The organism is Nocardioides sp. (assembly GCF_050699375.1).
Lineage (GTDB): Bacteria > Actinomycetota > Actinomycetes > Propionibacteriales > Nocardioidaceae > Nocardioides.
This window is the reverse complement of record NZ_JBOHDN010000073.1, coordinates 1-56,219: the sequence shown is the minus strand read 5'-3', so window position 1 is coordinate 56,219 and position 56,219 is coordinate 1. Positions and strand designations below refer to the sequence as shown.

The 56,219-nt window shown below is 68.7% G+C and carries 55 protein-coding genes and 1 tRNA gene; 29 read left to right on the top strand and 27 right to left on the bottom strand.

The window, feature by feature from the left end; all coding sequences use genetic code 11:
- Together ACRDPS_RS05110 and ACRDPS_RS05105 are read right to left on the bottom strand one after the other, a co-directional pair.
- A partial coding sequence (locus ACRDPS_RS05110; RefSeq protein ID WP_431500547.1) for an SDR family NAD(P)-dependent oxidoreductase occupies positions 1-505 on the bottom strand: 505 nt, incomplete at its 3' end.
- 19 nt (positions 506-524) lie between these two features.
- Positions 525-1,187 (bottom strand): dihydrofolate reductase family protein, encoded by a 663-nt coding sequence (locus tag ACRDPS_RS05105; protein ID WP_431500546.1) that lies wholly within the window; start codon positions 1,185-1,187, stop codon positions 525-527.
- A 108-nt stretch (positions 1,188-1,295) separates the two neighbouring features.
- Here ACRDPS_RS05105 and ACRDPS_RS05100 point away from each other — a divergent pair, with 108 nt between their 5' ends.
- The gene (locus ACRDPS_RS05100) at positions 1,296-1,784 is read left to right on the top strand and encodes a winged helix-turn-helix transcriptional regulator (RefSeq protein ID WP_431500545.1); all 489 of its coding nucleotides are present in this window, start codon (positions 1,296-1,298) and stop codon (positions 1,782-1,784) included.
- Between the two features lie 9 nt (positions 1,785-1,793).
- On the opposite strand, the gene ACRDPS_RS05095 is transcribed toward ACRDPS_RS05100, so the two are convergent.
- Entirely contained in the window at positions 1,794-2,942 is a 1,149-nt protein-coding gene (locus tag ACRDPS_RS05095; RefSeq protein WP_431500544.1) for a GTPase family protein, read from the bottom strand.
- A gap of 111 nt (positions 2,943-3,053) precedes the next feature.
- Here ACRDPS_RS05095 and ACRDPS_RS05090 point away from each other — a divergent pair, with 111 nt between their 5' ends.
- Together ACRDPS_RS05090 and ACRDPS_RS05085 are read left to right on the top strand one after the other, a co-directional pair.
- Positions 3,054-4,352, top strand: a complete 1,299-nt coding sequence (locus tag ACRDPS_RS05090) for a C39 family peptidase (protein ID WP_431500543.1) — start codon at positions 3,054-3,056, stop codon at positions 4,350-4,352.
- Positions 4,353-4,457: 105 nt separating this feature from the next.
- Entirely contained in the window at positions 4,458-5,009 is a 552-nt protein-coding gene (locus ACRDPS_RS05085; RefSeq protein ID WP_431500542.1) for a DUF1992 domain-containing protein, read from the top strand.
- Between the two features lie 68 nt (positions 5,010-5,077).
- On the opposite strand, the gene ACRDPS_RS05080 is transcribed toward ACRDPS_RS05085, so the two are convergent.
- Complete coding sequence (locus tag ACRDPS_RS05080; RefSeq protein WP_431500541.1) at positions 5,078-6,052, bottom strand: GlxA family transcriptional regulator; 975 nt, start codon at positions 6,050-6,052, stop codon at positions 5,078-5,080.
- Positions 6,053-6,122: 70 nt separating this feature from the next.
- Here ACRDPS_RS05080 and ACRDPS_RS05075 point away from each other — a divergent pair, with 70 nt between their 5' ends.
- From ACRDPS_RS05075 to ACRDPS_RS05040, 8 genes are all read left to right on the top strand, one after another.
- Entirely contained in the window at positions 6,123-6,254 is a 132-nt protein-coding gene (locus ACRDPS_RS05075; RefSeq protein ID WP_431500540.1) for a hypothetical protein, read from the top strand.
- A gap of 69 nt (positions 6,255-6,323) precedes the next feature.
- Entirely contained in the window at positions 6,324-7,391 is a 1,068-nt protein-coding gene (locus tag ACRDPS_RS05070; RefSeq protein ID WP_431500539.1) for an HpcH/HpaI aldolase/citrate lyase family protein, read from the top strand.
- A complete protein-coding gene (locus tag ACRDPS_RS05065; RefSeq protein ID WP_431500538.1) occupies positions 7,391-8,254 on the top strand; it encodes an HpcH/HpaI aldolase/citrate lyase family protein in 864 nt (287 codons plus the stop codon). The genes ACRDPS_RS05070 and ACRDPS_RS05065 overlap by 1 nt, the downstream gene beginning before the upstream one ends.
- Positions 8,255-8,486: 232 nt before the next feature.
- Positions 8,487-9,572, top strand: a complete 1,086-nt coding sequence (locus tag ACRDPS_RS05060) for a hypothetical protein (protein WP_431500537.1) — start codon at positions 8,487-8,489, stop codon at positions 9,570-9,572.
- A 271-nt stretch (positions 9,573-9,843) separates the two neighbouring features.
- On the top strand, positions 9,844-11,118 hold the full coding sequence (locus ACRDPS_RS05055) for a choice-of-anchor P family protein (protein WP_431500536.1): 1,275 nt from the start codon (positions 9,844-9,846) through the stop codon (positions 11,116-11,118).
- Between the two features lie 183 nt (positions 11,119-11,301).
- A complete protein-coding gene (locus ACRDPS_RS05050; RefSeq protein ID WP_431500535.1) occupies positions 11,302-14,892 on the top strand; it encodes a heterodisulfide reductase-related iron-sulfur binding cluster in 3,591 nt (1,196 codons plus the stop codon).
- Positions 14,893-15,160: 268 nt separating this feature from the next.
- Positions 15,161-15,742, top strand: a complete 582-nt coding sequence (locus ACRDPS_RS05045; protein ID WP_431500534.1) for a toxin-antitoxin system HicB family antitoxin — start codon at positions 15,161-15,163, stop codon at positions 15,740-15,742.
- A 124-nt stretch (positions 15,743-15,866) separates the two neighbouring features.
- Complete coding sequence (locus tag ACRDPS_RS05040; RefSeq protein ID WP_431500533.1) at positions 15,867-16,628, top strand: DUF4097 family beta strand repeat-containing protein; 762 nt, start codon at positions 15,867-15,869, stop codon at positions 16,626-16,628.
- Positions 16,629-16,639: 11 nt separating this feature from the next.
- Here the strand turns inward: ACRDPS_RS05040 and ACRDPS_RS05035 are convergent, their stop codons facing one another.
- From ACRDPS_RS05035 to dcd, 9 genes are all read right to left on the bottom strand, one after another.
- Positions 16,640-16,912 (bottom strand): hypothetical protein, encoded by a 273-nt coding sequence (locus ACRDPS_RS05035; RefSeq protein ID WP_431500532.1) that lies wholly within the window; start codon positions 16,910-16,912, stop codon positions 16,640-16,642.
- 10 nt (positions 16,913-16,922) lie between these two features.
- Positions 16,923-18,653, bottom strand: a complete 1,731-nt coding sequence (locus ACRDPS_RS05030) for a sodium:solute symporter family protein (RefSeq protein ID WP_431500548.1) — start codon at positions 18,651-18,653, stop codon at positions 16,923-16,925.
- Positions 18,654-18,736: 83 nt separating this feature from the next.
- Positions 18,737-19,690 carry a siderophore-interacting protein gene (locus tag ACRDPS_RS05025; RefSeq protein ID WP_431500531.1) on the bottom strand — a complete coding sequence of 318 codons (954 nt, stop codon included), beginning with the start codon at positions 19,688-19,690 and terminating at the stop codon, positions 18,737-18,739.
- A gap of 1 nt (position 19,691) precedes the next feature.
- Positions 19,692-20,516, bottom strand: coding sequence for an ABC transporter ATP-binding protein (locus tag ACRDPS_RS05020; RefSeq protein WP_431500530.1), 825 nt, complete (start codon positions 20,514-20,516; stop codon positions 19,692-19,694).
- Entirely contained in the window at positions 20,513-21,589 is a 1,077-nt protein-coding gene (locus ACRDPS_RS05015; RefSeq protein WP_431500529.1) for a FecCD family ABC transporter permease, read from the bottom strand. Before ACRDPS_RS05015 ends, ACRDPS_RS05020 begins: the two co-directional genes overlap by 4 nt.
- Positions 21,586-22,614, bottom strand: a complete 1,029-nt coding sequence (locus ACRDPS_RS05010; RefSeq protein WP_431500528.1) for a FecCD family ABC transporter permease — start codon at positions 22,612-22,614, stop codon at positions 21,586-21,588. Before ACRDPS_RS05010 ends, ACRDPS_RS05015 begins: the two co-directional genes overlap by 4 nt.
- Complete coding sequence (locus tag ACRDPS_RS05005) at positions 22,611-23,642, bottom strand: iron-siderophore ABC transporter substrate-binding protein (protein ID WP_431500527.1); 1,032 nt, start codon at positions 23,640-23,642, stop codon at positions 22,611-22,613. The genes ACRDPS_RS05010 and ACRDPS_RS05005 overlap by 4 nt, the downstream gene beginning before the upstream one ends.
- Before the next feature lie 114 nt (positions 23,643-23,756).
- On the bottom strand, positions 23,757-24,359 hold the full coding sequence (locus ACRDPS_RS05000; RefSeq protein ID WP_431500526.1) for a DNA-3-methyladenine glycosylase I: 603 nt from the start codon (positions 24,357-24,359) through the stop codon (positions 23,757-23,759).
- 74 nt (positions 24,360-24,433) lie between these two features.
- Positions 24,434-25,009, bottom strand: a complete 576-nt coding sequence (gene dcd, locus ACRDPS_RS04995; protein WP_431500525.1) for a dCTP deaminase — start codon at positions 25,007-25,009, stop codon at positions 24,434-24,436.
- Between the two features lie 130 nt (positions 25,010-25,139).
- Between dcd and ACRDPS_RS04990 the strand changes: the two genes are divergently transcribed.
- From ACRDPS_RS04990 to ACRDPS_RS04975, 4 genes are all read left to right on the top strand, one after another.
- Positions 25,140-25,922 carry an SGNH/GDSL hydrolase family protein gene (locus ACRDPS_RS04990; RefSeq protein ID WP_431500524.1) on the top strand — a complete coding sequence of 261 codons (783 nt, stop codon included), beginning with the start codon at positions 25,140-25,142 and terminating at the stop codon, positions 25,920-25,922.
- 49 nt (positions 25,923-25,971) lie between these two features.
- Positions 25,972-26,047, top strand: a tRNA-Gly gene (locus ACRDPS_RS04985).
- A gap of 43 nt (positions 26,048-26,090) precedes the next feature.
- On the top strand, positions 26,091-26,732 hold the full coding sequence (locus ACRDPS_RS04980) for a DUF2461 domain-containing protein (protein WP_431500523.1): 642 nt from the start codon (positions 26,091-26,093) through the stop codon (positions 26,730-26,732).
- Between the two features lie 154 nt (positions 26,733-26,886).
- Entirely contained in the window at positions 26,887-27,915 is a 1,029-nt protein-coding gene (locus ACRDPS_RS04975) for a calcium-binding protein (protein WP_431500522.1), read from the top strand.
- A gap of 73 nt (positions 27,916-27,988) precedes the next feature.
- On the opposite strand, the gene ACRDPS_RS04970 is transcribed toward ACRDPS_RS04975, so the two are convergent.
- The gene (locus tag ACRDPS_RS04970) at positions 27,989-28,444 is read right to left on the bottom strand and encodes a nuclear transport factor 2 family protein (protein ID WP_431500521.1); all 456 of its coding nucleotides are present in this window, start codon (positions 28,442-28,444) and stop codon (positions 27,989-27,991) included.
- Between the two features lie 123 nt (positions 28,445-28,567).
- Between ACRDPS_RS04970 and ACRDPS_RS04965 the strand changes: the two genes are divergently transcribed.
- The 5 genes from ACRDPS_RS04965 (at position 28,568) to ACRDPS_RS04945 (ending at position 35,057) form a co-directional block, all read left to right on the top strand.
- Entirely contained in the window at positions 28,568-30,007 is a 1,440-nt protein-coding gene (locus tag ACRDPS_RS04965) for a calcium-binding protein (RefSeq protein ID WP_431500520.1), read from the top strand.
- A gap of 16 nt (positions 30,008-30,023) precedes the next feature.
- On the top strand, positions 30,024-31,268 hold the full coding sequence (locus ACRDPS_RS04960; protein ID WP_431500519.1) for an MFS transporter: 1,245 nt from the start codon (positions 30,024-30,026) through the stop codon (positions 31,266-31,268).
- 114 nt (positions 31,269-31,382) lie between these two features.
- A complete protein-coding gene (locus ACRDPS_RS04955; RefSeq protein ID WP_431500518.1) occupies positions 31,383-33,236 on the top strand; it encodes an acyl-CoA dehydrogenase in 1,854 nt (617 codons plus the stop codon).
- Between the two features lie 114 nt (positions 33,237-33,350).
- On the top strand, positions 33,351-34,574 hold the full coding sequence (locus tag ACRDPS_RS04950) for an MFS transporter (protein WP_431500517.1): 1,224 nt from the start codon (positions 33,351-33,353) through the stop codon (positions 34,572-34,574).
- A gap of 93 nt (positions 34,575-34,667) precedes the next feature.
- The gene (locus ACRDPS_RS04945; protein WP_431500516.1) at positions 34,668-35,057 is read left to right on the top strand and encodes a DUF6458 family protein; all 390 of its coding nucleotides are present in this window, start codon (positions 34,668-34,670) and stop codon (positions 35,055-35,057) included.
- On the opposite strand, the gene ACRDPS_RS04940 is transcribed toward ACRDPS_RS04945, so the two are convergent.
- Positions 35,036-35,962 (bottom strand): LysR family transcriptional regulator ArgP, encoded by a 927-nt coding sequence (locus ACRDPS_RS04940; RefSeq protein WP_431500515.1) that lies wholly within the window; start codon positions 35,960-35,962, stop codon positions 35,036-35,038. The genes ACRDPS_RS04945 and ACRDPS_RS04940 overlap by 22 nt on opposite strands.
- A gap of 74 nt (positions 35,963-36,036) precedes the next feature.
- On the opposite strand from ACRDPS_RS04940, the gene ACRDPS_RS04935 reads away from it, so the two are divergent.
- The 3 genes from ACRDPS_RS04935 to ACRDPS_RS04925 all read left to right on the top strand — a co-directional run bounded on the left by ACRDPS_RS04935 (position 36,037) and on the right by ACRDPS_RS04925 (position 38,560).
- Positions 36,037-36,645 carry a LysE/ArgO family amino acid transporter gene (locus ACRDPS_RS04935; RefSeq protein ID WP_431500514.1) on the top strand — a complete coding sequence of 203 codons (609 nt, stop codon included), beginning with the start codon at positions 36,037-36,039 and terminating at the stop codon, positions 36,643-36,645.
- A gap of 60 nt (positions 36,646-36,705) precedes the next feature.
- Positions 36,706-37,647 (top strand): SDR family NAD(P)-dependent oxidoreductase, encoded by a 942-nt coding sequence (locus ACRDPS_RS04930; protein WP_431500513.1) that lies wholly within the window; start codon positions 36,706-36,708, stop codon positions 37,645-37,647.
- Positions 37,648-37,732: 85 nt separating this feature from the next.
- Positions 37,733-38,560 (top strand): hypothetical protein, encoded by an 828-nt coding sequence (locus ACRDPS_RS04925; RefSeq protein ID WP_431500512.1) that lies wholly within the window; start codon positions 37,733-37,735, stop codon positions 38,558-38,560.
- On the opposite strand, the gene ACRDPS_RS04920 is transcribed toward ACRDPS_RS04925, so the two are convergent.
- The gene (locus tag ACRDPS_RS04920) at positions 38,542-39,333 is read right to left on the bottom strand and encodes a crotonase/enoyl-CoA hydratase family protein (RefSeq protein ID WP_431500511.1); all 792 of its coding nucleotides are present in this window, start codon (positions 39,331-39,333) and stop codon (positions 38,542-38,544) included. The two genes, ACRDPS_RS04925 and ACRDPS_RS04920, sit on opposite strands and share 19 nt — an antisense overlap.
- A 38-nt stretch (positions 39,334-39,371) precedes the next feature.
- Here ACRDPS_RS04920 and pgm point away from each other — a divergent pair, with 38 nt between their 5' ends.
- On the top strand, positions 39,372-41,036 hold the full coding sequence (gene pgm / locus ACRDPS_RS04915; protein WP_431500510.1) for a phosphoglucomutase (alpha-D-glucose-1,6-bisphosphate-dependent): 1,665 nt from the start codon (positions 39,372-39,374) through the stop codon (positions 41,034-41,036).
- A gap of 98 nt (positions 41,037-41,134) precedes the next feature.
- Here the strand turns inward: pgm and ACRDPS_RS04910 are convergent, their stop codons facing one another.
- The gene (locus tag ACRDPS_RS04910) at positions 41,135-41,587 is read right to left on the bottom strand and encodes a carboxymuconolactone decarboxylase family protein (protein WP_431500509.1); all 453 of its coding nucleotides are present in this window, start codon (positions 41,585-41,587) and stop codon (positions 41,135-41,137) included.
- Positions 41,588-41,729: 142 nt separating this feature from the next.
- Between ACRDPS_RS04910 and ACRDPS_RS04905 the strand changes: the two genes are divergently transcribed.
- The gene (locus tag ACRDPS_RS04905) at positions 41,730-42,626 is read left to right on the top strand and encodes a sigma-70 family RNA polymerase sigma factor (protein WP_431500508.1); all 897 of its coding nucleotides are present in this window, start codon (positions 41,730-41,732) and stop codon (positions 42,624-42,626) included.
- Positions 42,627-42,644: 18 nt separating this feature from the next.
- On the opposite strand, the gene ACRDPS_RS04900 is transcribed toward ACRDPS_RS04905, so the two are convergent.
- Positions 42,645-42,944 (bottom strand): WhiB family transcriptional regulator, encoded by a 300-nt coding sequence (locus ACRDPS_RS04900; RefSeq protein WP_431500507.1) that lies wholly within the window; start codon positions 42,942-42,944, stop codon positions 42,645-42,647.
- Positions 42,945-43,137: 193 nt separating this feature from the next.
- Between ACRDPS_RS04900 and ACRDPS_RS04895 the strand changes: the two genes are divergently transcribed.
- The gene (locus tag ACRDPS_RS04895) at positions 43,138-46,206 is read left to right on the top strand and encodes a M4 family metallopeptidase (RefSeq protein WP_431500506.1); all 3,069 of its coding nucleotides are present in this window, start codon (positions 43,138-43,140) and stop codon (positions 46,204-46,206) included.
- A gap of 68 nt (positions 46,207-46,274) precedes the next feature.
- Positions 46,275-46,997 (top strand): Type 1 glutamine amidotransferase-like domain-containing protein, encoded by a 723-nt coding sequence (locus tag ACRDPS_RS04890; RefSeq protein ID WP_431500505.1) that lies wholly within the window; start codon positions 46,275-46,277, stop codon positions 46,995-46,997.
- On the opposite strand, the gene ACRDPS_RS04885 is transcribed toward ACRDPS_RS04890, so the two are convergent.
- Both ACRDPS_RS04885 and ACRDPS_RS04880 read right to left on the bottom strand, forming a co-directional pair.
- Positions 46,985-47,494 carry a RipA family octameric membrane protein gene (locus tag ACRDPS_RS04885; protein ID WP_431500504.1) on the bottom strand — a complete coding sequence of 170 codons (510 nt, stop codon included), beginning with the start codon at positions 47,492-47,494 and terminating at the stop codon, positions 46,985-46,987. The two genes, ACRDPS_RS04890 and ACRDPS_RS04885, sit on opposite strands and share 13 nt — an antisense overlap.
- A 149-nt stretch (positions 47,495-47,643) precedes the next feature.
- Positions 47,644-48,207 (bottom strand): TetR family transcriptional regulator, encoded by a 564-nt coding sequence (locus ACRDPS_RS04880; protein WP_431500503.1) that lies wholly within the window; start codon positions 48,205-48,207, stop codon positions 47,644-47,646.
- 78 nt (positions 48,208-48,285) lie between these two features.
- On the opposite strand from ACRDPS_RS04880, the gene ACRDPS_RS04875 reads away from it, so the two are divergent.
- Positions 48,286-49,185, top strand: coding sequence for an SDR family oxidoreductase (locus ACRDPS_RS04875; RefSeq protein ID WP_431500502.1), 900 nt, complete (start codon positions 48,286-48,288; stop codon positions 49,183-49,185).
- 67 nt (positions 49,186-49,252) lie between these two features.
- On the opposite strand, the gene ACRDPS_RS04870 is transcribed toward ACRDPS_RS04875, so the two are convergent.
- Together ACRDPS_RS04870 and ACRDPS_RS04865 are read right to left on the bottom strand one after the other, a co-directional pair.
- Positions 49,253-50,503, bottom strand: coding sequence for a fatty acid desaturase family protein (locus ACRDPS_RS04870; protein ID WP_431500501.1), 1,251 nt, complete (start codon positions 50,501-50,503; stop codon positions 49,253-49,255).
- A gap of 34 nt (positions 50,504-50,537) precedes the next feature.
- On the bottom strand, positions 50,538-51,686 hold the full coding sequence (locus ACRDPS_RS04865) for a ferredoxin reductase (protein ID WP_431500500.1): 1,149 nt from the start codon (positions 51,684-51,686) through the stop codon (positions 50,538-50,540).
- Between the two features lie 81 nt (positions 51,687-51,767).
- On the opposite strand from ACRDPS_RS04865, the gene ACRDPS_RS04860 reads away from it, so the two are divergent.
- Complete coding sequence (locus ACRDPS_RS04860) at positions 51,768-52,949, top strand: PucR family transcriptional regulator (RefSeq protein WP_431500499.1); 1,182 nt, start codon at positions 51,768-51,770, stop codon at positions 52,947-52,949.
- On the opposite strand, the gene ACRDPS_RS04855 is transcribed toward ACRDPS_RS04860, so the two are convergent.
- The 5 genes from ACRDPS_RS04855 to ACRDPS_RS04835 form a co-directional block, all read right to left on the bottom strand.
- Positions 52,930-53,349: a type II toxin-antitoxin system VapC family toxin gene (locus tag ACRDPS_RS04855; RefSeq protein ID WP_431500498.1), complete on the bottom strand. Its 420-nt coding sequence runs from the start codon at positions 53,347-53,349 to the stop codon at positions 52,930-52,932. The genes ACRDPS_RS04860 and ACRDPS_RS04855 overlap by 20 nt on opposite strands.
- Positions 53,349-53,618 carry a type II toxin-antitoxin system Phd/YefM family antitoxin gene (locus ACRDPS_RS04850; protein ID WP_431500497.1) on the bottom strand — a complete coding sequence of 90 codons (270 nt, stop codon included), beginning with the start codon at positions 53,616-53,618 and terminating at the stop codon, positions 53,349-53,351. The genes ACRDPS_RS04855 and ACRDPS_RS04850 overlap by 1 nt, the downstream gene beginning before the upstream one ends.
- Before the next feature lie 31 nt (positions 53,619-53,649).
- Positions 53,650-54,060, bottom strand: coding sequence for a VOC family protein (locus ACRDPS_RS04845; protein WP_431500496.1), 411 nt, complete (start codon positions 54,058-54,060; stop codon positions 53,650-53,652).
- Position 54,061: 1 nt separating this feature from the next.
- The gene (locus tag ACRDPS_RS04840; RefSeq protein ID WP_431500495.1) at positions 54,062-54,613 is read right to left on the bottom strand and encodes a DinB family protein; all 552 of its coding nucleotides are present in this window, start codon (positions 54,611-54,613) and stop codon (positions 54,062-54,064) included.
- A 79-nt stretch (positions 54,614-54,692) separates the two neighbouring features.
- Entirely contained in the window at positions 54,693-55,988 is a 1,296-nt protein-coding gene (locus tag ACRDPS_RS04835) for a DUF222 domain-containing protein (protein WP_431500494.1), read from the bottom strand.
- Positions 55,989-56,219: the final 231 nt, after the last annotated feature.

Sequence of the window (56,219 nt, the reverse complement as noted above, 5' to 3'; positions counted from 1 at the left end):
TGTTGACGACGTGCCCGAAGCGCTGGGCGCGCATGGCCGGCAGCAGCCCCATCGTGAGCCGGACTGCGCCGAAGTAGTTGACGGCCATCATCCGCTCGAAGTCGTGCATACGGTCGTGGCTCAGCTCGAGCGACCGCCGGATGGACCGGCCGGCGTTGTTGACCAGATAGTCGACAGCTCCGTGCTCGGCCAGCAGCTGCGCCACCAGCGCATCGATCGACTCGCCGTCGGCCATGTCGACGAGGTAGGTTGAGGCCTTCCCTCCAGCGTCCTCGATAGCTGCGCGCACCCGCTCCAGCTCGTCGGCCCGACGCGCGGCAAGAAGCACGTGCGCACCCCGCCGAGCCGCGGCGTACGCCGTCGCCTCACCGATCCCCGAGCTGGCGCCGGTGACCAGCACCCTCCGGCTCGCCAACGGGCTGGAGCCGCCGGTCACCGCCCGGACGGTGCGCGCGAGCCGGGCGCGGGGTGTCTGCAGGATCGGGAGGGAGAACAGGCTGGCCACGTCCGCACCCTAGATGACCTCAGCCCTGCTTCCGGTCGAAGGTGACGTGGGTGACGCCGCTCGGGGTCGTGGTCGACTCGACGGTGTAGTCGTTCTCGACAGCCTCCAGCCCATCCCAGAGACGTACGCCACGACCGAGGATGATCGGAGTCACCGCGACGTGCAGGTGGTCGACGAGACCGGCCGCGAGATGGTCCCGGATCGAGGACGGGCCACCGCCGAGACGTACGTCCTGACCGTCGGCCGCCTCCTGAGCCTCCGCGAGCACCTCCTCGATCGGAGCGTCACGGAAGTGGAAGGTGGTGCCGCCCTTCATCTCGATCGACGCCCGCGGCTGATGGGTCAGGACGTAGGTGGGCGTGCGGAACGGCGGCTCCTCGCCCCACCAGCCGGTCCAGTCGGCGTCCGACTGCCATCCCGGAGGACCGAACTTGTTGGCTCCCATGATCTCGGCGCCGATGCCCTCCCAGGCGCGCCTGACGAAGACGTCGTCGGGTTCGGACGCCGGGTCGACCTCGGCTCGTTCCCGGGCGCCGCTCAAGGCTTGAAAGGTCGCAGTCGGAAAGGCCCACTTCATCAGCCGGACGCCGGCGTGACCGAACGGAGTCTCCAGACTCTGACCCTCGCCGGTGGCGAAACCGTCCAGCGAGATTCCGATGTTGTGAGCGCGTACGAGTGACATGTGAGATCTCCCTTGCAAACCAGTGATTGCACTTTGCAACCACTGGCATCGAGAGTAGACTTCCCGATTGCAGATTGCAACCACTATTTCCGAGGCGGGAGGAACCGGGTGAGCGAGCCCAGGTCGGGATGTCCGATCAACGCAGCCGTGGAGGTCTTCGGTGACCCCTGGTCGGTGATCGTGCTGCGCGACGTGATGTTCGGGAACCGGCGTCACTTCCGTGAGCTGCTCACCAGCTCCGAGGAGGGCATCGCGTCCAACATCCTCAGCAGTCGGCTGAAGAAGCTCGTCGAGGGCGGCCTGCTGACCAAGGAGCAGGCCAACCGCGGGCAGCGGGCGGCGTACGCCCTGACGGACGCCGGCATCCAGACGCTGCCGATCATGGTCGCCCTCGGCAACTGGGGGCTCGCCCACCGTGACGGCACCCGGCAGCTCCGGGTCCGCGCCGAGCTGCTGCGCGACGCAGGCCCCGAGATGGTCGAGTCGTTCATGGACGAGCTGCGCGAGCTCCACCTGGGCACGCCCCGGCCCGATCCCGACGCACCGCGCGCGAGCGAACAGCTCGCCGCGGCGTACGAAGCGGCCATGGCCGGATGAGCAGGACCGTCACCTCTCCTTGGCGGTGAGCTTCAGCTTCGAGATCTGGTTCTTCAGCTCGTCGAGGAAGAGCGACCGGATGCCCTCGGTGTCGAGCGCGCCGTTGACCCCGCGAAGCTTGCCCTCGGCCAGCTTGACGCACACGGTCGACCAGGCAGCGCCGATGGCGGCGGTGAAGCCGGCCGCGACGGTGGCGTTGATCGCGCCGCCGCCGACGGTGCCGAAGCCCGGTACGAACTTGAGCAGGTTGCCCGCGACCGAGCGTCCGGCCTGGGTGGCCGCCGCAGTGGCCGCGATGGATGCCATCGCCGCCTTGTCGACCTCGATCGCGTAGATCGCCGAGATCCTGGCCATCATCCCGAGCTGGATCGGCACCAGCACGACCGCGTCGGAGAACGGGATCGGTGTCGCTCCGGCGGCACCGGCCGCAGTCGCGGCGCCGGCGATCACGGTGTTCGCCTGCTCCTGCTTCCGCTTGAGATCCACCTTCTGGGCCGCCGTGAGGGCCTCCTCGACGCCTGCAGGCGCGCATCGAAAGGTGGCATCGACCAGCTCCTGCAGGCCGTGGACCTGCTGGTCGGCGAAGTCGTCGGCCTTCGCGTTGGACAGGTAGACCCGCGCTCCGTGCACGGGCAGCCCGCGCGTGTCGATCTGCTGGGCGAACTCTACCGCGTCCGGGTGGTAGGCGCCGGTCGGAGAGGTCGGCACCTGGGTCATCACCAGCACGACCGGGAGCCCGAGGTCGGCTAGCTTGCGGACGAACTCGGCCTCGGTGTCCTCGAAACGGCGGTCGGCGAAACGTACGGCGTACCAGGCCACGTGGATCTGCTCGGCCTGCGGCTTGCGGCGCCGCTCCTGGATCAGCTTGGCGAGGTCCTTGATCACCCGGTCGCCCTCGATGCCGATCTCGAGGCCCTGAGTGTCGAGCAGCCCGAAGAAGCCGCTGGTGTGCAGATAGAGGGTGGACTCCTTCGTCACCGGCTCGCCGATCCCGGTCCTGGCCACCTCGGCACCGAAGACGGCGTTGACCAATGTCGACTTACCGACTCCGGTCTTGCCGAAGACGGCCAGGTTGAACCGGCCGATCTCCCTTGCGGACTCGGCGTACCTCTTGTGGAACTCGTCCTTGAACCAGCCGTCGGATGCGAAGTTGTTCACGGCGATCAAGGATGCCATCCGAGACCGTCGTTGGCGGGGAGGTCTCGACAGGCTCGACCATCGGCTCCATTTCGCTCCCGCGCGGGTCGCGACGGGTTTACCCTGCCAGGCATGACTCTCCGGACCCGTCTCACCTGGGCCGTCGCGCTGGGCGCGACGGCAGTCCTGGTCGCTCCCATCTCCTCGGCCCAGGCCGTCGATCCCGCCGTCACCGATGTCACCGTCACCCACTGGGACGGCATGGGCGACTTCGTGAAGGGCACCTCGAGCAGCCTGACACCGGGCCGCCGGGCATCCCTGAAGATCGCCGGCGACGGCGCCGGCACCGTCTCCTACACCGACCCGTTCGGGGACGGCAGCGCACAGACGTACGAGTACGGCACCTGGACCTCGCCCGTGGTCGAGACCGGCTACCCGGTCGACGAGTCGATCACCTCCTGGAACGTGGACACCCCGACCGGCACCTGGGCCGAGATCCAGTTCCGCGGGCGCAAGGCCGACGGCGACTGGACGAAGTGGTTCGTGATGGGCCGTTGGACCGCGGGCGACGACTTCGCCGCCGGCGACATCCACCGCACCTCCCTCGACGGACAGTCCGACACCGACGCTGCGCTCTACACCGACACGTACGTCGCCAGGACCGGTCACGAGCCGGAGGCGTTCCAGACGAAAGTGACCCTGCTCCGCCCCGAGGGATCGTCGACCTCGCCCGCGCTGCGGTCCGTCTCGACGCTGACCAACGAGTATCTCCCCGACTCCGCCTACCCCGGCACCAGCGACTTCACCCTCGACCGCGAGATCGACCTCGGTCTGCCGCGGTTCAGTCAGAACATCCACCGCGGCGAATACCCGGAGTTCGGCGGTGGCGGCCAGGTCTGGTGCTCGCCGACCTCGACCTCGATGGTGCAGTACTACTGGGGCCGCGAGGTCCCCGCTTCCGAGCTCGAGGACATCGTCGCGCCCAACGGCGACCCGCAGGTCGACTACGCGGCGATCAACGCCTGGGACTACGCGTACGAGGGCGCCGGCAACTGGCCGTTCAACACGGCGTACGCGAACCGCTGGGGGCTGGAGTCGTTCGTGACCCGGATCCGCTCGCTGGCCGAGGCGGAGCGGTTCATCGAGGCCGGCATCCCGCTCGTCTTCTCGCTGAAGTTCACCGAGGAGGAGATGCCCGAGGCCGGCTACGGCACCGACGGCCACCTGCTCGTGCTGGGCGGCTTCACCGCCGCGGGCGACCCGATCATCTACGACCCCAACTACCCCTCCAACGACGAGGTCCGCAACGTCTACACCCGCGAGAACTTCGAGCGGGTCTGGCAGAACGCCACCGATGGCATCGCCTACGTCATCCGCCCGCACGACGTCGAGCTCCCAGAGAACGTCCCTGGTCAGACCCCCAACTGGTGACGGCGCTCGACCGAGGCCCGGTGCGCTGAACAAGCCGAGGACACCTTGTGAACGCCTTCACGAAGTGTCCTCGGCTTGTTAAAGTGGTGGCACCGAGGAGGTGCCATGAGCCAACCCGGTCGCGAGGACGACCGTTTCACCGAGGTGCGCGTGGAGCCGCTCTCCGATGTGGAGTCGAAGGCAGCGGCCGCCAACCGGATGCGCGAGCAGCACCTCTATGTCGAGGAGACGGTCCGGCAAGGAATCGAGCGCGGCGAGTTCGACAACCTTCCCGGTGCAGGAAGGCCGATCAAGGGTCTCGGCGCTCAGCACGACCCAGACTGGTGGGTCAAACAGCTCGTCGAGCGCGAGCAGGTCGTCATGCTCCCGCCCTCCGTCCAGCTCCGCAAGGACGACGCCGAGCTCGACGACCTCCTCGACAAGCAGGCGACAGAGGACGGCGCCCGCAAGATCGTCGAGGAGTTCAACGAGCGCGTCATCGCCGCCCGCTACGGCGCCCCTGAGGGCCCGCCGCTGATCACCATGCCCCGCGATGTCGACGCCACCCTCGCCGCCCGGCGCGAGCGTCGCTCCGCTCGCGCGGAGGCGGCCGGCGAGGACGTACGTCGCCGGCGCACCTCTCCCGAGGCAAAGCGCCGCTGGTGGCAGCGCCGCTGAAGTCTCGCGCGCTCGTGCGGCTCGGCAGTGACTCAGCTGGCGACTCAGCTGGCGACTCAGCCGACGACTCAGCCGGCGGCCCGGGCCGAGAAACGGGAGCGATAGCGCCCCGGAGAGACGCCGACCTCCGAGGTGAATCCGGCCCGGAAGGTCACCGGGGAGTAGTAGCCGGCCTCGTGGCTGACCCGGTCGATGGCCAGGTCGGTGGTCTCCAGAAGGGTCTTGGCGACCGCGATCCGCTCGGCGGCCACCCAGCGCATCGGAGTGGTCGCCAGGTCGCGCTCGAAGCGGCGGGCGAGGGTGCGGGGTGAGACCGCGGCGGTCGCCGCCAGCCGTTCGAGGGTGATGTCCTGGTGCAGGTTCGCGCGCAGCCAGGTGCGCAGCTCGTCGAGCCAACGAGCCTGCTCGGTGAGCGGGTCCGCGGCGACGTACTGGGCCTGGTCGCCGTCGCGGTGCGAGGCGATGACCAGGTTACGGGCGATGGTGTTGGCCGCGTGTTGGCCGTGGTCGGCGCGGATCAGGTGGAGGCACAGGTCCAGGCCGGCGGCCGAGCCCGCGCTCGTCAGCACGCCGTCGTCGACGTAGATCGCCCGCGGATCGAGGTCGACCCGGGGATACGTACGCCGGAACAGCTCCGTCCACCGCCAGTGGGTGGTGGCTCGGCGACCGTCGAGCAGCCCGGCCTCGGCCAGCGCGAACGCACCGGTGCACAGCGCGACCATCCGGGCGCCGCCCTCGGCAGCGCGGCGGAGCTCACGGACCAGGCCGGCGTCGATCGGCTCGTCCGCCGGGACCGCCGGCAGCAGCACCGTGTCGGCCTCCGAGAGCGCGGACATCGGCCTCTGTGGCGTCAGCCGGGGACCGCCATGGACACGTACGCCCCGCCGATCGCCACACAGCACCACGTCGTAGAGCGGGCTCGCGTCGCGGTCCCAGTCGTAGCCGAGCGCCTCGAGCGGCATCCCGATCTCGAAGAGCGTCATCCCGTCGACGATCGGGATCGCGATGGTCGGCTTGGCGCCGGGGAGCTTGGCGACGGTCATGGCAAGAATCTAGCACTCTTAGTCAATCCTGCCACTCCCCTGGGGCGCCGACGGCGGGCACGATCGAGTCATGACCAAGAACCGGAAGACCCCAAGCAACTTCGCCGCCACCATCCGTGCCACCCTCGCCGGCTTCGACGCCGGCGCGCGGGTCCGCCACGGCTCCAAGGTGCCGGCCGACCACCCTGCACGGAGGCGATGACCTGCGAGAGCGTGTCTCGGCGGCCGGGACCCTACTTGCAGGTAACTGGAGCCGGTTAGGCTCAGCCGCATGAGTCACAAGAGCCCTAAGGACTTCTTCGCACCGTTGGCGGTGGGCGCCCCCGCACCGCTGCGGGAGATCCCGGCGCGGCCCAGCCGCGCGATCCATTTCTTCGACCCGTCCAACCCGAAGATGGCCGCGAAGGTGCCGGCGATGGTCGGCACCGTCGACGTGCTCCTCGGCAACCTGGAGGACGCCGTCAAGGCCGACAACAAGATCGCCGCGCGCGAAGGCCTGATCGAGATCGCGAAGAACACAGACTTCGACAAGACCCAGCTCTGGACCCGGATCAACTCCCTCGACTCCCCGTGGGTCCTCGACGACCTGCTCAGCCTGGTCACCGAGATCGGCGACAAGCTCGACGTCGTGATGGTGCCGAAGGTGCAGGGTCCTGAGGACATCCACTACGTGGACCGGATCCTTGCCCAGCTCGAGGCCAAGGGCGGCGTACAGAAGCCGATCCTCATCCACGCCATCCTCGAGACCGCGCGCGGCGTGGCCAACGTCGAGGAGATCGCGATGGCCTCACCGCGCATGCAGGGCATCAGCCTCGGCCCGGCCGACCTCGCGGCCGACCGGAAGATGAAGACCACCCGCGTCGGCGGTGGCCACCCGGGCTACCTGGTCCGCCAGGACCCGGTCGACGGTGACATCCAGGGCGAGCGCACCGTCTTCCAGCAGGATCTGTGGCACTACACCATCGCGAAGATGGTCGACGCGTGCGCCGAGGCCGGGATCTACCCCTACTACGGCCCGTTCGGCGACATCACCGACGTGGTCGCGGCCGAGGACCAGTTCCGCAACGCTTTCCTGCTCGGCTGCGTCGGGACCTGGAGCCTGCACCCCAAGCAGATCGAGATCGCCAACCGCGTCTTCTCCCCCAGCGTCGAGGACATCAAGCACGCCCGCCGCGTGGTCGCGGCCATGGGCGACGGCACCGGCGCGGTCATGCTCGACGGCAAGATGGAGGACGACGCCAGCCTCAAGCAGTGCCTCGTGCTCGTCGACCTCGCCGAGGAGCTGGCCGCGATCGACCCGAAGCTCAAGGAGCTCTACGACACCATCGAGGTGGACTGATGACCGACGAGACCCTTCGCCCCCGCCGCTCCGTCCTCTACATGCCCAGCTCCAACGAGCGGGCCCTGGAGAAGGCGAAGACGATCCAGGCCGACGCGCTGATCCTCGACCTCGAGGACGCGGTCGCGCCCGACGCGAAGCCCCAGGCCCGCGAGAACGCGGCCGCCGCGGTGACCTCGGGTGAGTACGGCTCCAAGGAGCTGACCATCCGCATCAACGGCGCCGACACCGAGTGGCACTCCGACGATCTGGCCGCCGCCGCCAAGGCCGGACCCGACGCCATCGTGGTCCCGAAGGTCAACAGCGCCCAGCAGGTGCACGACCTCGTCGCGGCCTTCGAGAAGGCCGGCGTCCCGGAGCAGACCAAGCTGTGGGCGATGATCGAGAGCCCGTACGCCATCCTCCACGCCGAGGAGATCGCCTCCGCCTCCGAGCGGCTGACGGTGCTCGTCATGGGCACGAACGACCTGGTCAAGGAGCTGTACGTCGACCACGTCCCCGCCCGGGCCAACCTGGTCACGAGCCTGCAGCTGGCCGTGCTCGCCGCGCGCGCGAGCGGCAAGGTCATCCTCGACGGCGTCTACAACAATGTGAAGGACGCCGAGGGCTACGCGACCGAGGTCGAGCAGGGCCGCGTCTTCGGATTCGACGGCAAGACCCTGATCCATCCCGCCCAGGTCGAGGGCGCCAACGCCGGCTTCGCCCCGAGCGAGCAGGCGGTCGAGGACGCCAAGGGTCTCATCGAGACCTGGGAGGCGAGCGACGGCGGCGTGGTGACGCACAACGGCAAGATGGTGGAGAACCTCCACGTCGAGTCCGCACGACGCACCCTGAGCATCGCCGAGGCCATCGCCGCGCTCTGAGCCGGCGGAGCTCTGAGTGAACAGCGGTCGGTAACACTCAGGCATCACGAGATTGACCAAATCTGGGCATGACATACCCCCGCCAGTATCTAAGCCGTTACCAACGTCAAATCTTTTGGCCTGTTCAGTAACACCGCGCGGAGCAGAAGGTGACAAGACGGCGAGATTCTGGTGGGGTTACGTCGCGCGCGATTCACACCCACACTGACTATGCGTGCAGGAGACACAGTTCATGACTGAAGAGATCAACCGGCCGCTCCCGCCCATGCGTCGTGTCGAGGGCGTTGCTCCCGATCCGCTCGAGATCGCCGCGCGCGCCCTCGAGGGCATGAAGCCCTCGACCGAGTCGTGGTTCACCAGCCCGAACGTGCACGCTGCCCCGGGGCAGGCCCCGGCCCCGCGCTACACGCCGTACTCGCCCAAGCCGCAGTCCGGACAGATCCCGGGTGTGGACGGGCTGCCGCTGCGTACGCCGGGGGCCTCCGCGGCCCCGCAGGGCGGGCCGCGGCCTGACGCCAGCTTCTTCCAGCCGGCTCGGCCCGCGCACCAGCGCCCGATGCCGGCGCACGCGCAGCTGCCGCAGCAGGCGTACCAGCCCAACCCCTACGCGGCGCAGCACCCTTACCCGAACGTCTCGCAGCCCCGTATGTACGCCAACCCGGCGATGCCGTCGTACGCCGCCGCCCAGGCCCCGACGCGGCGCGCCTCGTTCATCGACCAGGGGCCCGAGGCCGAGGGCCGCGCCCGCAACAAGAAGGCGATCCTGATGCCGCTGGCGGCGATGGCGATCGCCTCGGCCGCCATCGGCGCCTTCGCCCAGGGCAACCTCGACTCGGGCACGGGCTTCGAGGGCCAGACCGAGCAGGTCAAGGCCCACGCGAGCCAGCTCGACGCCGGCCCGGCGATCGAGCATCTCGGCGGCCAGGAGGTCGTCGGGGCACCGGGCGTCATCGTGCCTGAGAAGCAGGCACCGGTCGCGCACGTCTCCCCTGCCGTCGAGCGCGCCACGGCCGGCGGAAAGCACTCCACCGGCGACTACGACGCCCCCTCCAGCGCCGGGGGCTACGGCGGTGCGCACTCCTCCAGCGGGTCGGTCGCTGCCCCGAGCGGTGGAGGCGGGACCTCCGCCGACCCGGCCCCCGCACCGGCGCCCGAGCCCCAGCCGGAGCCGGCGCCCGCCCCCGAACCGGCACCGGAGCCCGAGCCGCAGGAGCCCAAGCGGCCGACGCTCGGCGAGAACGTGGTGGCGCCGACGCTCGACGCGACCACCGGCGTCGTCGGCACGCTCACCGGAATCAATCTGGACCTGACCAGGTAATCATCGGCCTGACCCAAAGAGCCGCAACCTCCATGAGGTTGCGGCTCTTTGATATTTCTATCGACAGATAGGTGAAGTTCAGGACGAGTTATCTAGAAATAGGACCTCCGTCCCGATAACTTCTCTCGTTTTCTCTCGTTTGCCCGATGTGCCACCCCTTAACTCGGGAGTGCGCCAGGTTCCCCCGGATCTGGCAGGTGGCACGGCCCCGTTGCGGGGATCTTGGGGGATCCTCATTGCAGAAATCGGAGTCCAACCAACAATGCGAAGCATGCGTACGCTCGTGCTGTCCGCAGCCGCTGCCGCTCTTACCGGCGGCATCCTGGCTGTGCCAGCACCCTCACAGGCCGCTCTGACGACTACCTCCTTCGGGATGTTCGCCAACGGCTTCGGAACCCGTGTGACCGGCGGCAGCCTGCCGGCCAACTCGGGAGATCTCGGATACCAGACCGTCGGGTGCACCCGTAAGGCTGGTCACGACGTCAGCAACAACACCGCCGGCGCGAAGGTGCCCGGCCTCGGCAAGATCGGCGCTACCGAGACTCGGCAGCGCACCGTGAAGTCCGGCAAGACGGTCAAGGTCATCTCGGACCACAAGATCGCCAATGTCGTGCTCAACAACAGCCCGCTGGGCAAGGTGACCGTCGAGGGACTCAGCTCGCGGTCGCAGGCATGGTGGGACGGCGCCAACTTCAAGGCTGACGCCAAGGCGAACATCGCTCACGTGATCTTCGACCCGGCCGGCCCCGGTCCCAAGCACGAGCTCAAGATCCCGGGCCGCGACAAGCCGCTCATCATTCCGGGCATCGCGACCATCGGTCTGGGGAACACCACGGAGCGCACCAAGGCTGACGGCGCGATGTCCTACGCCAACGGCATCTACATCAAGCTCCACGGCAGCGACTCCGAGGTCATCGTCGGTCGCTCGCGCGCCGACATCAACAGCAAGGTCTACTCCGGCATCTTCGGTGGCTTCGGTGCCGCCGTCGACGCCAGCGTGCTCGGCGGCAACGTCGAGGTCGGCAAGAACCCGCTGACCAACGTCGTCTGCACCGGCACCAAGGGCAAGGAGCTGACCAAGTCCCTCGCCGGCGTGCCGCTGGGTGACGCCGGCAACATCGTCGACGTCAAGGGCCTCTCGAGCGGTCAGCGCTCGAGCCAGACCAAGTCGACCGCCTCCGGTTACAGCTTCGGCCAGGTTGCCAAGGTCAACATCGGTGATGGCGCGATCCGTATCGAGGCTCTCCGGGCTCAGGCCAACGCGAAGTACACCAAGGGCTCGGGTACGTCCACGAGCACCTCGGGTACGAAGTTCGGCGAGATCTACATCGGTGACCGGAAGGCTTCGCTGGAGCAGCTCCGTACCGCGCTCTCCCGCGTTGACATCCCCGGCCTCGTCAAGATCGAGACCAATGTGGTCACCAACCGCAGCAAGAAGCTGATCGAGGTCGTCGCCCTGCGGCTGACGCTCCTCGACGCGACCGAGGGCACCAAGTCCCACGTGAACATCGGTCACGCTCGCTTCGCGGTGAACCCGGACGCGTAAAGCCTTGATCCACTAAGGCTGTCCTAAGAAACGGCCCGCGGCCTGACCAGGTCGCGGGCCGTTTCTTCGTTATGAAGTTACTCACGGGTAGTATCAACCCACCCTTACGCGACCGAACCGATCACAAGCACTAGGCTCGGTTGCATTCCGGCAGTCCTGCCCGCTGATGAGGAGCGCCTAGGCATGTTGCAGATCATCGCCATCGTCGTGTGTCTCGCGACCACGGTGGCCGCCGTCTATCTGACGACCAAGGCGGTCAGGTCGATGCTCGCGGTCATCAAGATCGGTACGCCGATCAGCCGCGTCGACCAACCACTGGCCCGCACACTGACGATGCTGAAAGAGACCGTCCTCCACACGCGCATGCTGCAGTGGACCTGGGTCGGGATCCTGCACTGGTTCGCCTTCGCGGCGTTCATCGTGCTCTCGACCGCGGTCGGCTCGGCGTACTTCCAGCTCTTCTCCGCTGACTGGACGATCCCGCTCATCGGGAAGTTCTTCCTCTACGAGTGGGTCGCCGAGGGCCTCGGCCTGCTCGGTGCTCTGGGCATCATCCCGCTGATCATCTACCGGCTCATGCACCAGCCGAAGAAGCTGGGGCGTGAGACGCGGTTCTACGGCTCGGTGATGTGGCAGGCGTTCTTCGTCGAGGCGATGGTCCTGCTGGAGTCGATCGCGATCCTGTTCATCCGCGGCGCGGAGTACAACCTGGCTCTGGCCCACGGCGGCGAGCACGCGGAGCACGCGACCGGCTTCCACTTCCCGCTCGCGCAGTTCTTCGGCGGGCTCTACCCGACGGGCGAGGGCTCCATCGGCGCGCTCGAGAACATTATCTACATCATCGCGGCCTTCAAGATCCTCTCCGCGCTGATCTGGCTCATGGTGATCTCGGCCAACCTGACGATGGGTGTCGCCTGGCACCGCTTCACCGCCTGGTTCAACATCTGGTTCAAGCGTGAGCCGGGGTCGCGTACGTCCGACGTGGACGGCGCCCGCCCGCTCGGCACCGCCCTGGGCGCGATCAAGCCGATGCTCATCGACGGCAAACCGGTCACCCTCGAGGACGTCGAGGAGGACCGCATCCCCGAGGACGCGATCCTCGGCGTCGGCACGATCCAGGACTTCTCCTGGAAGGGCATCCTCGACTTCACCACCTGCACCGAGTGCGGTCGCTGCCAGTCGCAGTGCCCTGCCTGGCACACCGATAAGCCGCTCTCGCCGAAGCTGATGATGATGGCCATGCGCGAGCAGGCGTACGCCGCTGCCGCCGCTGATCCTGAGAGTCGCGGGGACCTGCTCGAGAAGCCCCTGGTCGGCAAGGCCGAGGGCGCCCCTGACGGTGCCGAGGGCAACGCCGAGGTCCTCGACTGGTTCTACAACCCCGAGGACGGCGGCTTCGTCATCGACGAGGACGTGCTCTGGTCCTGCACCTCCTGTGGCGCCTGCGTCCAGCAGTGCCCTGTCGACATCGAGCACGTCGACCACATCATGGACATGCGCCGCTACCAGGTGCTCGTCGAGTCGAACTTCCCCTCCGAGCTCAACGGTCTCTTCAAGGGCCTCGAGGGCAAGGGCAACCCCTGGAACATGAACGCCAACGCGCGCATGGACTGGGCCAAGGACCTGCCCTTCGACGTCAAGGAGGTCGGCAAGGACATCGAGTCCCTCGAGGAGGTCGACTGGCTGTTCTGGGTCGGCTGCGCCGGGGCGTACGAGGACCGCGCCAAGAAGACCACCCGCGCGGTGGCGGAGCTGCTCGACATGGCCGGGGTCTCCTTCGGCGTGCTGGGCAACGGCGAGACCTGCACCGGCGACTCCGCCCGCCGGGCCGGCAACGAGTTCGTCTTCCAGGGTCTGGCTCAGCAGAACGTCGAGACGTTCAAGGAGTTCAAGGTCAAGAAGGCCGTCACCACCTGTGCTCACTGCTTCAACACGTTGAAGAACGAGTACAAGGAGTTCGGCATCGAGCTCGAGGTCGTCCACCACACCCAGCTGCTCAACCGTCTCGTACGCGAGGGCAAGCTGACTCCGGTCGCGGAGGGCGCGGGCGCCCAGAAGCGCTCCATCACCTACCACGACCCGTGCTACATCGGTCGTCACAACGGCGTCTACGAGCCGCCACGTGAGCTGCTCCAGATCATGCCCGGCGCCGAGTACAAGGAGATGCCGCGCAACTCCGAGCGCTCCTTCTGCTGTGGTGCCGGTGGTGCCCGGATGTGGATGGAGGAGAAGATCGGATCGCGGATCAACGAGAACCGCACCGATGAGGCCGTCGCCACCGGCGCCGACCAGATCGCGGTCGGCTGCCCGTTCTGCCGCGTCATGCTCTCCGACGGCCTGACCAAGTCCCAGGCCAACGGCGTCGCGCGCGAAGAGGTCGAGGTGCTCGACGTCGCGCAGATGCTGCTCGCATCCGTGAAGGGCGAGCAGGCCACCAAGCTGGCTCCGGGCCAGGGCGCGAAGGTCGGAGCCACCGCCAAGGCCGCTCCGGCCGCCGAGGAGGCTTCCTCCGCCGGGGGTGGTGCTGCCGTCGCTGGTGGCGCTGCCGGTGGCGCTGTCGCTGCCGGTGGAGCGGCCGCCGCGGGCTCGTCGCTCTTCGACTCGCCCGCCGAGTCGGATGTGCCGGCGGCCCCTGCCGACACGTCCTCGCTCTTCGACTCCCCTGCCCCGGCCGAGCCGGCCGCCGGCGGTACGTCGGGTGGCGGGTCGCTCTTCGACACCCCCGCTCCGGCCGCCGAGCCGGAGGAGCCTGCCTCGGGTGGGTCGCTGTTCGACACACCTGCGGACGCGCCTGCTGACGAGAAGCCCGCGGCTTCGGGAGGCTCGCTGTTCGACGTACCTGCCGACGAACCGGCTGCCCCCGAGGCGAAGGCCCAGCCGACCGACGACCTCGGCACCGGTGGGTCACTCTTCGACGTACCCGCACAGGAGGCCGCACCCGCGGCACCCGAGGCGAAGTCGACCCCGGCTCCAGAGGCGCCCGCCGCTGAGGCACCGACCGATGAGCCTGCTGTCGACCTGGGAGCCGGCGGCTCGCTGTTCGACCTCCCGGCCGCGCCGGCGGAAGAGGCACCGGCCCCCGAGGCGAAGGCAGCTCCCGCCGCCGAGCCCGAGGCGCCCGCCCCGGCCCCGGCCCCGGCCCCGGCCCAGGAGGAGCCAAGCGTCGACCTCAACGCAGGTGGCTCACTCTTCGACCTCCCGGCCAACGAGCCCGAGCCCACCCCGGCCAAGGCCCCCGAGGCCACGGCTCCGGTCGAGGAGGCTCCGGTCCAGGAGGCCACTCCGGAGGCCACTCCGGTCGAGGCTGCTCCGGTCGAGGCTGCTCCGGCCGAGACCAGCGCGCCTGCTCCCGTCGCTCCGGCGGCACCCGCCGCGGGTTCGGGAGTGACCTCGGAGCCGAAGAGCGACGTCGACTTCGACAACCTCGGCTCGCTCTTCGACATCGAAGCCCCCGACGGCGTGGTCAGCGCAGCAGCAGCCCCCGCCGAGGCCGCCCCTGCGGATGCCCCGGTCGAGGCCCCCTCCGAGGCCGCTCCGGCCCCGGAGGCAGCAGTCGAAGAGGCTCCCGCCGAGGCCACGGTCGACGCACCCGCCGAGGCGGACGCTCCGGCCGAGACCACCCCCGAGGCCCCCGCCGAGCCGGAAGCCTCCGCCCCCGCGGAAGAGGCAGAGCCGACAACCGAGTCGAAGCCCGCACCGGCCGCGAGCGGCGACGCTCACACGCCGCGTACGGACGTCGACATCCACGAGTCAGGGTCGCTCTTCGACCTCTGACCCACCGCAGTCCGCTGCACCAGACGATGGCACCTTGCGAGCAATCACAGGGTGCCATCGTCACGTACAGCGCCAGAGTCACCGCCCGCCGAGAAGTCAGTTCTGCAGGCCGAAGAGTCACTTCTGCAGGCCGAATGGGCACCTCCCTGCCCACTCGGCCTGCACAACTGACTTCTCGGCCTGCAGAAGTGACGTCTCGGCGAGTGGTGACATCACGTGACGTCAGAAAGTCCTTGTGATGACGTCGTGATGATGTCATAGTGGTGGCATGGACATCACGCCGTACATCGACAGCCTGCGACGGGACCTGCTCGCCGCGGCCGACGCATCGGGGCAAGAGACCCGTGAGACCGCCGAGCGGCTGAGCTTCGCGCTCGACCCCGCCGCCCGGCTGGCGATCATGGAGGCCGTCAGCCAGGCCGCCTCGGAGATCACCGCCGAGCTGCCGGCCGGGAACGTCGACGTACGTCTGCAGGGCCGTGACCTCGAGTTCGGGGTCAGCCTTCCGGCCTTCGAGCCGCCTACGCCGCCTCCCGCCCCCGCGCCGCCGACACCCCCGGCTCCCCCTGGCACGCCGGAGCCGGAGACCGACGACAACCTCGCGCGGGTGACGCTGCGCATCCCGGAGTCGCTCAAGGCGAGAGCCGAGGAGGCGGCGGCCGACGCCGGCCAGTCGCTCAACACCTGGCTCGTCAGCGCGGTGCGCGCGGCTACGCGTGAGAGCTCCGTCAACGTGGACGTCGACCTCTCCGCGATCCCGCACATCGTCAGCGAGGCGATGGGCGGCTTCGACCCGTTCCGCGGAAACAACCGCGGCCGATCCGACCGCCGGATGTCCGGCTGGCTCTGACCTACCACTGAGCCAGCCCGACCCAGCCCGACCAAACCGGAGACGCAACAACGGACGGCCGACCGGCTCGTCCGGTAGATCAGCACACCCTCAGCAGCACTCACATCGAAACAGGAGCAGCACCATGAGCACGTACACCTTCATGTCCACCGCCCCGGCGAAGCTGTTCGTCGAGTTCAGCAAGGGCAATCTCGAGGTCCAGGCGACCGAGACCGACGAGACGACCGTCGAGATCGACGGCGATGACGCCGAGGATCTCGTGGTCGAGCAGAGCGGCGACACGATCAACATCACCGAGCCGCACAAAGGACCGTTCGGCCGCTCACGGAGCTACGAGATCACCGTGACGCTCCCGTCCCGCAGCCAGCTGCGAGCCCGCACCGGAAGCGCCGACATCGCCGTCCAGGGCGTCCTGAGGGCCGCCTGGCTCCAGACCGGTTCGGGCGACGTACGGATCGGCCGGGTCACCGAGGAGTTCCAGGTCGAGTCCGGGTCAGGAGACGTCGAGGCCGACACCCTCGATGGGCGTACCTCGATCAAGTCCGGATCCGGTGACATCCGGATCGGTACGGTCCACGATCTCCAGACCAAGACCGGATCGGGCGGCGTGGAGATCGACGAGGTCGAGGGCGACGTGAGCCACTCGACCGGAGCGGGCGACTTCGCGATCCACTCGGTCAGCGCCGGCCGGATCTCGGTGAAGGGCGCGTCTGCCGACGTACGCATCGGAATCCCGAACGGGACCCCGGTGTGGACCGACGTCAACACGGTGACCGGCCGGTGCACCAGCACTGTCGAGAGCGCTGGCGCACCGGCCGAGGGCGAGCCCTACGTCGAGCTCCGCACCACCACGGTCAGCGGTGACGTCACCCTCGTCGGACTCTGAGCCCAGATGGGCTACTTCTTCTCTTCACCGGGGTGGGGTGCCTCGGGCACGACCGGCCGAAGCAGACCCCAGGCGAGGAAGATGGCGCCGACGACGAGCAGGACGATGCCCGCCCACAGGTTGGCGTTGGGCCCGCCCGTCTTGTCGACCTCCGGGTCACCGAACAGGCCCATCAGGCCCAGGATGACGCCGTAGACCGCGAGCAGGGCCCCGATCACGTTGCGGATGTCGAAGAGCGACAGCATCGTTCCGAGGAACCCGCCACTTTTGGTTTCTGTGGACATCTCAGCCTCCTTAGAAGATCACGTTCAAGATGATGACCATGACCAGCGCGACGCCGGCCAGCGGCACCGGTCGCGAGTACCACGGACGACCGGCATCCTCGGCGTCCACCAGGTCCTCCTTGGGGGTCTCGGAGTAGACGAGACCCTTCAAGGATCCCTCCGGCTTCGGCTTGGTCACCAGCGAGACGAGCACGCTGACGACGATGTCGACGACGAAGGCAGCACCGGCGGCCACGAACGACGCGCCCTGGCCCGACAGCGGCAGGACACCGACGGAGAGACCTCCGAGCGTGCCGTCGGAGAGAATGCCGACGAGCACCGCGGCCAGGGTGCCGGAGACCAGACCGGTCCAACCGGCGGTCGCGGTCATCCGCTTCCAGAACATACCCAGGATGAACGTCGCGAACAGCGGCGCGTTGAAGAACCCGAACAGGGTCTGCAGGTAGTCCATGATGTTGGAGAAGTTCGACGCCAGGGCGGCGGTGAAGATCGCGATCGCAGTCGCGGCGATGGTCGCCCAGCGGCCCAGCTTGACGTAGAAGTCGTCGGGCCGGTCCTTGATGATGTATTCCTGGATGAGGTCGAAGGACACGACCGTGTTGAAGGCGGATACGTTCGCCGCCATGCCGGCCATGAACGCCGCCAGCAGACCGGTGATCGCCAGGCCGAGCAGACCGTTGGGCAGCACCTCCGCCATCAGGTAGAGCAGCGAGTCGTTGTACGTCACGCCCTCACCGGAGGCCCCGCCCGCAACCGACTCCCCCGCTTTCGTACGCGCGATCTCGGTCACCAGGACCGCCGCGATCATGCCGGGGAAGATGGTGATGAACGGGATGAACATCTTCGGGAACGCGCCGATGATCGGCGTCTTGCGAGCGGCGCTGATCGAGTCGGCGGCCATCGCACGCTGGACCTCGACGAAGTTGGTCGTCCAGTAGCCGAAGGAGAGCACGAAGCCGAGACCGAACACGATGCCGATCACCGAGAGGATGTCGGAGTTGAAGCCGGTCAGCGCCGCACCGGGCCAGGAGTTGAGCTGGTCCGCGGCCGGCGCGATGGTGTCGGGATTGTCGTTCGCGGCCTCGGTGATCTTCGCGGTCAGACCGTCCCAGCCGCCCACGCGATGCAACCCGAGAAGGGTCAGCGGCAGCAGCGCGGCCACGATCACGAAGAACTGGAGCACCTCGTTGTAGATCGCTGCCTTCAGACCACCGAGGGTGATGTAGGAGAGCACGATCACCGCGGCGACGATCAGCGCGACCCACAGCGGCCAGCCGAGCAGCGCGTGCACGATGGCGCCGAGCAGGTAGAGGTTGATGCCGGCGATCAGCAGCTGAGCCACGGCGAACGAGATCGCGTTGACCAGGTGGGCACCGGTGCCGAAGCGACGCTTCATGAACTCGGGGACCGAGCGCACCTTCGAGCCGTAGTAGAAGGGCATCATCACGACGCCCAGGAAGAGCATCGCCGGAACGGCGCCGATCCAGAAGTAGTGGACGGTCGGAAGTCCGAGCTGTGCCCCTGTTGCCGACATCCCCATGATCTCGACCGCGCCGAGGTTCGCTGAGATGAAGGCGAGGCCGGTGACCCACGCGGGCAGGGACCGGCCGGAGAGGAAGAAGTCCACCGAGTTCGACATGCCCCGACTGGCCAGGAAGCCGATACCGAGAACGAATGCGAAGTAGATGGCGATCAGGAGATAGTCGACCGCGTTGGCCTGGATCAGGGTGTCCGCGGCCAGGATGCTTGTTTGCATTCCACGACCCTTCTATTTGATTGGGCGCACCAAACTTAACCACGCATATGCCGCGGATTCGCGCTGGGTCACCCCTTCATCGACACGCCCTCGCGCCAGTAGCCCATGAAGGCGACCTGCTTGCGCGGCATCTCGAGCTCGTTGACCAGGTGGCGGCGCAGCGCGGTGACCATCCGGGACTCACCGGCGATCCAGGCATAGCGCCCGTCCTCGTCGTCGCCGCCACCCGCGGCACCGTTCGCGGAGCCGTCCTCGGCGGCGAAGGTCTCGCCGGAGGAGGAGTAGACCGGCGTCTCCCACAGGTCCGGATCCACGACCTCGACCGAGGTCACGTCATCGGGCTTCACCTCGAAGCCGAGCAGTCCACCGACGGCCGCCACGGCCGGCCCGCCCACGGGCGCACCCTCTCGCGGCAGCCAGGTGACGTCCATCCCGGCAGGCGCAGACACCTCCTGTACGTCCCCAGCGACCGGGACCTCCAGGAAGGCCGATCCGGTGGCGTCCGCCGGCAAGGACTCCAGGATCGAGACGACCGCCGGGACGGCCGTCTCGTCGCCGACCAGCAGCAGCCGGCTCGCGTCACCGGGGATCCACTCGGTCCCGCCGTACTCCTCGCCGATCTTCGGCCCGGCCACCAGGATCTCGTCACCCGGCTTGGCCACGCCGGCCCAGTCGGAGCCGGGGCCGTGCGCTCCGGGGTGCAGCACGAAGTCGACGTACAGGCGCTTCTCGATGCGATGTCCTGAGCTTGTCGAAGGGGCCGACTCCTCGATCGAGCGGATCGTGTAGGTGCGCATCCGGGGGCGCTCCTCCTCGGGGAGGGCGAGCCAGTCGGTGTACCAGTCGTGAGAGAGCTCGGGGAGGACGCCCGGGGAGGCCGGGAACATGAGCTTGATGCGCTGGTCGAGGGTCGGGCCGTCGGTGCCGAAGTCGGCCAGGTCGTCGCCGACCAGCTCGATGCGGGCGAAGGACGGTGAGAGGCGCTCGACGGAGCGCACGGAGACGCGGGCGAGGACGGGCATGTCAGGCTCCCTTGGACTGCGCGGGGGTGGGTTGGGAGATCGGGCGGTGGTGACGGCCGATGGGGACGACGAGCGGCGTGCCCGAGACGGGGTCGGGGATGACCTGCGCCTCGAGGCCGAAGATCTCCTCGACACGATCGGCGGTGACCACCTCGGCCGGGGTCCCGGTGGCGGCGACCCTGCCGTCGCTCATGGCGACCAGATGGTCGGCATAGCGGGCGGCGAGGTTGAGGTCGTGCAGCACCATCACGACGGTGGTGCCTCTGGTCTCACGAAGCCCGTGGAGCAGGTCGAGGAGGTCGATCTGGTGGGCGACGTCGAGGAACGTGGTCGGCTCGTCGAGGAGCAGCAGGTCGGTCTGCTGAGCCAGCGCCATCGCCACCCAGACCCGCTGCCGCTGACCACCCGAGAGCTCGTCGACGATCCGGTCGGCGAGGTCGATCGTGCTGGTCAGCTCGAGCGCCTCGGCCACGGCCGTGTCGTCCTCCGGCGACCAGCGCTGCAGCGCGCCCCGGTGAGGCTGGCGGCCGCGACCGACGAGGTCGACGACGGTGATCCCCTCGGGCGCGATCGGGGACTGCGGCATCAGGCCCAGAGTCTTGGCGACCGCACGGGTTGGCTGCTTGTGGACGGCCTTGCCATCGAGCACCACCTGCCCGGACATGGGGCGAAGCAGGCGCGCCATCCCACGGAGCAGGGTCGACTTCCCGCAGCCGTTGGCGCCGACTATCACCGTGGTGAGGCCGTCAGGGATCTCGAGCGAGACTCTGTCGACGACGGGGTCTCCGCCATAACCGAGGCTCACACTCTCCGCAGCGAGTCTCATGACTTCCTTCCAGCCCGCCCGCTGGCGAGCAACCACATCAAGAAGGGTGCCCCGAACGCACCGGTGACGACACCGACCGGGAGGTTGGTGTCAGGAATGGCGTACGCCGCCAGATAGTCGGACGCGACCATCACGATCGCTCCGACCAGGGCAGCGCCGAGGAGGGTCGTACGTCCTCCGTTGAGCACTCGCGCGATGGGCCCGGCGACGAACGCGACGAACGCGACCGGGCCGGACGCGGCGACGGCCAGCGCACACAGCAGCACCGCGAGGAGCAGCAGCAGATCGGCGTAGCGGTGGGTGACACCGAGAGCGTTGGCCACGTCGGGACCGAGCTCGAGCACCCGCTGCGACTTCACCGTCCACGCCACCAGCGGCAGCAGGACGAGCAGGCAGATCGCCAGGATCCGGATCGTCGGCCAGGTGGCGTCGCTGAGGCTGCCGGTCATCCAGCGCAGGGCGCGCTGGGCGTCGTTCTCGGCGGCACGGGTGAAGAGATACTGGATCACGGCCAGCAGAGCAGCGGCGGCGGTGACGCCGACGAGCACCAGCCGGTAGCCACCGTCGCCGCCGGCGACGGCGCGGATGACCAGGGCGGTGAGGATCGCGCCGGCGACGCCGACGATCGAGAGCGTCGATCCGTTGACCGAGAGCACGACGATCGCGAAGACCGCCGCGGCGCTGGCCCCGAGCGAGATCCCGAGCATGTCGGGGCTGGCCAGCGGGTTGCGCAAGGTCGACTGGAAGATCGCGCCGGCGGTGCCGAACGCCACCCCAGCGAGCACGCCGAGCACTGCGCGCGGAAGCTTCGACTCCATCAGGATGAAGCGCGCGCTCGGGGCGCTGGGGATCTCCTCGCCGGCGAGGATCCTCACGAAGTCCGGCGGGGTGATGATGAAGTCACCGGCGAGCACGCGCAGCGCGAAGAGCGCGAACAGCACCGCGCCCAGGCTTCCGGCCACCCACCACAAGCGCCTGCGCGGGAGGCTTCGGGCGCGACGTACGACTCCTACGGTCTGTGCCGCCCGTCCTTCGGCGGCCCGGCTGAGCAGGTTCTCCACGCGCCCGCTCACAGCCCGGCCATCCGTCCGCGACGCAGGAAGTAGACGAAGACCGGTACGCCGACGATGGCCGTCATGACCCCGACCTGGATCTCGGCGGGCGGCCAGACGACCCGGCCGACGACGTCGGCGAGCAGCGTGAGCGCGGCGCCGAAGCCGGCCGAGAGTGGAAGCACCCGGGTGTAGGCGGAGCCGACCAGGACCCGCACCATGTGCGGCACGACCAGCCCGACGAACCCGATCGGCCCGCACAGGGCCGTGGCGGTGCCGGTGAGGAGGACCACGGCCAGTCCGACCACGACACGGTCGATCGCGGTCCGGCGACCCAGCCCCTTGGCCAGGTCGTCACCGAGAGCGAGCGTGTCGAGCGTACGCGCCCCGGTGAGCGCCAGGACGGCGCCGACGACGAGGAACGGCAGGCCGGTGAGGAGGACGTCCCATCCTCGGCCGCCGACGGTGCCGACCTGCCACTGGCGGAGCACGTCGAAGGTGGCCTTGTCACGGAGGAGGACGGCAGCGGTCCAGGACGCGACGCCGGCGGAGAGCGCCGCGCCGGCGAGCACCAGCTTGGCCGGGGTGGCCCCGCCGGAGCCGAAGGAGGCGACCGTGTGCACGAGCACCATCGCCAGCGCCGCACCCACGAAGGCGAACCACACGTAGCCGATCAGGGACCCGATCCCGAAGACGGAGACCGCGATGACCATGGCGAAGGTGGCCCCGGCGTTGATCCCGAGCAGCCCCGGGTCGGCCAGCGGGTTGCGGGTCAGCCCCTGAAGGCAGCCGCCGGCGATCGCCAGCGCGGCCCCGACGATGATGCCGAGCACCGTACGCGGCATCCGCGCCTGGATGATCGCCTGGCCGACGGACCCGTCCCGCCACAGGTCCAGCGGCGAGACCAGCTTCGCGCCGATCAGCAACGAGGCCACGACAGCGACCAGGATGACGCCCACCAGCAGACCGGCGATGGGTAGAGCCGACCCGCCCCGGCCGCGCTGAGGAGCGGCCGGGGCACGGTGCTGGACGAGATCGAGGGTCACTGACCCTCGACGGCCTTCACGATCCCGGGAACGAACTTGTCGATGGCGTACGGGACCGACAGCGGCGTCGGAATGCCCGCGGCGAGCGAGGACACGTTGTCGGTCGAGGCCCACATGTGACCGTTCTTGATCGCGGGGATCTGACCGACCAGCTTGTCCTTCTCGAACGTCGCGGCGTCCGTCTCCTCCACGGCGTAGGTGAAGAAGAAGTCGGACTCGAGCTCGCTGGCCTTCTCGGCCGAGACCTCGGTGAAGAACTGGCCCTTCTTGGTGTTCGCCTCGACGTACGGCGCGTTCTTCATGCCCAGCTGGACCAGGAAGTCCGGACGGGCGTCCTCGGTCGTGTAGAAGGGGATCTTGGACAGATCGGCGGTCGCGAGCGAGGCCCAGACGAAGGTCTTGCCCTGGATCTCCGGGTTGTCCTTCTTGGCGGCCTCGATGGCCTCCGTCGTGTCCGCCTCGACCTCGTCAGCCAGCTTGTTGCGACCGGTGGCCTTGCCGACCATGTCGAGCGAGGTCTGCCACGGGGTGGCCCACGGCTGGTCCGGGTAGGCGACGGTCGGGGCGATCGCGGAGAGCTTCTTGTACTCCGCCTCGGTGATGCCCGAGTAGGTCGCCAGGATCAGGTCGGGGGTCTGCTTGGCGACCTCGTCCACCGGGACCGCGTCGGTCTGGTCGAGGATCGCCGGCTGGTCGGCCTTCAGCTCCTCGAGTTTCTCGTCGAACCACGGCGTGGTGCCGTCCTCGTCGCCACCCCAGGTCACCTTGGGAATGCTGACGGGCACGACGCCGAGCGAGAGGAGCATGTCCTGGTCGTTGACGCCGACGACGGCGACGCGCTTCGGTTCCTTCTCGATCTTGGTCTCGCCGAAGGCGTGCTCGACGGTCGCGGGGAACGCGCCGGAGTCTGCCTTCGACGTGGACTCCGCTGCCGAGTCGGCGGAGTCGGCCGAGCCGGTGCTGCACGCAGCCAGGCCGGAGACAGCGAGCGCGACGCTTGCTGCCATGAGTACGGGACGACGGATCATTGGGGGCCACCTCGGGTTAGGCAATGCTTAGTTAGGACAGCCTAAACACATTTGCCTTCCGGCAAGGTATCGCCCCTGCTATTTGGACGACGCGGCTTGGATGCCGCGGCGGCCTCACGGCCTGACGAACGCATCCCTCTCGGCCTCGACCAGGTCCCGCGTCACGCAGTCGAGCGAGTGGTCGTTGATGACCCCCATCGACTGCATGAAGGCGTACATCGTCGTCGGGCCCACGAACTTCCAGCCACGCTTCTTGAGGTCCTTGGAGAGAGCGATGGACGCGGCCGAGGTCGCCACCACCTCCGGCACCGCCAGCGGCTCCGGCTCGAAACCCCAGACGTACGCCGCCAGCGACCCCTGCTCCGCGACGAGCTCGACCGCGCGCCGGGCGTTGTTGATCGTGGCCTCGATCTTGCCGCGGTGGCGGATGATCCGCGCGTCCTGGAGAAGCCGCTCGACGTCGCTCTCGTCGAACTCGGCGACCAGGTGGTGGTCGAACCCGGCGAACACCTCGCGGAAGGCCGGCCGCTTGTTGAGGATCGTGCGCCACGACAGCCCACTCTGGAATCCCTCGAGACAGATCTTCTCGAAGAGGCGTACGTCTCCGCCGCCCGGGAAACCCCACTCGGTGTCGTGGTAGTCCAAGAACTCCGGCGCCCCGCCGGCCCACGCGCAGCGGGTCTGGCCGTCGGGGGCAAGGAACGGTGCTTCGCTCATCCACCCGACCCTAGCCGCGACCACCGACGACCTCCTTCACACCTGGGTCTCGACAGGCTCGACCACCGGCGACCTCAGATCTTGGTGCGGTGGAAGCTCTGGAAGCTGCGCGAGGCGGTGGGCCCGCGCTGTCCCTGGTAGCGGCTGCCGTACTTCTCGCTGCCGTAGGGGTTCTGGGCGGGCGAGGTGAGCCGGAAGAAGCAGTACTGACCGATCTTCATGCCTGGGTAGAGCTTGATCGGCAGCGTGGCGACGTTGGCCAGCTCGAGGGTCACGTGGCCGGCGAATCCCGGGTCGACGAAGCCGGCGGTGGCGTGGGTGAGCAGCCCGAGGCGCCCCAGCGAGCTCTTGCCTTCCACGCGCGCGGCGATGTCGTCGGGCAGGCTGACCGTCTCGTACGTCGATCCGAGCACGAACTCGCCCGGGTGCAGGATGAACGGCTCGTCTCCCTCGGTCTCGATCTGCCGGGTGAGCTCGGACTGGTCCACGGCCGGGTCGATCGTGGCGTACTTGTGGTTGTCGAAGACCCGGAAGAACCGGTCCAGGCGTACGTCGATCGACGACGGCTGAAGCATCGACTCGTCCCAGGGGTCGATGACGATCCGCCCGTCGTGGATCTCGGTCAGGATGTCCTTGTCGCTCAGCAGCACGAGGCAAACCTAACGCAGCCGGGCGCTGCGTACGGCCCCTGCGGCGTCCCTGGAATCTCCTCTACCCCATCCGTCACAGATTCCGCGACGGAGTCGTGTCCGCCGGGGCGAAACCGGTTGAATCTGGGCCATGGCACTGGATGCGCTGATCCCCGGCGGCTACCGCCGATACGTCGCGCTGGGGGACTCCTTCACCGAGGGGGTCGGCGATGTCGACCCCACCCGCCCGAACGGCGTACGCGGCTGGGCGGATCGGGTCGCCGAGGTGATGGCCGAGCGGACCCCCGAGTTCGCCTACGCCAACCTCGCCGTCCGGGGCCGCGGGATCGACCGGATCGTCAAGGAGCAGGTGGCGCCGGCGATCGCGCTCGAGCCGGACGTGGTGACGATCTACGGCGGCTCCGTCGACCTGATGTGGCCGCATGTCGACGTCGACGCGCTGCTCGCGACCTACGAGTCGGCGATCGAGCAGCTCGTCGACAGCGGCGCCAAAGTAGTCGTCTTCACGGCCTACGGGGCGCGGGCGACGACCGTCGGGCGGTTGCTGCGCGGACGCTTCGCGGTCTACAACGAAGCCGTCCGCGAGATCGCGCAGCGGCGCGGCGCGACGCTGGTCGACTTCTGGCGGATGACCGAGTACGACGACGCCGGCTACTGGGACGGCCACGGCTTCCTGGGAGCGCCCGGACATCGGCTGATGGCGATCAAGGTCCTCGACACCCTGGGCGTACGTCACCAGCTGCCCACCCCGAAACCGCTGGTCGTCATCGAGGAACCGAGCGCCGGCGGCCCCGTCCGCGAGGTCCGGCGGCTGGCCGCGCGGGCACTCCCCTGGGCCGCACGTCGCATGCTGCGTGGTCTCGCCGGCGACGGGCTGTCGGCGCGCTATCCCGAGGCGACCCGACTTTCCTGACCGGTTTCACATCTGGCCGGGCGGGTGGGGTAACATCCTCGTCGCACCTGCGGACGTAGCTCAGTTGGTAGAGCGCAACCTTCCCAAGGTTGATGTCGCGAGTTCGAATCTCGTCGTCCGCTCCAAATTTCCAGAGCGCCGAATCGGCGTGAGCAGCCTCCTCATAGGATGAGCAGCGTGGCTTTTCAAGGTTTCCCCGTTGCGGCGCTCGACTTCTACGACGACCTCGAGATCGACAACACCAAGTCGTTCTGGGAAGCCCACAAGCACATCTACAAGGAGTCGGTCCACGCGCCGATGAAGGCGCTCACCGACGAGCTCGCCGAGGAGTTCGGGGCCGCCAAGATCTTCCGGCCCTACCGCGACGTACGTTTCTCGAAGGACAAGCTGCCCTACAAGGCCCACCAGGGAGCCTTCGTGGCGGTGGCGCCGCAGACCGGCTACTACGTGGAGGTCTCACCCCGCGGCGTACGCACCGGTGGTGGCTGCTACTGGTTCGAGCCGCCCCGGCTGGCGGCCTTCCGGGACGCCATCGTCCACGATCACTACGGCGCTGACCTGGAGAAACGGCTCGCCGTCGCGGAGAAGAAGGGGTACGAGGTCACCGGCGACCGCCTCAAGACCGCTCCGCGCGGCGTCGCCAAGGACCACCCCAAGATCGAGCTGCTCCGGCACAAGTCCATCCACCTCGGCCACACGATCGGCTTCGAGCCGGTCATCCACACCGCCGACCTGGTCGGCGAGGTGAAGAAGGACTGGCGAGCCGTACGGCCCCTGGTCGAGTGGATCGCCGAGCACGCCATCGCCTGATTCGTCGGCCCAGGCTGGGGCATTTTCCCGCCATGGCGGGATTCTGCGGCCAGATGGGCGCGATCAGGCCCGCATTTTCCCGCCATGGCGGGAAAGTGCGCGGGTCGATGACAATCTCGCACGCAACCCAGCGGATACCCACTACGGTGTCGCCGTGCGTACACCTCTTTCGGTCGCCGGAGCAGCGTCACTCCTGGCCATCCCCCTCTTTGCACTGACGCCGACCTCCGCCGCCGCGGCCCCGACCTGTGGCGGCTCCGCCGTCACGATCGACATGAACCACGGCCAGCAGCCGAGGAGCTCCTCGGAGCGCGACTTCATCCTCGGCACTCCGGGCGACGACACGATCTACGCCGACTCGAGCGACGTCGTCTGCGGGGGCGCGGGTGACGACAGGATCCACGCCGCCTACTACGCCTTCGGGGATGGCGGCAACGACGAGATCTGGTCTCGTCAGGCCGATGGCGGCTGGGGACGCGACCGGATCCATGGCACCTCCGGCGGGGACGACCTTCGCGGCGGAACGGGCTCCGACGTCATCTGGGGCGGCGGTGGCAACGACCGGATCCATGGGCACTACAACCCGGGTATGTCCTCCGCCGTCGGGACCGACGGCGGCGACACCCTCTACGGCGGCGACGGCAACGACCTCATCGAGGGCCAGGGAGGCAGCGACCGCATCCACGGTGAGGGCGGATCTGACAATCTCTACGGTTCGGCCGGGAACGATGCCGTGTCCGGCGGCCCCGGCAACGACTATGTCCGCGGCAACAGCGGCGATGATCGACTCTACGGCGGCAGCGGGAGCGACGGCGTCTACGGCGGGAGCGGCGGTGACGTGGCCTATGGCGGCAGCGGACCCGACAGCATCAGCGGCCAATCGGGCAACGACCATCTCTACGGCGGCAGCGGCCGCGACTGGATCAAGGGCTACAGCGGCAGCGACTACCTGGTCGGCGGCACCGGGAACGACTCGATCGCGGGCGGCGAGGGGCGTGACCGCGTCCTCGGCGGGGCCGACCGGGACCGTCTTATCGGCGGTGCGCATGCCGATGTCGTCAAGGGTCAGTCCGGTCGAGACAACTGCGCATCCGAGCCCGGTGCCGGCGTCACGTACTCCTGCACGATCCTCGGCGGGATGCGCGCATATCCGCCGACGGGCGTCCCGTACCCCACGATCTGAGCCGAGGCCAGCAAGTGGGCGAAAGTGGCAGATCCCAGGCCGGATCGAGCGCCATTTTCGCCCACTCGTGCGCTCAGCTGGCGGCCGTGAAGCTCGCCATGGTGCGCTCGGGCTCCCAGAAGGCCTTCATCGACTTCACCCGGCCCTCTTCGTTGACGACGTAGACCATGATCAGCTCCGTGGTGGTGTAGCTGCCGTCGGCGAAGCTCGTCTTGATCTTGCCGATGTTGGCGCAGGTGTTGCCCTCCGGGTTGGCGAAGGAGTCGTTGATCTCGAACTCGAACTTGTCGACCGACGCGATCGCCTTCTCCCAGAACGCCTTGAGCCCCTCGTGCCCGTGGTGACCCTTGCCCTCGGGGTCGAACATCGACGGTCCGACCGGGTCCTCGAGCACGCAGTCCTCGGCATAGATCGTCAGCCACTCGTCGAGGTCACCCTTGGCGACGGCGGCATAGGAGCGCTGCCCGGCCGTACGTGCGGGATGTTCGTCGTCGGGCGCGTTCCAGGTGATGGCGTCGGAGGAGATCATGCGGCAGATCGTACGCCGAAACTGGAACGTGTTCTACTCGATCTCCCATGAACCGGCAACGAAGCTCGTACGGAATGTCGTCAACCGGCACCCGATCGACACCGCTTCGGCTAGGTTCCCTTCGTGCGTACCCCTATCCGTATCTCAGCGCTCACCGCGAGCGCGCTGGTGGCGCTTGCGGCAGCCACCCCCACCGCCTCCTTCGCCGAGGACACCGCCACCTGCGGCGGACGACAGGTCACCGTGGATCTCAACCTCGGCCAGACCCCGACCTCCACCTACGACGTCATCCTGGGGACACCCGCCGACGACCGGATCGACGGCCGCAACGACGACACGGTCTGTGGCGGTGACGGCAACGACACGATCGACGCCTACGAGGTCTTCGGCGGGAACGGCAACGACACGGTCTCCGGCGGCGAGATCCACGGCGATGCCGGCAACGACACCCTGAGGATCACCCCGCCCCAGATCGGCGGCAGCGCCTACGGAGGCACGGGTCAGGACCGCATCTACGGCACCCCGAGCGTCGACATCATCGACGGCGGCCCGAGCGACGACAGGATCTACGCCGACAGCACCACCACGGCACCCACCGGCCTGGAGGACGGCGACAAGATCCACGGCGGCACCGGGACCGACACCATCTACGCCGGCGGCGGCCGGGAGTGGCTCTACGGCGACGGCGGCAACGACATCGTCTACGGACACCTCTCCCCGCGCCGCTCGTCCGACTGGAGCATCATCTACGGCGGCACCGGCAGCGATCAGATTCGCGTCGGGCGCGGGTTGGCACGCGGCGAAGACGGCGACGACAGGATCTGGGCGCGGGGCGAGGCCCTGGGCGGCAGCGGGAACGACAAGATCGCAGGCTCCTCCGGCAAGGACACGCTGCAGGGCGGTCCGGGTGCCGACACGCTCTGGGGCTACGGCGGCAACGACAGCCTCTGGGCGACGAGCGAGGTCACCAGCGCCACCGACGTCGGAAACGTCATCTACGGCGGCAGCGGGAACGACGCGATCCATGGATCGACGAGTGCTGACCGGCTCTACGGCGAGACCGGCACCGACTGGGTCGCGGCCAACGCCGGGAACGACTACATCAGCGGCGGTGCCGCCAGCGACACCATCCGCGGCGAGAGCGGAGCGGACACCGTGATCGCCGGCTCGGGGAGCGACTGGGTCTCCGCCGGCTCGGGCGGCGACCGGGTCCAGGGAGGCCCCGGGAACGACCAGATCTTCGGGGAGTCGGGCAACGACCGGCTCTACGGCGGCGACGGGCGCGACTTCATCATGGGCTACCGCGGCACCGACCGCATCGAGGGCCGCGCGGGCAACGACATGCTCCAGGGCAACGGCGACTTCGACACGGTCCTCGGCGGAAACGGCGACGACCGGCTCACCGGCGGCAAGAGCACCGACGGAACCCGCGGCCACCCCGACATCGTGTCCGGCGGATATGGCTCCGACGCCTGCCTCGCCGAGAGGCGGCCGGGACGTACGTCGTCCTGCACCGTGAGGTTCTACGTCAAGACGAGTCCCGACAACTACCGGGCTCCCTGACCACTAGTCTCCTCGGGTGACCCGGGTCCCGGAGCTCGAGACGAGCACGAGGCCGGGGCGGGACTTCGACCGGCTCTGGCTCGCCACAGCGACGAGCCAGGCCGGATCGACCATCGCGTACGGCGCCCTGCCGCTGGTCGCGGTGCTCGTGCTCAACTCGTCCACCTTCCAGGTGTCGTTGCTGGCGGCCCTGTCCGGGTTCGCGGCCGCGGCGGCGGGGATCCGGCTCGGGCCGTGGATCGAGTACCGACACAAACGGCCGACGATGGTCGGGGCCGACCTGATCCGGTTCGCAGCGATGGTCAGCATCCCCGTTGCCGGCTTCTTCGGCGTGCTCACCTACGCACACCTGTGCGTCGCCGGCGTCGTCTCGGCGACCTGTGAGCTCGCCTTCACCGCGGCTTCCGGCGCACACCTGAAGGCGCTGGTCAGACCGGAGGCCAGGCTTGCCGCGACCAGCCGCCTGGAGACGACCTTCTGGACGACCTTCACCGCCGGTCCACCGATCGGAGGCGCCCTCGTCTCCGCGGTCGGACCGACGCTGACCGTGCTCGTCGACGCGGTGACCTACCTGCTCTCCGCGCTCGGCATCCGTTCGATCCGTACGCCGGAACCGGCTCCGCCCACAAGGCAGCCACAGCACTGGTTGGCCGAGGTGAGCGCCGGCTGGCGCTACATCCTCGCCCGGCGCGATCTGCGCGCACTCTTTCTCAACGCGGCGCTCTTCGGCTCGTGCGTCATCGCGACCAGCCCGCTGCAGGCCGTGCTGACCCTGCGGGAGCTCGGCATGGAGCCCTGGATGTACGGCGTCGCCATGGGGCTGCCCTGCCTCGGCGGCATCCTCGGCGCCATGTGTACGCCGCGGCTGACGAGCAGGCTCGGCGAACGGACCGTGCTGCTGGGATCAGGGGTCGCGCGGACGCTCTGGACCGTCCCGATCGCGTTCACCCCGACCGGCCCGATCGGGTTCGCGTGGTTCACCGCCGCCAACTTCGGGCTGATCCTCTGCGCCGGGGTCTTCAACCCGACCTTCGCCGCCTACCGGATGCGCGAGACCGCCGATGACCACATGTCCCGAGTGCAGGCGGCCTGGTCGATCACCATGAAGGTCGCCCAGCCGGCGGGGGTGCTGGCGGCCGGGGCTCTGGCCGCGGCGACGAGCCCGCGGACCGCGATCGCGGTGGCCGGAGGCGTACTTCTGCTGTCCTCCGGCCTGCTCCCGTGGCGAGCTGATGTGAGGAAAAGCGCTACTCGTGGGTAGCCCCGGGCTTGCCACCCCAGATCGGCATGCCTATTCTTGAGGTTACTCGCCAGTAGTACTCGCCATGACGGCGTTCCGCGACTGGTAAATCCGACGAGGCATGAAGGTGGATCAGTGGGCCACTACAAGAGCAATCTCCGAGACATCGAGTTCAACCTGTTCGAGGTCTTCGGCACCGACAAGGTGCTCGGCACCGGTCCGTTCGCGGACCTGGACGTCGAGACCGCGAAGGAGATCCTCACTGAGGTCGAGCGGCTCTGCCGCGAGGACCTCGCCGAGTCGTTCGCCGACGCCGACCGCAACCCGCCGGTCTTCGACCCGAAGACCCACACGGCACCGGTCCCGGCGTCCTTCAAGAAGTCCTATGACACCTTCATGGAGTCGGGCTTCTGGACGCTGACCGCTCCGGAGGAGATCGGTGGCCAGACGGCTCCGAACTCGATCGTCTGGGCGATGGCCGAGATGCTGCTGGGCGCCAACCCGGCGATCTGGATGTACGCCGCGGGCCCCTTCTTCTCGAAGGTCGTCTACGAGAACGGCAACGAGCGCGACAAGCGCATCGCGGAGATCATGGTCGAGAAGCTCTGGGGCGCCACCATGGTGCTGACCGAGCCCGACGCGGGCTCCGACGTCGGCGCAGGCAAGGCCGTCGCGACCGCGAACGAGGACGGCTCCTGGAACATCTCCGGCGTCAAGCGCTTCATCACCAGCGCCGAGTCGGACCTGCAGGAGAACATCATGCACCTCGTCCTCGCCCGCCCGAAGGGCGTCGAGGGCGTCGGCGGTCCGGGCACCAAGGGCCTCTCGCTCTTCCTCGTGCCGAAGTACCACTTCGACCACGAGACCGGTGAGCTCACCGGCGAGCGCAACGGCGCCTACGTCACCAACGTCGAGCACAAGATGGGCATCAAGGTCTCCAACACCTGCGAGGTCACCTTCGGCGACTCGCAGGTCGGCGGCGGCGAGCCCGCCCAGGGCTGGCTGCTCGGTGAGGTGCACGACGGCATCGCGCAGATGTTCGACGTCATCGAGAACGCCCGCATGATGGTCGGCACCAAGGCCATCGCGACGCTCTCGACCGGATACCTGAACGCGCTGGAATACGCCAAGACCCGCGTTCAGGGTGCCGACCTGACGGCCGCCGCGAAGACGGACCCGCGGGTCACGATCACCCACCACCCCGACGTACGTCGCTCGCTGCTGGTGCAGAAGTCGTTCGCCGAGGGCATGCGCGCGCTGGTCTACTACACGACCTCGTGGCAGGAGAAGGTCGCGCTCTCCGAGGAGGGCTCCGAGGAGCGCAAGCTCGCCGAGGCCGTCAACGACCTGCTGCTCCCGATCGTCAAGGGCTACGGCTCCGAGCGCGCCTGGGTGCTGCTCGGCACCGAGTCGCTGCAGACCTTCGGCGGGTCGGGCTTCCTGCAGGAGTACCCGATCGAGCAGTACGTCCGTGACGCCAAGATCGACTCGATCTACGAGGGCACCACGGCGATCCAGGGCCAGGACTTCTTCTTCCGCAAGATCGTGAAGAACCAGGGCGCCGCGCTGGGTCACATCGCCGGCGAGATCCAGAAGTTCCTCGACAACGAAGGCTCCGCCGAACTCAAGGAGTCGCGTGCCCTGCTCGCGACCGCGCTCGAGGACGTCAACGCGATCGTCGGGCACATGTTCAACGACCTGATGGCCTCCCAGGAAGAGGTCAGCAACGTCTACAAGGTCGCTCAGAACACCTCACGCCTGCTGCTCGCGGTCGGCGACGTCGTACTCGGCTGGCTGCTGCTCCGTCAGGCCGAGGTCGCTCTCGCGGCCCTGGCCGGCGACGCTGGTAAGGACACGGACTTCTACACCGGCAAGATCGCCGCCGCGAAGTTCTACGCCGCCTACAACCTGCCCAAGCTCACGGCCGAGCGCGCGATCGCCGAGGCGATCGACAACTCGATCATGGACCTTCCTGAGTCCGCTTTCTGAGCCTGATCTGCAGAGTCTGATCTGCACGTACGCTGCGGCCCGCCCGGTTCACCGGGCGGGCCGTTGGCGCTTCTCACGGAATGTCCTGCGCCCCCTGTGTGGTTGAGGTGTCACGTGACCACTGAGACCGAGCCCCGGCGGCGTACGACCTCCGCTCATCACGCCCGCGGGTTCTGGTCGGTGGCGTTCCTGTTCGCGGTGACGATGGCGTTCGCGTCGGCGCCGGCGCCGCTCTACGTCTTCTACGTGGACGAGCAGGGGTGGGGCTCGTTCGTGATCACGGTGGTGTTCGCGACGTACGGCGTCGGGGTCGCGGCCTCGCTCTTCCTGGCCGGGCACCTCTCCGACCGGTTCGGCCGGCGGCGCGTGGTCGCGCCCGCGGTGCTGCTCAACGTGCTCGCCGCGCTGATCTTCCTCTCGACCCACGAGCTGGGCTGGCTGCTGCTGGCGCGGCTGCTGTCCGGGCTTGGGGTCGGGATGCTGACCGCGACCGCGACGGCGCATCTGGCCGAGCTGCACCGGTCGGCGCGGCCGGAGGCACCCTCGACCCGGTCCGAGGTCGTCGCGACGGCTGCCAACATCGGCGGGCTGGGCCTCGGCCCCCTGGTCGCCGGCGTGCTGGCCGAGTGGGCGCCACGGCCGCTCTACACGCCGTACGCCGTCTTCGCGTTCCTCATGGTGCTCGGGCTCCTGGCCGTGGTGGCCGCGCCGGAGACGGTCGACACCGACCAGCCCGGCTGGACCTACCGTCCGCAGCGGGTCCGGGTGCCGGCGGACGCACGCGGCGCCTACTTCGCCGCGGGGATGGCGAGCTTCGTGGCGTTCGCGATGTTCGGCTTCTTCACCTCGCTGGTGCCCTCGTTCCTCGCCGGCGAGCTCGACCTGCGCTCGCACGCGGTCGCGGGCGCGGTCGGGTTCTCGATCTTCGGCGCCGCGGCGCTCTTCCAGGTGCTGACCGGGCGCTGGCCGCGCCGGAGGCTGTACGTCACCGGGCTGGTCGCGCTGGCCGCCGGACTGCTTCTCGTGGTCGGCGCCATCTGGTCCGGCACGTTCTGGATGCTGCTCCTCGGCGCCCTCGTCACCGGGGCCGGGGCCGGGATGTCGTTCAAGGCGGCAGTGGCGACGGTGATCTCGGTGGCGCCCGCGGAGAGCCGCGGCGAGGCATTGGCCGGGCTCTTCCTGATGGCCTACCTGGGGATCACGGTGCCGGTGGTGCTGCTGGGGATCCTGGTGCAGTACGTCGCGACCGACCCGGCGATGCTCGTCTTCGGCGCACTCCTGCTGGTGCTGCTCGGGGTCGCCGCCCGTGGAGTGGCCGGGGTGCGGCGTACGTCCTGATCGGCTGTGTCGCCATGATGCGGGGGACGGTATGGGGGTCGGAGACGCCTGGGTAGCGTGGCGCGCCATCCCCAACACATCTGGAGTAATGCCATGGCCATCGGCCTAGGGATCATCCTGCTGGTCCTCGGACTCATCCTGCTCACCGGCGCGGTGGATCTGCCCGACGCGCTCGCGAACGCGATCGCCAGCGAGCCGCTGGGCTGGATCTTCGTCATCACCGGCGGGCTGGCGATCGTGATCGCCGTGCTGCTCTCGGTGAACCGGTCGCAGCACACCACGGCGGTCGAGCACCGCCCGTACGAGGCCGGCCCCTACGCCGGCGGGCCTCAGGGGTCCTACCCTCCCGGTCCCCCGCCCCAGGGTCACTACCCGCCGGCCGGCCAGCCCCAGCAGGGCCCGCCTCATCAGGGGCCGCCTCATCAGGGCAACGTCCCTCCGGGCAACCAGTTCGGTGGGGGCTACCCCGGCGGCCGCGCCTGAACCGTTCGGCGTAGCTGCGAGCGGGCGGCGCGACGTACGGTCTCGCTCAGGTCATCGAGCGCGATCGAGTCCAGGCGCCAGCGCTGCCAGAAGAGCTGGACGTCGATCGGCCTCGCGCCCGGGAGCCGGATCGTCGCCCCGCTCTCGAGATCGGACTCGGCCTGGGCGTCGAGCAGCATACCCCAGCCGAGACCTCGCCGGATGGCCTCATGGAAGTCGTGGCTGCTCGGGACGCGGTGGACGACGGGCGGTCGCGTGGCGCCGTGTGTCGCCAGCACCTCGTCCTGGAGATGGTCCTTCTCGTTGAAGACGATCATCGGGATCGCGCCCCAGTCGATGCCTCGTCCCTTGCGGTGGCGCTCGATCAGCGCCGGGGCCGCGCCGGGGGTGTAGCGGAGCCGTCCGAGCGGCTCGACCGTGCAGCCCTGGACGGGCTTCGGCTCGCTGGTGACCGCCGCCAGCACCTCGCCGCGTCGCAGCGCGTCGGCCGAGTAGCCCTGGTCCTCCACGGTGATCCGCAGCGCCGTCCGCTCCCAGGTCGCCACCTCCTCGAGCACCGGGCGGAACCAGGTCGCGAGGGTGTCCGCGTTGACCACGACGGAGAGGTCGACGACGGCGTCACCGGCGCTCTCCCCCGGCTCGTCCCCGTCGTTCAGGGTCGCGGCGGCCTCGGCGAGGAGCAGGCGGAGCTGCCGCCCGTGCCTGATCAGGGGCTCGCCCGCCCGGGTGGGGGTGCAGGGCGTCGTACGCCGCACCAGCACCTGACCGGCCGCCCGCTCGAGAGCGCGGATCCGCTGGCTCACGGCGCTCGGGGTGATGTGGAGCCGTCGCGCCGCGGCATCGAAGGTGCCTTCCTCGGCGATCACGACGAGGGTCTCGAGCTGGTTCGGGTCGAGTGTCGGCATGGCTTAAGTCTGGCTTATCTTCGGTAAGATTCTTTCGCTGGCCTGCAGGATTCTCCGGCCCTAGCGTCGACCGTGTGATCCACGCCAGCCTCGCCGGTCTCCTCACCGGCCTCACCCTCATCATCGCCATCGGCTCCCAGAACGCGTACGTCCTGCGCCAGGGCATCCTGCGCTCGCACGTGCTCGTCGTGGTGAGCGTGTGTGCTGTCTCCGACCTCATCCTCATCTGCGCGGGGGTCGGCGGGATGGGCGTGGTCGTCTCCCGCGCCGGCTGGGCGCTGGAGCTGCTGCGCTGGTTCGGAGTCGTGTTCCTCGGTTGGTATGGGATCGGGTCGTTGCTGCGGGCCCTGCGGCCCGCGGCTCTGGACGCCTCGGACGCACCACGGGAGCCGCTCCTCCGTGTGATCGCCAAGGCGACCGCCTTCACCTGGCTCAACCCGCACGTCTACATCGACACGCTGCTGCTGCACGGGTCGATCGCGGCGACGTACGACTCGGCGCGCTGGGGGTTCGCCCTCGGCGGGTGCCTGGCCAGCATCATCTGGTTCGCCGGGCTCGGGTATGGCGCTCGGCTGCTGGCGCCCCTGCTCGCCAGCCGGCGGGCCTGGCAGGTGCTGGACCTCCTCATCGGGTGCACCATGCTCGCGATCGCCGCCGGGCTCGCATTGGGCGGGCTGGGCTGATCGGGCGGTCCGGCTTTCAAATCCAGCCAATGTGTTGACCTGCGGCCTAGTGTGGCCCGCATGCCCTGGACGACCTCCGATATTCCAGACCTGACCGGCAAGAACGCCGTGGTGACCGGACCGACGCTTGGCGGGATCGGGTATTTCATCGCGCGTGGGCTCGCTGCCGCTGGCGCGCGCGTGATCCTGGCGGGACGGTCGTGGGAGAAGCTCGACGCGGCCGCTGCCGCGCTGGCCGAGGAGGTTCCCGAGGCGAGGCTCGACCGGGTCGCGCTGGACCTCTCCTCGCTCCAGGCGGTGCGGGTCGGGGCCGAGGCGATCGCCGACGCGACCTTCGAGGGCGGCGGGCCGCTGCACCTGCTGGTCAACAACGCGGGCGTCATGGCGACGCCGCAGGTCCGGACCGTGGATGACCTCGACCTGCAGATGGCGACCAACCACTTCGGGCCCTTCCTGCTGACCGGCCTGCTGATGGAGCCACTGGCCGAGAGCGGCGAGGGGCGCATCGTGACCATGTCGAGCGTCATGCACAAGACGGCCCGCAAGGCGCCGCTGGGGTTCCCGACCGTGCAGGTCGGGCGGTATTCACCCTGGGGCGTCTACTCCCAGTCGAAGCTGGCCAACCTGCTCTTCACCGCCGAGCTCCAGCGGCGCCTGGAGAAGGCGGGGCTTCCGGTCGCTGCGTACGCCGCTCATCCCGGGCTCGCCTCGACCCAGCTCATGGCGAACGGCACCTCCAAGCGACTGATCGCCCCGATCGCGAGCATCAGCGAGGCGGCCGTCCACGCGATGGCGCAGACCCCGGAGGCGGGCGCCTGGCCGGCCCTGATGGCCTCGACCTTCGCCGGGCTGGCGCCCGGGACGTACGTCGGGCCGAGCGATGCCTTCGAGGCGCGCGGTGCTCCGAAGCCGGTCTCCCCCAGTCGCCTGGCTCGCGACCCGGAGGCGGCGCGGGCGCTGTGGGAGCTCTCCGAGCAGACCACCGGAGTGGCCTACCCCTGACGGGCCCACCCCTGACCAAAGTCTGACCCTGGTCGCTACCTGCGGCCGATGCTCCCGGTCTGTCTGAGCCCCTAGATTCACGAGGGTGAGCAAGAAGGTCCAGATCTGGTCTCGGACGATCTCCGAGCACAACCATCACCTCGAGGTGACCGGAGAGATCGTCCGTACGTTCGTGTGGGCCGTCGACGGAGAGGTGGTCCTCTCGAAGAAGACCTCCGATGACCGGGCCCGGCTCGAGAGCAAGGAGCACGGCAGCCTGCTCGTGCTGCACTCGGGTCTCGGTACGCCGCGGCGAGCGACCTACTTCGCTCCCGACGAGGACCTGGGTGGACTGGCCGGCATCGGCGGGCTGGACCTCACCCCGGACCCGGGGTCGCGGGCCGCTGCGTACGAGCAGCGGGTGATCGACCACCCCAGGCGCTATGCGCTGATCGAGACCCTCGGTGGCGCCGCGGGGGTGGTCGGCGGCATCGCCGGCGCAGCCGTCGTCGCCTGGCTCATCTCGCGCATCTCGCTCCCGAACGTCGACATCCCGATGCCGAACCTTCCCGACCTGCCCGATCTCCCGCTCCCGGACCTGCCCAGCATCCCCTGGCCGTCGATCCCGTGGCCGGACCTGCCGAACGTACAGGTCCCCGAATGGGTCAAGTGGGTAGCGAGCCACCTCAAGTACGTCTGGCCCGTCATCCTCGCCTTCGTCCTCGCCCAGGGTGAGATCAAGCGCCGTCGCAAGCACGCCGAGAAGTCACCTTTGCAGGCCGAGAAGTCAGTTCTGCAGGCCGAGACGGCAGCGAGTGACGTCTCGGCCCGCAAAGGTGACTCTTCGGCCTGCAGAAGTGACTCTTCGGCCGGCGCGGGTGATGCTCCGGCCGACGGGGGTGACGGGCCGGAGGGTCAGCGGCGGGGCTTGTAGGTCGGCCGCTCGCGCTTGAAGGCGGCCTCGCGGGCGATCTTGGTGTTCTCACCGAAGAGGAGCTTGAGCTGCTCGATGCGCTCGCGGGAGAAGGTGCGCTTGATGGGGGCGTACCAGGTGTCGTTGAAGAGGCGCTTGGTGGCGGCGAGCTGGTCCGGGGAGCGCTCGCAGAGCTTGCGGGCGAAGGCCGTCGCGGTCGCCACCGGGTCGGCGGAGAGCTCGGTGACCAGGCCCAGCTCGAAGGCGCGCTCGCCGTTGAACTGCTCGGCGGTCATGGTGATCTTCTTGGCGGTGTCGATGCCGACCACCTCCGAGAGCGACCGGATGCCGGTCATGTCGGGGATGATGCCCCACTTGCCCTCGAGGACGGACCACTGCGATTCGGGCTCGGCGATTCGGAAGTCGGCGCCGAGGGCGATCTGGACGCCACCACCAAGGCAGTGACCGTGGACGGCCGCGATCACCGGAACCGGCAGGCGACGCCAGGCCCAGACGGACTCCTGGAAGAGGTTGGTGCCGCGGAAGGGACGAGGCACGAAGGCACCGACGATCTTCTTCGGGTCACGTAGCACCGAGGCGAAGTCGAGGCCGGCGGTGAACGCGTCACCTTCGCCGGCGATGACCACCGCGCGCAGGTCGTGGTTCTTGCCGAGCTCCTTGGCGGTGTCGACCAGCTCCTGGAGCAGCTCGAGGGTCAGCGCGTTGAGCTTGTCCGGGCGGTTGAGACGCACCTGGGCGATGCCGTCGTTGATTTCGGTGGTGACGAGGGGCATGAGGAGAAGAGTACGGGGCGGGAGGCATGATGGGACACATGGCTGACCCACGCGCTGGAACGCTCGCCACGCCCGCCGACCTGGTCGACGTACCTCACCTGGTCGCGTCCTATTTCAACCTGCAGCCCGACCCCGAGGATCCTGCCCAGCAGGTCGCCTTCGGCACCTCTGGGCACCGTGGCTCCTCGCTCAAGTCAGCCTTCAACGAGACGCACATCCTGGCCACCACCCAGGCGATCGTCGACTACCGGACGTCCCAGGGGATCGACGGACCGCTCTTCATCGGGCGGGACACCCACGGCCTCTCCGAGCCGGCCTGGGCGACCGCGCTGGAGGTGCTGGTCGCCAATGACGTACGCGTCCTGGTCGACGACCGCGACGGCTACACGCCCACGCCCGCGGTCTCGCACGCGATCCTTCATGCCAACTCCGGGCGGCTGTCGGGCGCCGGTCTCGCCGACGGCATCGTCGTCACCCCGTCGCACAACCCGCCCAGCGACGGCGGCTTCAAGTACAACCCGCCCCACGGCGGCCCCGCGGACTCCGACGCCACCAAGGTCATCGCCGCCCGTGCCAACGAGCTGATCCGCGCCGGCCTCGCCGGCGTGAAGCGAGTGACCTTCGCTGCCGCGAGGCGGCAGGCGGAGGCGTACGACTTCCTGGGCTCCTACGTCGACGACCTGCCCAACGTGGTCGACCTGGCCGCCATCCGCGAGTCCGGGGTGCGGATCGCGGCGGACCCGCTCGGAGGCGCGTCGGTGGCCTACTGGGCCGAGATCGCCGAGCGGCACAAGATCGACCTCAATGTGGTCAACGAGCTGGTCGACCCGACCTGGCGCTTCATGCCGCTGGACTGGGACGGCAAGATCCGGATGGACTGCTCCTCGCCCAGCGCCATGGCCGAGCTGGTGCGCTTCCTGGCGGACACCCCGGAGTTCGACATCGCCACCGGCAACGACGCCGACTCCGACCGGCACGGGATCGTCACCCGCGACGCCGGCCTGATGAACCCCAACCACTTCCTCGCGGTCGCGATCGACCATCTCTTCGGCGGCGCGCGCCCGGACTGGCCTGCGACCGCGCGGATCGGCAAGACGCTGGTCTCCTCCTCGATGATCGACCGAGTGGCCGGCGCGCTCGACAAGCCCCTGGTGGAGGTTCCGGTCGGGTTCAAGTGGTTCGTACCCGGCCTGATCGACGGCTCGTTCGGCTTCGGCGGCGAGGAGTCCGCGGGCGCCTCGTTCCTGCGCTTCGACGGCTCGGTGTGGACCACCGACAAGGACGGCATCATCCTCGCCCTGCTCGCCTCCGAGATCCTGGCGCGGACCGGGAAGTCCCCGTCGCAGCGCTACGCCGAGCTGGTCGCCCAACTCAATCCAGGGCAGCACGGCGAGCCGGCGTACGCCCGCATCGACGCCCCAGCCTCTCGCGAGGAGAAGGCCAAGCTCGCCGCCCTCTCCCCCGATGCCGTCACCGCCACCACCCTGGCCGGCGAGGAGATCACCGCCAAGCTCACCGAGGCGCCCGGCAACGGCGCGGCGATCGGTGGCCTGAAGGTGACCACCGAGTCGGCCTGGTTCGCCGCCCGCCCGAGCGGGACCGAGGACGTCTACAAGATCTATGCCGAGTCCTTCCGCGGACCCGACCACCTGGCGAAGGTCCAAGAAGAGGCAAAGGCAGTCGTATCCGCTGCGTTGAGTTAGCAGCGCCCCTGTAACACGTCGTTCGTAGTACTACTCGCCCTATCAGAACGACCGGATAGTCCTACGAACAGCGTGTTACATGCTCGAGGGCGACCCCGTCAGCGGGCCCAGGACGGGTTAGCGGCGTCCTCCCGCACCGTCACGTTGACCCGGTTGAAGAGGTTGTGGGTGGCGATGCAGAGGACCAGGGCGGCGGTCTGCTTCTCGTCGTAGTGCTTGGTGACCTCGCGCCAGAGCTCGTCGGGGACGGGGTCCTCGGAGTCGGCGAGGCGGGTGACGGCGTCGGCCAGGGCGAGCGCCGCCTTCTCCGCCTCGTCGAAGAACGGCGACTCCCGGAAGGCGGCGAGGCCGACGATCTTCTCGATCGGCAGTCCGACCTCGGGGATGCGTACGGCGTGGCCCTGGAGGCAGGCCGCACAGCCGTTGAGCTGGCTCACTCGGATGGCGACCAGCTCGGTCGTGGTCTCGGGGAGGCCGCCCTCGGCCACGGCGGCCAGAAGGTTGCCGATGCCCTTGTAGGCCTGCGGGATGACAGCTGCTGGGTTCTTCATTCGGTTGCTCATGCCATCCCTGACCCGTCGGGCCGGACGGATGTGACAGGTCGGAGCAAGAAAAGTTCTTTCACCGGATCGGTCACATCTGCTCTGCTTCACGTGTCGGGTCTATGAGGACCGTGGACCGAGAGGACAGAAGATGCAGCAGGAGTGGCTGGCCGAGCGCTTCGAGGACGAGCGACGGCACCTGTTCGGGGTCGCCTACAGGATGCTCGGGTCGACCGCAGAGGCCGAGGACGCCGTGCAGGAGGCCTGGCTCCGGCTGAGCCGGAGCGAGACCGATGAGATCGACAATCTCGGCGGCTGGCTGACGACAGTGGTGGCGCGCGTCTGCCTCAACATGCTGCGCACGCGCAAGACCCGCGGCGAGGTCTCCCTCGAAACCGCTCCGGTCGAGTCCGGGCTGCCGGATCCAACGGTCGTCCTCGACGAGGCCGGACCGCAGGATCCGGCCGAGCGGGCGGTGCTCGCCGACTCGGTCAGCATCGCGCTGCTGGTCGTGCTCGACCAGCTCTCCCCGGACGAGCGGCTGGCGTTCGTACTCCATGATCTCTTCGCCGTGCCCTTCGACGAGATCGCGACGATGCTCGACCGCTCCTCCGACTCGACCCGGCAGCTGGCGAGCCGGGCGCGGCGAAGGGTCCGAGGACGTACGCCGGAGAACAACGTCGCCGCGCAGCGCGAGGTGGTCGACGCGTTCTTCGCCGCCGCCCAGGACGGCGATCTGGCCCGCCTGGTCGGCGCGCTCCACCCCGATGTCGTCCTCCGCGCCGACATCGGCTCCGGAGTCACGACCTACCGCGGCGCCGAGAAGGTGGCGGGCAACGCCGTCATGTACGCACACGCCGACCGCATCACCCACGCGGCCCTCGTCAACGGCGCCGCCGGCGTGGCGATCACCCTCCACGGGAAGCTGTTCAGCGTCATGGGCTTCACGGTCGTCGACGGCAGGATCACCGAGATCGAGGCGTACGCAGCACCGGACCGCATCGCGGTCCTCGCGAGCACCCTCGGCCTCGAGTCAGCCCATTCCTGAGCGCTCGGGACAGGGGCCTCAGGCCGCCTGGCGGCGCGGGCGGCCGCGGCCGCGCTTGTAGGTCACGACCTGACCCCGCTCGATGATCTCGCCACCCCAGACACCCCAGGGCTCGGAGCGAGCCAACGCGCCGGAGAGGCACTCACGCATCACCGGACAGTCGAGGCAGCGATCTTTGGCCACCTCGAGGGCGGCTGGGGACTCTGAGAACCACAACGCAGAGTCGTCTCCGTGGCACGGCAGGCCGGTTGCGTACAAGGGCGGGATGATCTCCAAGGGCACCCCTCGAGAATCTGCGCCTGAGGTAGGCCCGCACATCGGGCAACTACCTTAGATCGCCCCTGAGGCCCACCTCCGGCCCCCTATGTGGCTGCGTGAGCCCACCGCGTGGTTCAAGGGAATCGTGTCGTTTCGGACTCGTGATTCGCGTTTGCACAACCCCGCATCGCAAATCTCTCTACGATGCGAAATCGCCGCGACCTGACGCGGCAATTCCCGAGAGGAGCAACCCGTGAAGCTCGGAAAGCAAGGAATCACCCTTGCGCTCGTCGCGGCTGGTCTGGTGGTCACACCGATCGCAGCCATCGCCGCGGAGCCGGACCCCAGTGTCATCGACCGGCTCAAGGCCGATGCCGACCAGACGGTCACGCTCAAGAAGGAGGGCGCCACCGGCCAGATCGGCTTCGTGTCCACCAAGGGCGACCTGCTGCCCGACGTCGCCGCCGACAGCAAGTCGAAGGCCGCGGCCAAGGCACGCAAGTATCTCGACACCTACGCCCCGGTCTTCGGGGCCAAGGCCGACCAGCTCGACCAGTCGAAGGTCAGCACGACCCCGGCCGGCTGGACGGTCGAGTTCAACCAGGCGTACGACGGTGTGCCGGTCTTCGGCGGCACCCTGAAGGCCCACGTCGACAAGGCCGGCGACCTCACCTCGGTCAACGGCTTCGCCGCGCCGAACCTCGATCTGAGCACGACCCCGACCTGGTCGAAGGCGAAGGCCAGCGCCAAGGCGCTCGAGCTCGTGAGGGCGAAGCCGGCCGACGCGCATGCCGACAGCAAGGTCAGCACCAAGGGCGTCGAGGTGGTCAAGGCCGACCTCAACGTCTACCGCATGGGTGCCACCCAGGGCGTGGACGGCAAGAGCCTGCTCGCCTGGGTCATCGAGGTCTCCAACAAGACCACGGTGCGCGAGACGCTGGTGATCGACGCCAACAGCGGCAAGCCGGTCAACCGCTACTCGATGCTCCACTCGGCCAACGAGCGCGAGCTGATCGAGAAGCACAACACCCCCGACACCGGCGACGACGCGACCGTCTGGGTCGAGAACGACGCCTTCCCGGGCACCCTCGACCAGGACCAGCAGAACGAGGTCGCCACGACCGGTGAGTCCTACTGGCTCTACCAGAACACCTTCGGCCGCGACTCCTATGACGGTGCCGGCGCGAAGATGATCACGGTCAACAACGACCCGGCGATCTCGTGCCCCAACGCCAACTGGAACGGCGCGACCACCAACTACTGCTCCGGTGTCACCTCCGACGACGTGGTGGCCCACGAGTGGGGCCACGCCTACACCGAATACACCTCCGGCCTGATCTACCAGTGGCAGCCGGGTGCGCTCAACGAGGCGTACTCCGACATGTGGGGCAACACCGTCGACTTCCTCAACACGCGTGAGAACACCACCGACGACGTGGCCCGCAGCGGCGACAACTGCTCGACCTCCAGCCCCGCGAAGCTGGCCTTCGAGATCACCGCTCCGGCCGAGATCGCCGGCCCCTGCCACGTCGCCGCGGCGGGCTGGAATGCCGCCGACGCGTACGCCACCCCGGTGAACGCAGAGGTCATCGTCGCCCGTGACGCCGCCGACACGACCGGGCCTTCGGAGACCGACGGCTGCACGGCCTACACCAACGCCGCCGACGTCGCCGGCAAGTACGCCTTCGTGGACCGGGGCACCTGCTCCTTCCAGATCAAGGCGGACAACGCCGTCCTCGCGGGCGCCGCGGGCATCGTGGTGGGCAACAACGCCGCCGGGCTGCCGATTCCGATGTCGGGCGTCTCGACGATCCCGGGCGTGATGGTCGATCTCGACAGCGCGAACAGGATCAAGTCCGCCTCCAGCGCCGTCAACGCGACCATCTCGACGGGCGCGGGCGAGAGCGACGAGTCCGTACGCTGGCTGATGGGTGAGGACTCCACCGCCTTCGGCGGCGCGATCCGCGACATGTGGAACCCGACCTGCTACGGCGACCCGGGCAAGGTCAGCGACCTGGAGTACCACTGCGACACCACCGACTCCGGCGGCGTGCACTCCAACTCCGGCGTCATCAACCACCACTACGCCCTGCTCGTGGACGGCGGCGCCTACAACGACGTCACCGTCGCGGGCATCGGCCTGGACAAGGCGGCCAACCTGATCTGGCACGCCCAGACCAACTACCTGACGCCGACCTCGGGCTTCCCCGAGTACGCCCAGGCGATGGTCTCCTCGTGTGCGGACCTGACCGGCGCGACGACGCTCAAGCAGCTCACCCTGGGAACCTCGACGCCGCAGACCGGCGGCGGCGAGACTCCGGGTGGCGCGGCCGAGGCGGCGGCGCTCGAGCCGATCACGGCTGACGACTGTGCGGCGGTGACGGCGGCCAACACGGCCACCGAGCTCGCCGACGAGCCCGTCCAGTGCAACTTCGGTCCGCTGCTCGACCAGAACACCCCCGCGCTGTGTGGCGAGGGCACCAACGAGGTCGCCACCTACACCGAGGACTTCGAGAACGGTCTGTCCGGCTGGACCCAGGACGCCGAGGCTCTGGTCGCCGGCAACGACTACCCCTGGGAGGCCCGCGGCGACATCGAGGGCAACTCGACCGGCGTGGCCTGGGGGCCGGACCCGGTCGAGGGCGCATGTGGCGACGCGACCGGTGACATCACCAGCCGCAACGGCCTGATCTCCCCGGAGATCACCGTGCCCGCCGGCCAGACGCCTCGACTCACGTTCGACCACTCGGTGCGCACCGAGTCCGGCTGGGACGGCGGCAACGTCAAGGTGTCGGTCAACGGCGGCGACTTCGCACTCGTCGACCAGGCGGCGTACCTCTTCAACGCCCCGGGCGGCACGCTCGGCGCGGGTAGCGGCTACATGGAGAACGAGCCTGCCTGGACCGGCACCGACGGTGGCAAGTTCACCGGCGAGTGGGGTACGACGATCGTCGACCTCGACGCTCTCGCCAACGCCGGCGACACCGTGCAGTTCCGCTTCGACATGGGTCGCGACGGCTGCAACGGCATCGCCGGCTGGGCCGTCGACAACGTGTCGGTGAGCTACTGCACCGACAAGGCCGTCCCGGACATCTCCGCCACCTCGCCGAAGCGCGGCAAGGTCGAGATCACCGTCGATGGTGACCGCGCCTCCGGCACGATCACCGTCGCCGAGGATGGCCACCGCGTTGGCACGTTCCGCCTCAAGAAGGAAGAGGCGACCTTCCACGCACGCAAGGGCACGCACACCTACGAGGTGGCGTACTCAGGCGACAGGAAGAACGAGGCGACCACCGAGACGGTGACCGTCAAGGTCCGGTAGTCCATCTCACCGCAGGCCCCGCTGGATTCCGGTCCAGCGGGGCCTGTCTCTGCCTAGACTCACCACCCATGCGCGGAACGATCCTGACCATGGGCGGTGGCGGCTTCTCGATGCCGGAGGTGCATGGGCGGGAGTTCTCGCCTCTCGATGCGTACCTGACGCGGCTGAGCGGCAAGGAACGGCCCAAGATCTGCTTCATCGCGACCGCGAGCGGGGATGCGGACAGCTATCACGACAAGTTCCTCGCTGCCTTTGCGGAACGGGCCGACGTACGGATCCTGTCGCTGTTCAACAAGGCACCCGAGGAGCACGCCCTCCCGATCTCGGAGCTCGAGCAGATCCTCGATCAGGACATCGTGTACGTCGGCGGCGGGTCGACCGCCAACCTGCTGGCGCTCTGGAGGCTGCACGGGCTGCCCGCGCTGCTGGAGAAGGCCGCCGCGGGCGGGACGATCCTGGCGGGGATCTCGGCGGGCGCGAACTGCTGGTACGAGGCGTCCTCGACCGACTCGTTCGGCCCCACCGCGCCGCTGGCCGACGGACTGGGGTTCCTCCCCGGCTCCTTCTGCCCGCACTATCTCGGCGAGGAGGACCGGCGCGAAACGTACGTCCGGTTCGTCGGCTCCGGGGCGCTGCCGGCCGGTTATGCGGCCGACGACGGCGTCGCGCTGCTGTGGCGCGACGGGGAGCTCGTCGAGACCGTCGGAGAACGGTCGGACGGGGTGGCGTACGCCGTCGGGCGGGACGGTGAGGTCCCGCTCGACGTACGCAGGCTCGATCAGGGCAGGTAGAGCAGGCCGTACGTCGCCAGATGGCAGACCGCGAACAGCGCGGGCGCCCACACCTCGACGTTGCTCATCGGCAGGTAGCGCGAGCTGTCGCGGCCGAGCCCGACGGCCGACCACTCGGCAACACCCGGCGCCGCGGGGAGCTGCTTCTCGAGGTGGGTGATGACGGAGTACTTCCCGCTCGCCATCTGCCGGTAGGAGCGGACGATCCAGAACCAGCCGAGGCACGTGCCCAGCGCCGCGACGAGCGCGACGGAGAAGAGCCACGGCCGCTCGGGTGCGTTGGCCAGCAGGGCAGTGCCGGCGACCAGGGCACCGAGGTTGACGACCAGGAAGAACGCGCTGGTGAGCGTGCGCCGGACGCTGAGCCGCTCCGCCTCGGCTGCGTACAGCTTGTACTGGTCGAAGAGCACCGCGCGGTCACCGCTGGAGAGCACGTCGGGCGGAAGCACCCAAAGACCCTCGGCGAGGGCCGAGGAGTTCGGCTGGCTTTGGGTCACATAGCTACGCACCACGCTGCTCGACGCGGTTCCGGGGATCAACTCATTCTCCATAGTGGCTAGTTGTCTACCGGTCCGTAGGCGGTGCTGTCCATACGACGTTCGTCACCGTGGTCGAGGTGTGACCCGGGCGTGGGCCAACGGCCGAACTATGTCAGGGCTCGCAGCGCGGCCGCGGCCTCGTCGACGCACTCCGGCAGGCTGAGGTCGGTGGCACCGGATACCCACCGGGAGAAAGCCGTCACGAAGACGGCCACGGCGCTGTGAGAGGCCAACCCGGCGGTCGGCTCGCCCACTCCTCGCTCGGCGAGCGCCACCTGAGCCGCGATCGTCATCGTGGCCATCTTGAGCAGCTCACGCTCCCGGAGAGCGGGGGTGGTGTCGATGATCCGAGCACGTTCGGCCGCCTGCTCCCGGCTGCGCACCGCATCGAGCCCGACCGCTGCCTCACGTACGCCGGCGAGCACCATCTGCAGCGGCGTCGCCCCCTCGTCCGCGGCGGCGATCGCCTTGGTAACCGTCTCGTCGAGAGGGTTCGGGCCGACGAAGAGCACCTCGCGCTTGTCGGCGAAGTGTCGGAAGAAGGTGCGCTCTGTCACCCCCGCGCGGGTCGCGATGTCGCTGGCGGTCGTCTTCTCATAGCCGACCTCCGCGAACAGCTCGAGGGCAGCGGCCAGCATCCGACCACGCGCGTCCGGTTCCCAACGACCCATACGCCCATCCTACGTGATGTCAGTTCATGACATCACGTGCTATGGTTGATGTCAGTCACTGACATGAAGGGAACTACCATGAACGTCTTCATCACCGGAGCCTCGGGCTGGATCGGCTCAGCAGTCACCGACGAGCTGCTCGCGAACGGGTACGCCGTCACTGGGCTGGCACGCTCCGACGAGAGTGCCGCCGCCCTGGAGAAGAAGGGCGTCGAGGTCCACCGCGGCTCGCTCGACGACCCCGCCTCGCTCGCCGCGGCCGCCAAGGCGGCCGACGCCGTCATCCACCTGGCCTTCAACCACGACTTCGACAACTTCGCCGCCGCCGGGCAAGGCGAGCACGACGCGGTGAAGGCGATGCTCGACGCCCTCGAGGGCAGCGGGAAGGCCTTCCTGTTCGCCAGCGGCACCGCCGGCGCCAGCGGCGCCGTGCCCGGCACGGCGACCGAGGACGACCCCAGCCCGTTCCACGGGCGTGACTCGATGCGCGGCGGCGCCGAGAACCTCGCTCTCGGCTACGCCGAGAAGGGCGTACGCCCCGTGGCGCTGCGCTTCCCGATCGTCCACGGCCGCGACGGAGACCCGGGCTTCGTCGCCTACCTGGCGCAGGTCGCCAGGGAGCGCGGCGTGTCCGGATACATCGGGGACGGCGCCCACCCCTGGGCCGCCGTCGACCGCACCGACGCCGCACGTGCGGTGCGCCTGGCGCTGGAGAAGGCACCGGCCGGGTTCCGCGCCCACGTGGTCGCCGAGGCCGGGGTCCCCACCCGCGAGATCGCGGAAGCGCTCGGCGAGCGGCTCGGGCTGCCGACGCGGTCGGTCAGCCCTGAGGACGCCGGGGCCCACTTCGGCTGGATGGCGATGATGTTCGGCACCGGCACCCGGGCCACGTCCGAGATCACCCAGCGCACCCTGGGCTGGACGCCCACCGGCCCGACGATGTTGGACGACATCGCCGCCGGCGCGTACGACGTGTGACAGATAGGACGGGACGTTCTTGTCGGCCTACCGGCAGGTAACCGACAAGAACGTCCCGCCGTATCTTCTAGACAGCCTTGCCGACCGAGGCCGCACCGGCAGCCTCGAACTCCTTGAGGAGCCGGCGACGCGTACGGGTGTCGCCCCGGACCACCTTGATGAGCTTGCCGAGCTGCGACGGAGCGTTCTTCACGTTCGTCGACTCGAGGAACCCGTTGGGCAGCGAGAGGCGCAGGACCTTGTGCCACGCGGAAGCGACCTGCTGCGGCATCGGAGCGGTGTGGTAGTTGAGGCCGTACTTGTCGAACAGCGCACGGACCCTCGGGGCGATCTCGGCGTAGCGGTTCGAGGGCAGGTCCGGGAAGATGTGGTGCTCGATCTGGTGGGACAGGTTGCCGGACATGAGGTGCAGGAACTTCGAGCCGGAGATGTTGGCCGAGCCGAGCATCTGGCGGACGTACCACTCACCACGGGTCTCGTTCTCCGGGATGTCCTTGAGCTCGAAGGTCTCCACACCCTCGGGGAAGTGACCGCACATGATCACCGAGTGGGTCCAGACGTTGCGCGCGAAGTTGGCCGTGGCGTTGGCCAGCAGCGTGGTCGGGCCCGACAGCGTCACCATCGAGAGCAGCGGGTGGGCGACGTAGTCCTTGAGCGCCTGGCGGCGGATCTTGGCGACGGTGTTGCGCGCCATCTGGTGCCAGCCCTCGGGCATGTCGCGGCCGCTCTTCTTGAGGCGGCGCATCTTGCCGAGCTCGAGGTCGTAGGCCGCGATGCCGTACTCGAAGATGCACATGTTGATGAAGTTCATCAACGGCTGCGCGAGGCTCGCCGGCATCCAGCGCTGCTCCTCGTCGACGCGCATGATGCCCCAGCCGAGGTCGTTGTCCTTGCCGACGATGTTGGTGTAGGCGTGGTGCAGCTCGTTGTGGCTGTGCTTCCAGCCCTCGCTGGTCGAGGCGTTGTCCCACTCCCACACGGTCGAGTGGATCTTCGGGTCACGCATCCAGTCCCACTGACCGTGCATGATGTTGTGGCCGATCTCCATGTTGTCCAGGATCTTGGCGATCGAGAGACCGACGGTGCCGACGACGAACGCCGGCGGGAAGATGCTCGCCAGCAGGACGGCGCGGGACCCGAGCTCCAGCGAACGCTGGACCTTGATGACCTTGTGGATGTACGCCGCGTCCCGCTCACCACGGGTATCGAGGATGTCCTGGCGGATGGCGTCGAGCTCACGGCCGAGCTGCTCGACGTCCTCACGGGAGAGGTGGGCGATCGGGCCGGTGTAGGCCGGGGCTTCGGGGGCGATAGTCATGTCAGTCTCGCTCTCGTGTGGGGGTCAGTGTCGATCAGGCGGGGTGGTCGATGACGCACTCGCCGGCGGCGGCGGAGATGCAGGTCTGGATGGGTACGCCCTCGGGGCCGGTCTCGCCCGGGCGCGCGACGGTGAGCTCGCCGTTGCGGAGGTCGCGGACGGCGCCCTCCTTCATCGGGAGCACGCAGCCGAAGCAGATGCCCATGCGGCAGCCGCTCGGCATGAGGACGCCGGCCTCTTCGGCGGCGTCGAGGATCGGCCTGTCACCAGGTGCGTCGACGGTCTTGCCGGTGAAGGCGACGGTGCCGCCCTCGCTGGTCACCACGGTGGCCAGGCGGAACTGCTCGGTCTGGAGCGGCAGCCCCTCGTCGTCGTACCAGGCCTGGAGGTTGTCGAGGAGACCGGCCGGACCGCAGGCGTACGCCTTGCGCTCCTTCACGTCGGGGACGAGCTCGGTGAGGGTGTCGATGTCGAGGCGGCCCTCGGTGCCGGAGTAGCGGGTGACGAGGCGGATCGCGCCCGCCTCGGCGAGGGACTCGAGGTTGCGGATGAAGATCGAGTCGGGACGGCTCGGGGCGACGTGCACGACGGTGACGTCGAGGCGCTGATGCTGGACGACGCCCTCGTCGGTGACCGGGAAGAGGTTGCGCAGCATCCCGATGACCGGGGTGACGCCGGAGCCGGCGGTGACCATCAGGAACTTGTGGCCGCGCAGGTCGCTGGGCAGGACGAACTCGCCGGCGGCCTGCTCGAGGTGGACGATCTTGCCGGGGCGCAGGCGACGCACCAGGTGGCTGGAGACCTTGCCGTCGGGAACGGCCTTGACGGTGATCGAGATGAGGCCGTCCCTGCGCGGGCCATGGGTCAGCGAGTAGGCCCGCCAATGGCGGACACCGTTGACGTCGACGCCCACCCGGACGTACTGACCGGGCGTGTGGCCCTCCCAGTCGGCGCCCGGCTTGATCTCGATGGTGGCCGCGTCGGCAGTCTCCGGCGTCACCTTGACGACGCGTCCTCGCAGGTCAGCGCCGGGTCGGAGCGGGTTGAAGATGTCCAGGTAGTCGGCCGGAGCCAGTGGGGTCGCGATCGTCTCGGCGACCTCCCACGCCTTGCGCGAGAAGCGCTCCCGCAGAGCGGGTCGCCTGACCTCGCCTGGGGCGAGCAGGGCGGGGGACGTGGACATCTGAACCATGTCTTCCATGATGCTATATGTGCGAGGTAAACTCCTGTGTCAGCGACGTGAATCTGATAGGCGGATTTGTACGTGACGAACAAAAGTTCCCGAGATGCCCTGACGCTATCCTCCTACGACGTCCATCTGACGCCCGAGATCGTCGCGTCGATCCGGAAGGTGCTGCCCCGGGTCAGCGACGAGGTCGTGGCGGCGATCACCGCGGAGGTCCCTGCCTATCGTGACGCCTTCTCGGGGCCGATGGGCGAGACCATCCGCACGGCCGTGGGCATCGCACTGGGCGGGTTCCTCTCGCTGGCCTCGGTCGACGAGCTTCCCGCCGACGTCGCGACCGCCACTCCCCCGGCTCTCGAGGGGGCGTACGGGCTCGGTCGCGGGGAGGCGCGATCGGGTCGGACGACGGAGGCCCTGCTGGCGGCGTACCGCATCGGTGCCCGGGTGGCGTGGCGCGAGCTCTCCAGCAAGGCGGTAGAGGGCGGGATGGCGCCGGAGGGACTGGTCGAGTTCGCGGCCCTGGTGTTCGCCTGGATCGACGAGATCTCGGAGGCCTCGGCTGCCGGGCACGCCGACGAGCGCGCCACCACGGGGCGGGTGCAGCGGCAGCTGCGTGAGCGACTGGCCAGGCAGCTGCTGGCCGAGGCGGCCCCGGAGGAGCTCGACGACGCGGTGGCGCGGGCCGAGTGGACTCCACCGAGCACGCTCACCGCTCTGCTCGTGCCCAACCCTCAGGTCGGCTCCATCCTGGCCAAGGTCAACCAGGCCACCTTGGAGCACGACGACCTGCGCGACCTGGACGACTACACCCTGCTGCTCGTGCCCGACGCCCACGGCCGGCGGCGACGCGCGTTGATGAAGGCGCTGGAGGGTCGCCGGGCGATCGTCGGACCGGCCAAGCCCTGGCGGGAGGCCCGGGTCTCCTACGAACGCGCCCGCCGCGCACACTTCGCCGGTCTCGACTCCGACACCGAGCAGCACCTGGTCGAGCTGGTCCTCTCCGCCGACGCCGATGCTCGCGAGGACCTGCGCGCGCAGGTTCTCGCGCCCCTGGCCGACCTACGCCCGGCCACCGCCGAGAAGCTGACCGAGACGCTGCGCTCCTGGCTCCTCCACCAGGGCCGGCGCGACGAAGTGGCGGCCGAGATGTTCATCCACCCGCAGACCGTCCGCTATCGGATGGGGCAGCTGCGAGAGGTCTACGGCGACCGGCTCGACGACCCCGCGATGGTCCTCGCCCTCACGGTCGCCCTGGGCTGACCACCTCGAAGCCGAGCTTCTCGGCGACCCGGGCCATCTGGTCGTCGTACGTGATGACCTGCTCGACCGCCTCATCTCCCTCTGCCTCGTCCTGAAGGATCAGAGCGGTGCCGAGGTGGATCGAGTCGAGAGCCTTCAGGTGGAACTCGATGTCTTTGGCAGCCTCGAGGACCTCGGGGAAGATTCCCACCAAGCCAACGTCGGACAACACTGCTTCGACGGTCGCCGGGTCCAGGCGCTCGCGGCGGGCGATGCGGGTCAGCTCGACATCGAGCAGGACGGATGAGATGACGGTGTCGCCACGAGCGATCAGAGCAGCCAGGTGCTCGTCCAGCGCATCGGACTCGGCCTCATCCGCGAACCGCTTCGCCATGGCCGAGGTATCGACGTAGACAAGCATCAGATCTTGTCCGCCCGGATCTCCGCGAGGATCTCGTCGGTCGACCTCGACAGCTTCACACGCCTGACCGGAGTGAGCCGACCACTTGTATTCTTCGGCGCCTTGATGTGGCCGAGCATCTCGAGCTGTTTGAACCTGCTCGTCGGTGCCGGCACCAACATCGCCACAGGACGGCCGTGGTCGGTCACGATCAGCGACTCACCGGCTTGGACACGCCTCAGCACCCTGCCTGTCTGCTGGTTCAGCTCACCCACCCGCACTTCGCTCACACAGCCAGGTTAACCCAGCGGTTAGTATTTTCTACGGGATCGCCTCGGGGTCCAGATAGAGGCAGAACGGATGACCCTCCGGGTCGAGCATGACGCGTACGTCGTCCTGGGGCTGGAAGTCTGCGACCCGCGCGCCCAGCTCGGCGGCGTCCTCGACGGCCACAGCCAGATCGGTGACGCCGACGTCCAGGTGGACCATCTGCTGCTGGGCATCGGGCTCGCTCGGCCAGACCGGCCGCCGGTAGTGGCGGTCCAGCTCGAAGGCGAGGTTGCTGTGGGTGCCGTTGCCTGACGGGTCACGGATGAGCACGGTGGCGTACGCCGGTTCGGAGCTGCTGACCTCCCAGCCGAACAGGTCCGCATAGAACGCGGCGAGCGCGGGTGGGTCGGTGCAGGCGAGGTTGACGCCGATCCATCCGGTGGCGCCGCGGATCCCCGCCATCTCACTCGCCGTCCCGTGGGTCTTCACCGACGAGTCCGTCGATGGACTCGCGGATGAGGTCCGCGTGACCGGTGTGACGGGCGTACTCCTCGATCATGTCGGCGACGTAGCGCCGGGCGTTGGCCTCGACCTGCCAGTCGGGATTCGTGGCGAGGGTGTCCCAGCCGTCGCGGCCGAGAGCGTCGGCGATGGACTGGCGCGACCTCGCGACGGCACCTTCCCAGAGCGCCATCAGACCATCGGCGGTGTCATCGGCCTCGGTCTTCCAGTCCCAGTCCGCCTGGCGCGGGTCATACTGCGCCCACACCTCCGGGTAGCCCTTCCCGGCGAGGATCGCGGTGAAATAATGATCCTCATAGAACGCCGCGTGCTTGAGCAGCCAGCCGAGCGTGATCCTCGACGGCTCCAGCCGCTGCCGCAGCTGCTCGTCGGTCAACCCGCCACACTTCCAGGCGAACGTACGCCGGATGCGATCGAGCGTGCTGAGCAGCGTCCCCGTCTCGTCCATGACCGGCGTCATCTCGACCGGCCGGGTGACATCGGTAGTGGTCATGCCCGTCACGCTAGGCCTGGTTCCGGACGTACGCCTTCCGGTTGCCCGAGCTCGTCGAGCCAGGTCGCGAGGATCGTCGTCACGCGGCGAGCCTGTGGTCGAGGAGTACGTTGCGCAGCCTGAGCTCTGCTCGGGACAGGGGTGGCGGGTGTTGTCCCCAGGTGTCGGGTGGTGGGCTGGTGTAGGTGTGCCCGGTGGGTGTGATCGTGATGATGCTGCCGTCGGGTCCTGGTCTGGCCTGCCAGCCGATCGCCTCCTTGGCCTGATTACACCTTTCGCACAGACCTTGGAGATTCTGGGCACTGGTGGTGCCGCCGTCGGCGTGACGTTCGACGTGGTCGATGTTGCGGATCGGGGCATCACATCCGACGGTGCGGCAGATCCCACCGTCGCGGGTGGTGATGAACTCGGCGAGCCCGTCGGGTGCTTTGCGGGAGCGGGACTCCATCGCGACGAGCCGGCCGGCGGGGTCGGTGAACAGGCGCCGGACGAAGACATCGGCTTCGGCGAGTGCCTCACGGACCCAGGTCGCGGGGACGGGTCCATAGCCCTCCACGAAGGCGGGCTGGTCGCTGTCGTTGGTGAGGGCGTCGGCGCTCATCACGACCTTGACCTCGATCCGGGGCCTCGCGTCGGTGGTTTCGCGTCCGGTGACTCGGTTGACGAGGGTGTCGGCCATGACCTGGCCCCGGGTCCGCCCATCCCCGGCAGCCTGAGCGGCCTTCGCGGCCTGGTCGAGCGCGGCGTAGACCGCGACCCCGTCCTTGACCGGCAGCAACCCACCGAGCCAGGTCATGGTGTCCGGTGCGGGCCGGAGGCTGACCCGCCGGTCCTTCTCCGCGTTCGCGATCCGAGCGACCACGGATGCTTGGTCGAGGCCGATCGCGAGCTTCTTGGTGGCGTTCTCGAGCTCCTTGAGCCCCATCGACACCGCTTTCGGTGCCGCACCGTTCTCACCGGAGGCACAGAGCTCGTAGTCGATGACCCGACGATCCTCCAACGACAAGCACGCGGTCTCGCGGGCCACGATGGTGGCCTGCCACTGCGAGAACCGCCCGGCCTTCATCAACGCCAACGTGTGCGGCATCTCGGAGACCAGGATCTTGGCGAGCCCGAGCAGCTTGGCCCCTCGAGCCGGTGAGACCCGCCGCGCCAACGCCACCTGGGAGGCCACCCCTTCCCCGAGCCTGCGGGCAGGAACCCCAGCCGCAGCGTGACGTTCCCGAGCGTGTTCCTCGAGCCGTACCGAGGCTTCTGCCTGCACCGCCTCCGCCACACACTTGACCTCTTCGAGCCGCGCGATCCAGTCGACCAGCACACCCTCGGACACACCAGCAGGCGGCCCGGCGAGTAGCTGGTCAACGGTCTCGTTCATACCCAGCATTATACGCCGAAACGGCCACCGACGCGACCCATTTATGCAGGTCAGTCCCCTGTTATGCGGTCAGCGAACAAGTCTCGTGCCGTTGCGCCACACTCTCGCCGCCGCCCCGATACAGGCGAAATCTTTCTCGATCGCGTGCCGGGTCCAGGACCGCAAAGCGGCCGGCGAAGCCGGCGCCCGAAGGGCGTCCTTGACGCGGCACGCGATCGAGAAACAATCAAG

Bases quoted from the DNA above. Each gene is read 5' to 3' on its own strand.
- ACRDPS_RS05105 (WP_431500546.1), bottom strand. From the start codon at position 1,187: ATGTCACTCGTACGCGCTCACAACATCGGAATCTCGCTGGACGGTTTC.
- ACRDPS_RS05090 (WP_431500543.1), top strand. From the start codon at position 3,054: ATGACTCTCCGGACCCGTCTCACCTGGGCCGTCGCGCTGGGCGCGACG.
- ACRDPS_RS05085 (WP_431500542.1), top strand. From the start codon at position 4,458: ATGAGCCAACCCGGTCGCGAGGACGACCGTTTCACCGAGGTGCGCGTG.
- ACRDPS_RS05080 (WP_431500541.1), bottom strand. From the start codon at position 6,052: ATGACCGTCGCCAAGCTCCCCGGCGCCAAGCCGACCATCGCGATCCCG.
- ACRDPS_RS05075 (WP_431500540.1), top strand. From the start codon at position 6,123: ATGACCAAGAACCGGAAGACCCCAAGCAACTTCGCCGCCACCATCCGT.
- ACRDPS_RS05070 (WP_431500539.1), top strand. From the start codon at position 6,324: ATGAGTCACAAGAGCCCTAAGGACTTCTTCGCACCGTTGGCGGTGGGC.
- ACRDPS_RS05065 (WP_431500538.1), top strand. From the start codon at position 7,391: ATGACCGACGAGACCCTTCGCCCCCGCCGCTCCGTCCTCTACATGCCC.
- ACRDPS_RS05060 (WP_431500537.1), top strand. From the start codon at position 8,487: ATGACTGAAGAGATCAACCGGCCGCTCCCGCCCATGCGTCGTGTCGAG.
- ACRDPS_RS05055 (WP_431500536.1), top strand. From the start codon at position 9,844: ATGCGTACGCTCGTGCTGTCCGCAGCCGCTGCCGCTCTTACCGGCGGC.
- ACRDPS_RS05050 (WP_431500535.1), top strand. From the start codon at position 11,302: ATGTTGCAGATCATCGCCATCGTCGTGTGTCTCGCGACCACGGTGGCC.
- ACRDPS_RS05045 (WP_431500534.1), top strand. From the start codon at position 15,161: ATGGACATCACGCCGTACATCGACAGCCTGCGACGGGACCTGCTCGCC.
- ACRDPS_RS05040 (WP_431500533.1), top strand. From the start codon at position 15,867: ATGAGCACGTACACCTTCATGTCCACCGCCCCGGCGAAGCTGTTCGTC.
- ACRDPS_RS05035 (WP_431500532.1), bottom strand. From the start codon at position 16,912: ATGTCCACAGAAACCAAAAGTGGCGGGTTCCTCGGAACGATGCTGTCG.
- ACRDPS_RS05025 (WP_431500531.1), bottom strand. From the start codon at position 19,690: ATGCCCGTCCTCGCCCGCGTCTCCGTGCGCTCCGTCGAGCGCCTCTCA.
- ACRDPS_RS05020 (WP_431500530.1), bottom strand. From the start codon at position 20,516: ATGAGACTCGCTGCGGAGAGTGTGAGCCTCGGTTATGGCGGAGACCCC.
- ACRDPS_RS05005 (WP_431500527.1), bottom strand. From the start codon at position 23,642: ATGATCCGTCGTCCCGTACTCATGGCAGCAAGCGTCGCGCTCGCTGTC.
- ACRDPS_RS05000 (WP_431500526.1), bottom strand. From the start codon at position 24,359: ATGAGCGAAGCACCGTTCCTTGCCCCCGACGGCCAGACCCGCTGCGCG.
- ACRDPS_RS04990 (WP_431500524.1), top strand. From the start codon at position 25,140: ATGGCACTGGATGCGCTGATCCCCGGCGGCTACCGCCGATACGTCGCG.
- ACRDPS_RS04980 (WP_431500523.1), top strand. From the start codon at position 26,091: ATGAGCAGCGTGGCTTTTCAAGGTTTCCCCGTTGCGGCGCTCGACTTC.
- ACRDPS_RS04970 (WP_431500521.1), bottom strand. From the start codon at position 28,444: ATGATCTCCTCCGACGCCATCACCTGGAACGCGCCCGACGACGAACAT.
- ACRDPS_RS04945 (WP_431500516.1), top strand. From the start codon at position 34,668: ATGGCCATCGGCCTAGGGATCATCCTGCTGGTCCTCGGACTCATCCTG.
- ACRDPS_RS04940 (WP_431500515.1), bottom strand. From the start codon at position 35,962: ATGCCGACACTCGACCCGAACCAGCTCGAGACCCTCGTCGTGATCGCC.
- ACRDPS_RS04930 (WP_431500513.1), top strand. From the start codon at position 36,706: ATGCCCTGGACGACCTCCGATATTCCAGACCTGACCGGCAAGAACGCC.
- ACRDPS_RS04920 (WP_431500511.1), bottom strand. From the start codon at position 39,333: ATGCCCCTCGTCACCACCGAAATCAACGACGGCATCGCCCAGGTGCGT.
- pgm (WP_431500510.1), top strand. From the start codon at position 39,372: ATGGCTGACCCACGCGCTGGAACGCTCGCCACGCCCGCCGACCTGGTC.
- ACRDPS_RS04910 (WP_431500509.1), bottom strand. From the start codon at position 41,587: ATGAAGAACCCAGCAGCTGTCATCCCGCAGGCCTACAAGGGCATCGGC.
- ACRDPS_RS04905 (WP_431500508.1), top strand. From the start codon at position 41,730: ATGCAGCAGGAGTGGCTGGCCGAGCGCTTCGAGGACGAGCGACGGCAC.
- ACRDPS_RS04900 (WP_431500507.1), bottom strand. From the start codon at position 42,944: ATGTGCGGGCCTACCTCAGGCGCAGATTCTCGAGGGGTGCCCTTGGAG.
- ACRDPS_RS04890 (WP_431500505.1), top strand. From the start codon at position 46,275: ATGCGCGGAACGATCCTGACCATGGGCGGTGGCGGCTTCTCGATGCCG.
- ACRDPS_RS04880 (WP_431500503.1), bottom strand. From the start codon at position 48,207: ATGGGTCGTTGGGAACCGGACGCGCGTGGTCGGATGCTGGCCGCTGCC.
- ACRDPS_RS04875 (WP_431500502.1), top strand. From the start codon at position 48,286: ATGAACGTCTTCATCACCGGAGCCTCGGGCTGGATCGGCTCAGCAGTC.
- ACRDPS_RS04870 (WP_431500501.1), bottom strand. From the start codon at position 50,503: ATGACTATCGCCCCCGAAGCCCCGGCCTACACCGGCCCGATCGCCCAC.
- ACRDPS_RS04865 (WP_431500500.1), bottom strand. From the start codon at position 51,686: ATGTCCACGTCCCCCGCCCTGCTCGCCCCAGGCGAGGTCAGGCGACCC.
- ACRDPS_RS04855 (WP_431500498.1), bottom strand. From the start codon at position 53,349: ATGCTTGTCTACGTCGATACCTCGGCCATGGCGAAGCGGTTCGCGGAT.
- ACRDPS_RS04845 (WP_431500496.1), bottom strand. From the start codon at position 54,060: ATGGCGGGGATCCGCGGCGCCACCGGATGGATCGGCGTCAACCTCGCC.
- ACRDPS_RS04840 (WP_431500495.1), bottom strand. From the start codon at position 54,613: ATGACCACTACCGATGTCACCCGGCCGGTCGAGATGACGCCGGTCATG.
- ACRDPS_RS04835 (WP_431500494.1), bottom strand. From the start codon at position 55,988: ATGAACGAGACCGTTGACCAGCTACTCGCCGGGCCGCCTGCTGGTGTG.